Consider the following 48,176-nt stretch of genomic DNA (forward strand, 5'->3'; position numbering starts at 1 on the left):
CGGGCAAGGCATACGCGATGCACACGAAGCTCAAAGTGCTCGCAAGCGGTACGCTGCGCGAAAAGATCGTCCGCTATCTCCTGCCCCACATCGACGAGAGCGGATGTGCAGCACTCTCTGTCAGCCGCGAGTTCATTGCCGCCGACCTCGCCGTCAGCCGCCCTTCCCTCTCACGCGAGCTGAGTGCGATGCAGCGTGAGGGCATTCTCAAGGCGGCAGGGCGCAAGATCTGCATCACAGATATGGAAAAATTTGAGAGCTACCTATAACAAAAGAACCGCCAACGAAACAGTTCAGCTTCGTTGGCGGTTTTTGTTTTTGATGAATTACCGTGCGGCACACGAGCCCGTGTGCACACTGCAGTCCTCGTCGCGGTTCGTCAGGCCGAGCTCCTTCAGCAGCTCCATATCCTGAGCGATCGTCGTGCCCGAGGTCGTGAGCATGTTGCCCGTGATGGAGGCGGACGCTCCGGAGAGGAACGCCGTCGCGCCGTTCTCCGGGAGCAGCTTGCGCCCTGCGCCGAGGCGAATGTTCGCCGTCGGATTGATAAAGCGGAAGATCGCCACCGTACGCAGGATATCCTCCCCCGAGAGCGGAGCGAGATGCTCCAGTGCCGTCCCCGGAATCGCCATCAGCGAGTTGATGGGGATGGACTCGATGCCGAGCTCCTGCAGGGCGAACGCCATGTCAAAGCGATCCTCCCACGTCTCACCCATGCCGATGATGCCGCCCGAGCAGACACACATCCCCTCTGCCTGTGCCGCCTTGATCGTGCGGATGCGGTCGGCGTACGTATGCGTCGTGCAGATCTGCGGAAAATACCGCTCCGATGTCTCGATGTTGTGATGATAGCTCGTCACCCCCGCCTCACGCAGGCGGCGCAGCTGGCTGCGCGTGAGGAGGCCATGTGATGCGCAGAGATCAATCGTCAGCGACTTGCGCATCGCCCGATAGGTGTCAAGAGCCTTCTCAAACTCCTCACCCGAGAGAGCCCCGCCCGAGGTGACGATGGAGAAGCGGTTCGCCCCCGCATCCTGATTCGCCTTTGCATGAGCGATGATCTCCTCCTGCGGTAGGAACGGATACGTCTCCACGCCCGTCTTGTGACACGCCGCCTGTGCGCAGTACTTGCAGTTCTCCCCGCAGCGGCCGCTGCGGCCGTTGATGATCGTACACAGATCGATATGGTTTCCGCAGAACTGCTGCTGCAGGCGATGTGCGCCCTCCTGCAGCTCCTCCAGCGGAGCATCCATGAATATCGAGCGGTCATCCTCACGGCGGACGCGGTAGCCCGCGATAATCTTCTGCGTCAGTTCAGCAATACGGCGTTTCTGCATAAAAAAATCCCTGCCTTATCATAGATCGTACGTATGAGGTCTATTATAGAGCAGGAATTTTATTACGTCAACTAAATATTATCTATTAGTTTACCTTTGCTCCATGCTCATCCCAATAGCTGTCCAATGCCTCCGCGACGGATGCCGTATACGCCGCCAGATCCGTCAGAGGAGATGCGAGCACTGCGTCACGCAGTGCGGCGCGGCGTGTACGCAGAGCGGCGACCTCCTCCGCGAGCGCACAGGAAATGCGCTCATAGGCACGCGCATCGGCCGCGATCCACTGCATCTGCCCCGCCGCCGCGAGCACGGACGCACTGCGCCGCGCCGTATGCGTCTCCCCGCACAGGGTCACAACGGGAACGCCGCAAAGGAGAGCCTCCGCCGCCGCAGCCGCCCCAGAAAAGGGGAAGGTATCGAGGACGACATCGACAGAGTCATAGTCCAAAGCTCCCGCACCGCCCGGCTTCACAAAGATGCGCTTCATGGGCAGCTTCAGCCCGTCCAGCATCTCGACAATCGTTGTCACGCGCAGAGGGCTGTCCTCCGTATCCTGCAGGATGAGCTGCGCCTTAGGGAGTTTTTTCAGGATGCGTCCCCATACCTTCAGTGCCTCCTCGTTGATGCACATGAAGTCCTGCGTCACACCGAAGGTCAGCGGTGCATCTGCCGCACGCTCCGCAAGAGGCGCACAGCGCAGGGCATCATCCGCCGCATAGCACAACGCATGCGGCAGGTGCAGCAGCTCCTCGCTGTAGAACTCCTCCGTCCCCGCAGGAGAGAGCAGCGCATCCGTCAGGAACGCATCGACAAAGGGCATCCCTGTTGTAGAGGCTGCATCCAATCCCGCCAGCTGTACGGGCGCAGGGCGCAGCGCGAGCACAGGGAGTGTCGCGCCGCCGTCCCGATGCCCGCCGAGGTCAATCAGGATATCGATCTCATCCGCACGGATGCGCTCCGCCTGCTCCTGCGGCGTCCCCTGTGCGAGCGCGGCAGTATGAACGCCCGCCGCCTCCCATGACGTTGGTGCATTCGTGCGGTCGGTGAGCGCATAGGCATAGACATCGTATTGCTCTGTCAGATGCGTTGCCAGTGCGCCGTAGACTGCCGTATGGTCAAACTGCGGCGCAAGGAAGCCGATGCGCAGACGCGTGTGATGGACAGGGGCACGCGGCGGCAGCGGCTCCTCGCGCTGATAGAGCGACGCACACATCGCAAACTGCGGCTGCAGCTCCTTCGGTGTCAGCTGCGCCGCCGCATGACAGAGATAGAGGTAGCGGGAGAAATGTTCCCGCTGAAGGCGTAGGCTCTTGTCCTCGGTCGCCGCCTCGAAATACGCGGCAATCGCCCCCTCCGTATCGGCGAGCGCACGGCAGCACATCCCCATCATCTCAGAGAAGCGCCACTGCTCCTCTGCGGGGATCTCCTCATGCGCGCGCATGTAGAGAATCGCCTCAATCGCCTCGTAGATGTACCCCGTATGGATATCCTCACGCAGGGCACTGTAGTCCTCAATCCAGCTCATACGTCGCCTCGCTCCAATCTAAAATACGCCGTCTCGGCCGGACAGCCGATCCGCAGGGGGAACCAACTTCCGTTGCCCGTATGCACATAGCCATAATTCTCCCCGATGCGCACCATCCCGCGCGTGTACTTAAAGACGGGGAAAAGCGGCTGCCCGAGGATACCGAACTGACTGCCGTGCGTATGTCCCGTCAGCGTCAGCGGGACGCGCCCGTCTGCCGCTGCATCGTCGATGAACTCGGGATGATGCGCGAGGAGCACTGTCACCGCGTGCGCCGGAACGTCCTCCATCGCTGCCGCAAAGAACGCTGCCTTTTCCGTGTAGAACGCATCCCCGCGTGCAAAAGGATAGTCAGTCCCCGCGAGGTAGAGCGCGCCGCAGCCCGGAACACGCTTCGCCGCATTGAGAAGGACATGGACATGACCTCTGCGTGCCATCTGCGTAACAATGGGGAGCGCATTCCGCCGATAGTATTCGTGATTGCCGATGCAGTACCAGATCCCACGCGGAAAAGCCCCAACGTGAGCCTCAAGTACCGCAGCAGCCGCCTCGTTCAGATGCTCCGCATCAAAGAGATCGCCCGTCACGGCGAGGAGGTCTGCCCCGCCCGCCGCCGTTTCTCTGAGGAGCGCATCAAGCTCCTCCACGGAAAAAAACGCGCCGAGATGCACGTCGCTGATCTGAGCGATCACCAGCCCCTCCGCCTCAGGCGGGAGATTCCGTATGGGGATACGGTAGTCACGGCGCACGGTCGCCGTCCGCTCGATGAATGCGCCGTAGCTGCCGAGCAGCGCTCCCGCCGCCGGATAGAGCGCGGCACATTTCAGCACGCGCCGCCGCGCGGGGCTGTACGGGACGCCGCGCAGCCTGCGGCCGGCTGCACGCACGAGGACGGCGAGCATCGTCAGGAGCAGCGCGATGATCTGCGCGACGTAACCGAGGAAGATCGGCAGGGCGATCATCCCCGCCCAGCCCTCCGTCCGATGCGAGGCAAAGAGGAAGAGCATCGCGCCGACGCCGAGGACATCAAAGAGGACGATCGCCGCACGCGCCGCGCGCAGCCGCCGTCCCTCCGTCAGGTACCGCAGGAAAAATGCCGACAGCCCTGCGATTAGGGCTATGGCAGACACTAAGATCAGAACAAAGATGGGCAAATGTACCTCCCTGTCAAATTCCCGTAATCATCGACACGAGCGGTATCGTCGCCACGGAGATGACTGTCGAGAGCGCGATGATCTCCGTCATGAGCGGATAGGCGACCTTGTTGTAGAGCAGGGCGACCATCGCCACCATGCCGCCCGTCGGCGCAGCGACGATGACGAGGCTGCAGCCGAGGATGTAGGGATTCGTGACGAAGAACTTCATCGCAAAGAGAATGGGGATCGGCAGCACCACGGCCTTGAGAAAGGTGTAGACGAGCAGCTTGCGGTCGGTCAGCATGTGGCGCATGTGGATATCCTTCAGCGATGCGCCGATCATCATCATCGCGAGCGGCGCCGTCATCGCACCGACCATCGTAAACGCCTGCAGGAGGAGCGGATTTGTCGGAATCTCACCGAAGTAGATCACGCAGGCGATCAGCGAGGCGATGATGCCGGGATTCAGCAGCATGCGCACCATCTCAAGACCGCGCTGTTTATGAATGCTGATGGAGGAAACGCCGTAGATGAAAAAGAGCAGATTGACGGGAATGAAGAACAGCGTCATATAGACGACCGCCTGATCGCCGTACACCCCCTGCACAAGCGGCAGCCCCATGAAGAGTGAGTTGTTGAACCAAAACGAGAGGTTCACCGCACCGCGCAGACGTCCGCGATAGCGCAGGAGAATCGGCAGCAGGAAACCGGCGGCGCACATCATCACGAGGAGAATGGCGTAGTCGAGATAGGTGTCAATAACCTGCGCCAGATCCATGTGCTCCTGTGCGTGCATCGCTGAGGAGATGATGAGGCAGGGGCACGCGATATTGACAATCAGGGAGGAAAACTGCTCCTGATTGTTCGGAATGATGATCTTGTATCGGCGGGCAAGCGCCCCTGCAAAAATCATCAGAAAGAATACGATCATCTGCCCTAAAATCAGCATTTCTACATTACCTTCTTTATTTCAGTTATTTCTCTTTCATGCAAGCCCCTCGCGAACACTTAGTTACGCAAGTGATCGCGTGCTCATTCGCCTAAATACCGGCGCACTTCTTAAACGCGCTTCGCTTGAACGAAAGAAGTACGCCGGGGGCGAGTCGCACGCTTTCCTCACTTGCTCCACTAGGATTCGCTTTGGGGCTTTGCATCACATTCATTCGAGGCATCAATGTTTCTCTTCCAGCAGGGGCCTCAGGAAGCGCCCCGTATAGGATGCCTTCACCTGCACGATCTCCTCGGGCGTTCCCTGGGCGACAATCGTGCCGCCGCCCGTGCCGCCCTCGGGACCGAGGTCGATGATGTGATCCGCCGTCTTGATGACGTCAAGATTGTGCTCGATGACGACCACCGTATCGCCGCCGTCTACGAGCCGCTGCAGGATGAGGAGCAGCTTGTGGATATCCGCCGCATGCAGCCCCGTCGTCGGCTCGTCGAGGATATAGAGCGTCTTTCCCGTGCTGCGCCGCGCCAGCTCCGTCGCGAGCTTGACGCGCTGCGCCTCACCGCCCGAGAGCGTCGTCGCAGGCTGTCCAAGGCGGATGTAGCCGAGCCCCACGTCGCGGATGATCTCGAGCTTGCGCGCGATGCGCGGCACATTCGCAAAGAACTCCACCGCCTCGTCAATTGTCATGTCGAGCACCTCGGCGATGGTCTTGCCCTTGTAGTGCACCTCGAGCGTCTCGCGGTTGTAGCGCGCCCCCTTGCAGACCTCACAGGGAACGTAGACATCGGGAAGGAACTGCATCTCGATCTTCAGGATGCCGTCGCCCCGGCACGCCTCACAGCGTCCACCCTTCACGTTAAAGCTGAACCGCCCCGCCTTATAACCGCGCATACGCGACTCGCTCACCTGACTGAACAGCTCGCGGATCGCATCGAACACCCCCGTGTAGGTCGCGGGATTCGAGCGCGGCGTGCGTCCGATCGGCTGCTGATCGATGTTGATGACCTTGTCGATATGCTCAAGCCCCTTGATCTTCTTGTGCTTGCCTGGCTTTCCCTTCGCGCGGTAGAGCCGCGAGGCGACACCGCGATAGAGGATCTCGTTGACGAGCGTCGACTTGCCCGAGCCGGACACGCCCGTCACAAGCGTGAGTGTGCCAAGCGGAAATTTCACATTGACATTCTTCAGATTGTTCTCCGCCGCACCCACGATCTCCAGAAAATAGCCGTTTCCCCTGCGCCGCTCTGCGGGCACGGGGATGAACTTTTTGCGTGAGAGATACTGCCCCGTGATGGATGCAGGATTCTTCATGATCTCTGCCGCCGTTCCCTCTGCAACCACCTCGCCGCCATACTCTCCTGCGCCGGGGCCAATATCGATGATATGATCGGCGGCGTACATCGTATCCTCGTCATGCTCCACAACAATGAGCGTATTGCCGAGGTCACGCAGATGCCGAAGGGTCGCGAGCAAGCGGTTGTTGTCACGCTGATGCAGCCCGATGCTCGGCTCATCAAGGATGTAGAGCACCCCCATCAGCCCCGAGCCGATCTGCGTCGCGAGGCGGATGCGCTGTGCCTCTCCGCCCGACAGCGTCGATGCCGCACGCGAGAGCGTCAGATAGTCGAGTCCCACATCGAGGAGAAAATGGAGGCGTGCATGAATTTCCTTCAAAATCTCTCCGGCTATTTTTGCCTCACGCGGCGTAAAATCCTGCTCTGCCTCCGTTAGAAACGCATCTGCCTCACGAATCGTAAGTGCCGTGAGTGCGGCGATATTCTTCCCGCCGACCGTCACGGCGAGCGCCTCGGGCTTCAGCCGCGCCCCGTGGCACGCCGAGCACGGCGTATCTGTCATATAGTCCTCGTAGCTCTCGCGCATCTCCTCCGAGTCCGTCTCGCGATAGCGGCGCGTGAGTGCGGGCAAAACGCCCTCGTACGGGACATGGTATTCCTTCTCCTCGCCGAACATATTCGTGTACTGGAAGGAAACATACTCATCCGACCCATAGAGCAGCATCTTCTGCGTCTTCTTGTCCATGCGGTTCCACTGCGTATGCGCATCGTAGTCATGCGCCGCCAGGAGTGCTGTGATCGCCCGCATCCCATAGGAGTTCGGGTTTTTCGAGAGCGGTGCAAAGACACCGTCTGCCACGCTGAGCGTCGGGTCGGGAACGACGAGCGCAGGGTCAAACTCCTTGTGACTGCCGAGCCCCGTACAGACGGGGCACGCGCCGAATGGGCTGTTAAATGAAAACATGCGCGGTGCGATCTCGGGCAGTGAGATGCCGCAGTCCACACAGGCGAAGTTCTCACTGAACATGAGGAGATCGCCGTCCACCACCTGTACGTAGACCACGCCCTCACCTGCGTGGAGCGCCGTCTCCAGCGAGTCTGCCAGACGGCTCTCCATGCCCTCGCGCACGACGAGGCGATCTACGACGATCTCAATCGTGTGCTTCTTCTGCTTTTCGAGCGCGATCTCCTCGCCGAGATCATGCAACTCTCCGTCGATGCGCACGCGCACATAGCCCTCGCGGCGAATCTGTTCGAGCACCTTCTTGTGCTCGCCCTTCTTGCCGCGCACGAGCTGCGCCATGATGAGGAGCTTTGCTCCTGAGGGCAGCTGCATGATCCGATCCACCATCTGATCGACGCTCTGCTGCGTGATCGGCTTGCCGCAGTTCGGGCAGTGCGGGCGTCCCGCGCGCGCATAGAGCAGGCGCAGATAGTCGTAGATCTCCGTCACCGTCCCTACCGTCGAGCGCGGATTATGGCTCGTCGTCTTCTGGTCAATCGAGATGGCGGGCGACAGTCCCTCGATGTTGTCCACATCGGGCTTGTCCATCTGCCCAAGGAACTGCCGTGCGTAGGCGGACAGCGACTCCACATAGCGGCGCTGCCCCTCGGCATAGATCGTATCAAATGCGAGCGAGGACTTCCCCGAGCCGGAGAGCCCCGTCACCACAACTAATTTATCGCGCGGTATCTGCACTGTAATATTTTTCAAATTGTGGGCGCGTGCCCCCTCGATCTTGATGTATTCATTCATTATCTGTATGTCCTTATTTTTTCTTCTTCGGCAGTTCGCCCTCGAGCTCGACGATCATGTCGCGCAGCTCTGCCGCACGCTCGAACTCCAGTGCACGCGATGCCTGCTGCATCTCGCGCAGGAGACTCTTGACGAGGTTCTCGCGCTCCTTTTTGCCGAGTTTTTTCTTTGCCTTGCCGTCCTTCTTCCCGTACGGGCTCTTATCCTCAGCCGCGACAAGCGTCATCTCGATGAGCGGGACGATGGGCTTGACGATGGTCTTCGGCACGATGCCGTGCTCCTCGTTGTACTCCTGCTGGATCGTGCGGCGACGCTCCGTCTCGTCGATGGCGCGCTGCATCGAGCCCGTGATGACATCGCCGTACATGATGACGTGCCCGCCGGCGTTGCGGGCGGCACGTCCGATGGTCTGGATGAGCGCGGTGTCGGAGCGCAGAAAGCCCTCCTTGTCCGCGTCGAGGATGGCGATGAGCGAGACCTCCGGCATATCGAGCCCCTCACGCAGGAGATTGATGCCGACGAGCACGTCGAACTCGCCCGCGCGCAGATCGTGAATGATCTCCGCGCGCTCGATGGTTGCGATGTCCGAGTGGAGGTAGCGCACCTTAACGCCCGCCTCACGCAGATACTCAGTGAGGTTCTCTGCCATGCGCTTGGTGAGCGTCGTGACGAGGACGCGTTCATTGCGCCCGATGCGCAGGCGGATCTCGCCCATGAGGTCGTCGATCTGCCCTGCGAGCGGACGCACCTCGACCTCGGGATCGAGGAGTCCCGTCGGGCGGATGATCTGCTGGGCGACCTGCTGTGCCTGCTGCATCTCGTATTTTCCGGGCGTCGCGGAGACGTAGACGATCTGATTGATGCGCGCCGCGAACTCCTCGAACGTCAGTGGGCGGTTGTCGAACGCGGACGGCAGGCGAAAGCCGTTGTCCACGAGTGAGACCTTGCGGCTGCGGTCGCCGCCGTACATGGCGTGAATCTGCGGCAGTGTCACATGCGACTCGTCGATCATGATGAGGAAGTCCTCAGGGAAGTAGTCGAGGAGAGTGTACGGTGTGGCGCCCGGCGCACGGTGCGTGAGGTGACGCGAGTAGTTCTCGATGCCGGAGCAGTAGCCCATCTCCTGCATCATTTCGAGGTCATAGTTCGTGCGCTGCTCCAGCCGCTGTGCCTCAAGGAGTTTGCCCTCGCCCTTCAATACGGCGAGCCGTTCCTCAAGTTCCGTGCGAATGTCAGCCATGGCGATCTTCATATCCTCATCGTCCGTGACGTAGTGGGACGCCGGAAACACCATGGAGTGAAGCCGCTCGCCGTAAACCTCGCCCGTCGTCACGTCGAACTCGATGATGCGCTCCACCTCGTCGCCGAACATCTCGATGCGCACACCGCGGTTGTTGTACCCTGCGGGAAAGATCTCAATCACGTCGCCGCGCACACGGAAACGTCCGCGCTCAAACGCAATATCGTTGCGCTCGTAACGGATGGAGATGAGCTTCTGCAGGATCTCCTCGCGCGTGATTGTCTGCCCCTTGTGCACGGAGAGAACCATCTCGTGATAGCTCTCCGGTGAGCCGAGACCGTAGATGCACGAGACGCTCGCCACGATGATGACGTCGCGCCGCTCAAAGAGCGAACAGGTCGCGGAGTGGCGCAGCTCATCAATCTCATCGTTGATCGACGCATCCTTTTCAATATAGGTATCCGTCTGGGCGATGTACGCCTCGGGCTGGTAGAAGTCGTAGTAGCTGACAAAGTAACCGACGTAGTTGTCGGGAAAAAATGACTTGAACTCACTCGCAAGCTGCGCCGCGAGTGTCTTGTTGTGTGCAATGACGAGCGTTGGGCGCTGCACGCTCTCAATGACCTTTGCCATCGTATAGGTCTTGCCCGTCCCCGTCGCGCCGAGCAGCACCTGCGCCGTCATGCCGTTTTCAATGCCGCCCGCAAGATCTGCAATCGCCTGCGGCTGATCGCCCATCGGCTCAAAGGGCGCGACGACCTTGAACGGAACCTCCTTCTCGAAGATCGTTGTATTGAGTTTCGGAACCATCGCCATCGTACGCCCTCCTTCGCATTGCAAAAAAATCATTCTGTCATTATATCGCATTCAACGTGTGATGAAAATAGTGCGGAACGAAAAAGCTCCGCTGTCTCATAAAAAAAGGAGTTGCCGCATATAATGCAGCAACCCCCTAAAAACATTGTATCTCTTAGAACGCCCAGTTCACATGAGCGCCGCCGGTATAGCCGTGACGCTTGCCCTGCCAACCCGTGAAGTGCAGATCGTACGAGAAGCGGCTGCCCTGCGGTGCGAAGCGGTAGCCCGCCTCGATCATCGCACTCCCGCCGCGCAGCGACGGACTCGGGGCATCAAAGCCCTGATACGATGCGCCCGCTTTGCCGCTGAGCTCATACTCCCACGCGAGCCCCGCATAGACTTCGCTCTTTGCGCTGTCCTTGTGCGTATACGTAAAGCCAAGACGCACACGATTCGAGTTCACCGCGCTGAAGTCGTAGTCGTCGGTGCTCATACTTGAGCCGGTCGAGGAGATTCCTGCCTGCATGCCCGACTGATACGACCAGAAGTAGCGCAGATAGGTGTTCAGTTTATCCTTGTCGTTGGTCTTGACCTCCTTGCCGATGCCAAGATGTGCCGCATAGTAGGCGTTCGAACTGTCGTAGTGCGAGGTGCTGCCCGTATAGACGGAGCCGCTGTAGTCGCTGCGCGTCTTGCCGCCGTGCAGTGCTGCCTCTGCCCACAGCCCCTTCACAGTCTCCATGCGTCCCATGATGCCGGCACCGAGATAGCTGATATTTCCGCTGCCATGGGTGCCGTCGTCGAGGTAGGAGTCGTATTTGCCCTTGCCGTATTCGACAAACGGGGTAAAGGTGAGTGTCGCAGATTTTCCTTTCAGCTCGCGTGCCCAGCCAAGGCTGAGGTTGTACCCCTTCGTCTCGGCATAGGAGCCGGTCTCTGTGTCGACGCTTCCCTGATCCATTGCCGCCCAGAGATGGTAGCCGTGCACTTCTTTGTCCTGCACGCCTGCGGCCGCCTCTTTCTTTGCCGAGGCGATGCCGGATCCTGCGAGGAGGTTCGCGCCGCGGTTGATAAAGTCGGTGGCGGCGGCTCTGGTCTCGACGAAGGATTTGGTCTGATCGCTGATCGCCGCCTTTGTGACGGTGGCAATGAGCTCATCCGTATTGCGCTTTTGGAACGCAAATTCATAGAGCAGAGATACGCCCTGCATACCCGTGACCTTGTTGTCGGTCGGGATATCGCTGAGCGTACCGCTCGATCCGACCTTCATGAGGCTGATAACATCGTTGACCTTGAGCGCGCGTGCGCGTCCATGGACACCAAGTCCCACGTCGACGTTGGCAAGGCTCTTACTGGTTACACCAAGCTGCAGGAGGGTCGGGTTGTTGGTTTCGATGCCCTCGCTGAGGTAGAAGTGGAGTTTCTTGATGCCCGTAAAGTCGTTAATATACGATGTCGGGTATGCCGTATCATGGTGGATGGCAAGGGTGTTGTCACGGTCGTTTACGCCGCCGTTGCCGCCCTTGACCGTACCGTTGACGCGCGATCCCGTGAGGTTGATGATGTTGTTGCTGTTGGAGCCCGTGGCGTTGCCCGCGATGACATCGCCCGTAACGGTGGAACCGCGCCCGATGTTCACGGCATTGCCGTCGGCGGTGACGCATGCTCCGCCATAGACGTTGCCGTGTACGGTAGCACCATCGGCAATGTTGACGGTGTTGCGCAGGGATGCGTTATGAGCGCGTCCACCGTAGACGTTTCCTGTGATGTTCGCGTTGACGTTCACGACGTTCTCGATGGCATCGCCGCCTGTGGAGCGTCCGCCAACGATTTCCGTTGCGGCGCTTGATGTGGGGGTATTGGTGATGGTGACGACATTCTTCTCGGCATTGCTGGCTGCTTCCGCACCCATGACCTTGGCCCCGCTGATGGCGCCTCCCTTGATCTCGACGGTGTTCTTAAGAGCCTTACCGGCGCTCTGTGCGCCCTTGAGACTGCCCGTAACGCTGCCCGCAGTGATGACGGCGCTGTTTTCGGCGGCATCACCCACAAGGGTTTCTGCACCGTAGGCGTTCGTTACGCTGCCGCCGCTGATGAGCGCATCATTCTTTTCGGCTGTGCCGTCGGTGCTCTTGGCACCGACGAGGTTGGTAACCGTGCCGCCTGCAGCGATGGCATGGTTCTTGTATGCCTTGCCGTGCTTAGTCTTGGCACCGTAGGCATTCGTTGCTGTTCCGGCTTCGACCTTGAGGGTGTTCTCCTCTGCCGTGCCGTTTGCGGTCTGTGTGTCGCCGCCGATGGCATTGGTGACGCTTGCGCCCGCTTTGAGGGTGAGCTTGTTGTGCAAGGTTTTGCCGTCCGTTTGGTAGACAGTCTTGCCGCCAAAGACGTTGGCATATGCGCCGCTGTTTACTTCGACGTTCGCATTCTGCCACTTGTACGCCGAGAGGTCAAGACTGCCGCCGGTGGTTGCCGCCTGGTTGTTGTTGGTGACGAGGCTGTATTCGACATCGCCCGAACGCTCGCTGCCCGTTGCAGGGGTGTAGCCATTCAGTGTGAGGGTTTTGCCCGCTGTCATCTGGAAGAGGTGAACGTTCTTTTCCATGACGTTGCCGAGCCATGCGGAGACCGTCGTGCCCGTCGGCTTCTCGATGGTGCTGTAGGTGAGTGTGGTATCCCGATTCAGGGTGAGGACGGTATCCCCGTCAACAACGCTCGGCCCAAGGTTGAACTTGATCGTGCCGAAGTTCCTGAGGCTGCCGACCTGTGCGCCCTTGCTCTTGATGTCAAGGATGTTGCCCGTGGCTGCCTTGTTGCCGCCGACGAGATCACCCATGACGGTGACGGCGGCGTTGTTCGTGCCGTCTCCGATGGCGATGGTGTTGCCCGTGGTCGTACCGTTATGGTTGGCAAAGCCGCCATAGACACTTCCCCCAACGCTGCCGCTGAGGAGGTTGACGGTGTTGCCCGTGGCTGCACCACTTGCGGAGGCGTGGGTCAGTGCACCGCCCTTGAGGTCGTGCGTCACGCTTGCACCCTTGAGATCAATGATATTCTTGGTGGCGTTTCCTGCCTCGGTGCGGACATCTGCGCCATAGCCGTGATTGACCGTGCCGCCTTCGAGAATGAGTTTGTTCTCTGCCGCGTCGCCCGTCTTCTTGTAGCCGTCTACGCCGTCGCCCGCCTCAAGGTTCTGTGCAATGCCGCCGTAGGCCGCCGTGGTGAGCGTGCCGCCCGTCACCTTGAGCACGTTCTTTTCGACTTTGTTGCCAATTTTGCTGCGTCCGCCCCACGCCTCGGGGTCAGAGCCCGCGCTGTAGGTCGGATGGTTGTTCGCGAAGCGGTAGCCTGTGACATTGACGAGTTTATCCTGCGCTGTTTTGTTGTCTGTATTCAAAACATACTCATAATCGCCCTCTGTCTTTGCATTCCGCGCGCGTGCCGCATCGTAGTTCGTAAAGGTGACGTTGCTCGTGCTGTTCAGGAGGGTGAGGATACGATTCGTCGTAGGGCTTGCCGTGATGGTGTCAAGGTTCTTGAGTTTCATCTTCGACCAGTCAATGACAGTTCCCGCACCGCTTGTGAGCGTGAGCATGGTATCCCCATGGCTGACGTTGTGCGCCACGTCGAAGTTGACGTTCTCGAAGTTCTTGACATCCACAGCACGCGCATTTCGGCTGTTGACGTTGAGGGTGTTCCCTGCGATGCCGGCAGCACCGGTCTTATTGCCGCCGTAGACGGTGCCGACGCTCGTTGCGGTAAATGCGGTCGTTGCCGTGCCAAGGTTGACGGTGTTGCCCGTGCTCTTGCCCGTGCCGTTTGCATGACCGCCGTAGACGTCGTGGAGGGTTCCGCCCGTAATGTTGACGATTGCCCCCGTGGCATCCCCACTGCCGCTGTTGTAGCCGCCGTAGACGGTGCCGCCGACACTGCCGCCCGCGATGTTTACTTCGCTGTGCGTGATCTGACCCGTCGCCGCAGCGTTCGCGATATGTCCGCCGTAGACAGAGCCATTGACCGTACCACCCGCGATGGTGACTTTGCTCTTGTCTGCTGTGCCTGCTGCATTTGCAGCCGCAAGGGATGCACCGTAGACGGAGCCGACGTTGCCATTCGTGATCTCAGCGGTGTTCTCTGTGGCATTGCCGTTCTTGGTGCGTACTTCGGCACCGTAGGCGTTGGCGACGTTGCCGCCCGAGACGACGACGGTGTTCTTTTCCGCGTCGCCCGTCGGGAGCGGGTTGCCGTGTGCGTCGAGCTTGTGGTTCTCCACAAGGCCGCCGTACGCTGTTGCGTTAATCGTGCCGCCCGTCACGGTGAGCTTGTTGTTCTCGACCTTGTTGCCGACGGCGGTGCGTCCTGCCCATGCTGCGTTGTGGGTGCCATCGCCCGCGCTGTAGGCTGCGCTCGTACGGTTCTTGTACTGGTACCCTGCCGCACGCACTTCGGTGGTGTTGACCAAGGAGCCGAGCGTGTCGATGCTGAACTCGAAGTTCCCGCTGTTGACGCTCTTAATGCCTCCGTTTGCACTGTAGGTATTGACGCTGTTCTTCGTGAAGTTGATGCCGTTCAAGTTCCGCATGAGGGTCAGGTTATACGCCTCGTAGGTGCTGATCGGGCTGTTGAAGTTCGTCGCATCGACGGTGAGCTTGCCCCAGTCGAGGTTGTTCGTTGCCGTACCTGCATTGAGGGTCAGCATGGGGTTCGCGGCGTTCAGCGCACTGCTGTTGATGTTGAACTTCAGGTTCTCGAAGTTCTTGATGTTGCCCGCTGTCGCGTTGGTGTTGACGTTCAGCGTGTTGCCCGTATCCGCACTCTGGTTGCCGCCGTAGATGGTGCCCGTGACATTGGTGACGCTGCTGTTGGTACCGTTGCCAAGGCTTACGGTGTTGCCGGTCGTTGCGCCCGAGCCGTTCGTAAAGCCGCCGTAGACATCACCGCCGACAGAGCCGCCGCCGAGGAGAATGTCACTGCCCGTAACAGAGCCCGTTCCAACGGTGTGTCCACCATAGACGTTGCCTGTGACGGAGCCGCCGGTCAGGGTGACTTTGCTCTTCGTAACGTTTCCGGTCGCGCCTGCTGCCGTAAGTGCTGCGCCATAGAGGCTGCCACCGACACTGCCGCCCGCAAGGTTCGCCTCGTTTTCAGCCGCGCTGCCCGCTTTGGTTTTGACCTCTGCGCCATAGGCGTTTGCCGTCTGTGCTCCGGTGTTCAGGAAGAGTTTGTTCTTTTCGGCATCGCCCGTGGTCTTGTAGTTGCCGTAGGAATCCCGCTCGGTGTTTTCAACCATGCCGCCGCGTGCAACAAGGGAGGTGCTGCCGCCCGTGAGGGTCAGCTTGTTGTTCAGCACCTTGTTGCCGATGATGGAACGTCCGCCCCATGCCTCGGTTGCCGCACCGCCCGCATGGTTCGCTGTGTTGTTCTGGAAGCGGTAGCCCTTGAGGTAGACGTTCTGCGTTGTGGCACTGTTGCCGTCGGTCGTGATGTCCGCCTCGTAGTCGTTCGTATGGATGCGCCCGCGCGTACCCTGCGTACTGTAGTGGCTGAAGTTGATGTTGCTGCCGTTGTGCATGAGTGTCAGGATGCGATCGCTCGTGGCACTGGCATTCAGGCTGTCGAGGTTGTCGACGTGGAGTTTGTTCCAGTCAAGGTTCGTGGCATTTCCGTCATTGAGCGTCAGGAGGGTATCCCCCACCGTGATATGACTGCTCGTCGCCTTAAAGTTGATCTGGTCGAAGTTTGCAATGTTGCCCGCCGTGACGCTGTCGTAGACGTTGAGGGTGTTGTCCGCCGCAGCCGACTTGTTGCCGCCGTAGATGGTGCCAATGGTGGTACCCGAGGCGACGGCATCCGCCGCACTGCCGAGGTTGACGGTGTTGCCTGTGGTGGCTCCCGTCCCTGCCGTCCATCCACCGTAGACGTTCTTCATCGAGCCGCCCGTGATGGTGATGATGTTGCCCGTGGCACTGCCGGTTGCAGACGCATGGGAAAGATACCCGCCGTAGACGTTGCCGTTGTTGCCTGCGCCGGTGACACTGCCGCCCGAGATATTCACGTTGTTGCCCGTTGCGTTGCCGCTTTGCACGGAGGTAAAGCCGCCGTAGATGTTGCGTACGGAGCCCGCTTTGAGGTTGACGGTGTTGACGGTGCTGTCGTCCTTTGCCGCAGCGGTCGTGCCCGTGCCCGCCGTCCAGCCGCCGTAGGCATCACGATGGTTCGTGCCGTTGATGGTGAGGATGTTCTTGGTAGTGGTGTTGCCGATGACGGAGCGTCCCGCCCAGACATCCTTCGCGGTGTCACTGGTCGTCGGGGTGGTATTGGCATCCTTGAACTGGTACCCGCCGAAGAGGATCTGCTTTGCCGTCCCCGTGCCGGTGTCGGTGTCAATGGTGTATTCGTTCGTCCCCGTGGAGGAAATTTCCTTCGCACGGATGTAGTCCGGAATGCTAATGCCCGTCATATTCTGCATGAGGACAGATGTCCCGCTCGGTGCACTTCCCGTATGCTTGAATTTGTTCCAGCCGATGGTGGTTACAGCCCCGCCCGTGAGGTTCAGCATGGGATTTGCCTGATTGAAGGTGCTGTTGAAGTTGAAGTTCACCATACTGAAATCGGAGATGTTGCCCGCTGTGGCGTTGGTGTTGACATTTAGGACGTTATCGGTATCTGCCGCCCCGTTGCCGCCGGAGATGGTACCCGTGACGGTGGTGACACTGTTTGTGGTGCCGCTGCCGAGGTTTACGGTGTTGCCTGTGGTGGCACCCGATGCGGTGTGTCCGCCGTAGACGCTGCCTGTGACAGCGCCGCCATACAGGTTGATGGTATGCCCCGTCGCTGCGCCCGTTCCCGCGACCTTGCCGCCATAGACATCGCCGCCGACAGTTCCGGCAGTGATCTTGACGATGCTCTTAGTCGCGTCACCGGTGCCCGTCCCCGTGAGTTCCGCACCGTAGACGGAGCCCGTGACAGAGCGCGCAATATTGACGTTGTTCTCATCGGCACTGCCGTTCTTTGCCGTGACTTTTGCGCCGTAGGCATTGGCAAGTGTGCCGCCCGTGACATCGAGTGTGTTCTTTGTTGCAGAACCCGCCGTCTGATACGTGCCGTCGCTGTTGTGCTTTTTGTTTGCGACCAATCCGCCGTAGGCGTTCGTTGCATTCCCTGTGAAGGTCAGCTTGTTGTTTGTGACGGTCTGTCCGCTCGCTGTGCGCCCTGCCCATGCGTCGGTATGAGCCGTCGCCTCGCTGTACGCCGCCGTGTGATTGCGGAACTGATAGCCGTTGATGTAGACATCCTGTGCGCTCGCCGAATGGTTCGCCGTGTCGATGGTGTATTCTTTATCTCCGACGATCTTTTCCTTGGCTCCATACGGCGCATAATTGCTGAATGTGATGCCGGAGCTGTTGTGCATCGCCGTAAAGAGGTGCTCGTTGTACGTGCTCGGCGTAAAGGTGGTGCTGCCGGGGTTCACTTCGACCCCTGCCCAGTCAAGGCCTGTAGTCGCACCGCCGCCGATGGTAAGGAGCGTGTTCGGTGTCGGATGGTTGACAACGGTGGTGCTGTTGAGGTTGAACTTGGTCTTGCCGAAGTTCTGAACGCCGCGTGCCGTGATGTTCTGCGTGTTGACGTTCAGCGTGTTGTCCGTCATGACATCGGTTGCAGAGCCGCTCGATGCGCCGCCGTAGATAAAGGCATTACTCAAAGTGGGCGCGTTAAACGTGCCGTCACTCTTGCCAAGGTTGACGGTGTTGCCCGTCGCCTTGCCCGTGCCGTTCGTATAGCCGCCGTAGATTTCGGTACTGCCGCCGAATGTTCCGTTTTCGATGTTAATGGTGTTGCCCGTGACATTGCCCGCCGAGACGTTGTTCGGCGGCGTGAGTGCCGCATTCGGCGCAATGTATCCGCCGTAGAGCTTGCCGCCCGCATTCAGCGTACCGCCCTGAATGTTAACCGTATTTTTCTTCGCATCGGCGTTTTTGGTGGTGTCTACTGCCGTCGGATCATTTTCATCCGTCGGATGAAGCAGCAGATTCTTTCCCTCCGTGTAGCCCGCATAGCCGTTTGTGACACTGCCACCCGTCTTGAGGTTCAGCGTGTTGAAGTCCGAGCCGCCATTTTGTGCGTTTGTATAGCCTGCACGTACATTAGTCAACCCTATGTTGACGTTGAGTATGTTGTGATTCGTTGTATTGCCGTAGGTCGAGATGCCTGCATGAACATCTGCTGCCCACGTTGTCGGGGTGTTCGTGGCATTCTGGAAGCGATTGCCGTCAAGTGTGAGATCAGTGGCACCTGTCATTGTCGTTCCGGAGAGTGTGCCGTTCGCGCGTTTCCCAAACTCATAATCACCACGGGCGCCAACGATGGTCGGCGCATAGTTAGTGAGTGTAAGTCCAGGTCCATGGTAAAGCGTAAGCGTTGGCGTGTAGATATTGTTCGCAGCAAGGGCGGTTGCCCATGCTTGCAGTTCTTTCATGCGAACGTTATGCCAATCAAACGTTTGCACCCCACTTGCTCCCAGTGTGGTTACCGTCAACAAGGTATCCCCCGAATTGATTGACGAACCAAGCTTGAATTGCATCTTCTCAAAATTTTCAATGCTGTATGCCGTATTATTGCTTGTCGTTACTTGCAATTCATTTCCGGTACGTGCATCACCGCCCCCTGCGCTAAAGCCGCCCAAAAGCTGCAGATTACTGCCAGAGGCAGGATGTGTCCCGCTTAATACGATGGTGTTATTGATTGCGTTACCATTGCCGGCTACATAGCCGCCGTATGTCCACCCCCACATAGCCATTGCGTTATTCTTAATGATTACCGTATTATCTGTGGAGTCCCCATCCTCAAACGACTGCGTAAAACCACCATAGGCATTTCCATTCCATACACTGCCATCAAGCGTCAACGTATTCTTGTACGTTGTGTTCCCCAAGGTTGACGTTCCGCCGTAGATTTTTCCTGATCCGTTCGTCTGCTGTGTTACGTTCCCATGCTGGAATTGATTTCCATCAAAATATATTTCTTTGGCGGTAACTGTAGAACCTGTGCTCGTTGTATCCGTTGTCAATCCATACTCAAAGTCTCCAGAATTTGTACGATTTGTGGCAAGGTTATAATCAGTTAGTGTCACATTGACAGGCCCATGATAAAGAATCACACGTTTCGATTCCGTAGCCCCAGACAGCCAGTCTGCTGCGCCCGTCACCTTGATGTTCCCCCACTTAAAGCTCTGACTGGGAGCCGCAACATAGAGCATTGTATTACCGGATGCAACATGGGAGCTCAGTTCAAACTCCATCTTCTCAAAATTATTGAGAGAGTGTGCATAGTTGAGCGTCTTTTTCACACGAAGGAGATTTCCTGCAGTTACTTCGGCACCTGGCTTGTTGCTAAATCCACCATATAGGAAGCTATAATGCGAGCCATCTCCAGCACCATCCAGCGTAATCGTATTTCTAACAGCATCTCCTCCATTAGACCATCCGCCATAAACACGGCCATCAACAGCGGAGCCAGTACCAATGAAAAAGACTTCATTGTCCGTCGAGTCGCCGCTCCCCTGCGAATATCCACCATAAACACGCCCCGAGCCGCCCGCACCAAGCGCAACATAAAAATGATCAACTGTTATTTTATTATGCTTTGTCGGAGTTTGAAATTTCGATGCCCCTCCCCATATTGCCAGTGTTGTGGAAGGATTCGTCGGACTATATGTCACGTCAGCATGCTGAAATCGATTTCCCTCAAAATAGATTTCTGTAGCACTCACCGTTGAGGCATTTGGTGTTGTTGTATTTGAACTAAATCCGTACTCGAAATCACCTGATACGATTCCTGTCGGGTGATAGTTGGTGAGTGTCACAGCTGGTCCCTTATAGGCAATCAGATGCTTTGAGCCGCTGTACAAGCTGCTGCTGGACGCTTTCCATGCGTCAATTCCCTCTGCCTTGATCTCAGACCAGTCAAAGGTCTGTGTGCCTGACGCGCCGAGCGTTGTGATCGTCAGAAGAGTATCTCCTGTATGGATTGCATTCGACCCGATGTCAAAGCGCAGTTTTTCAAAGTTCTCGATGCTATAGGCGGTATTATTGCTGGTTGTTACACGCAGTGTATTTCCCGTGCGCGCATCCCCACCGCCGGCACTATATCCTCCCAAAAGTTGTAAATTACTACCGGCAGCCCCATGTGTTCCACTCAGCGTAATTGTATTGTTTATCGCTTTACCGTTTCCCGTCGTATAGCCGCCATAAGTCCATGCCCACATGACCATGGCTCCATTTTTAAAGAAGATTTTGTTCTCTGTTACATCGCCACCGCCTGTGGTATAACCGCCATAAGCATTTGTAGAGCTGATCACAGCTCCATCGACCGTCAGCGTATTCCCCGTTACATTGCGATTATCCGTCGCTGCCGGAATATCGTGTTTATTGCCTGCCACAGGCGCAGCGGGAATCGGATGTACCAGCGTGCCATCAATGAGCACATCCCCACCCGTCACGTCTGCCGCATGTGCGTGATTAAAAAACAGCTGCCCCACCCCCACCCCCGCGGACAGAGCGAACGCAATGAGAAGTGACAGCTGTCGTTTGTTTTTCCATGCCTTTAACATGACAATCCCCTCCATGTTATTCCGTTCCAACTGTAGCTATCCTATAGTACTATAATCCTAACTATACTCTTCCTCTCATCTCGTGTCAATATGATCTTATGACTCGTGTCATTTCATTTGCCGTATTCTTATGTGAACGTAATTTCGCACGTTTCTTCCCCATAAAAAAGGGGTGTTGCATGAAGCTAAAAAACTTCATGCAACACCCCCTCCGTCTTCCTATCGGGCAGATCGCTTATGGCGCCCTTCCCAATTAGGAAACTTGAAGCCCATGTTCCTCCGACATTTTTCGAATAACTGCCTCCGGAAGTTCCACCATCTGCGCCACTGTCGAAAGCGGTGTTCCGGCACGCAGCATATTCATCGCTATATGCGTGATGCCTAGATGACGCCCCTCAGCTCGTCCCTCACGACGTCCTTGCGCTATCCCTCGCCTTATCCCTTCTTCTACAGCTCCCTGCATCCCGGAGCGATAGTCCATCAGTGCGATCTGCCGGCTGACGTAGCGGAAGTAATCGTCCGGGTTGCCCATAAAGATCCTCTCTGCTTGTATCGCTTCTCGGATCGCAGGTTCGCTCATCGCGATTGCTTCCATTTCCTCATCACTGAGTTTATCGCTGATGAATGCCATCCGTGTGTCCTTTCTTCGTCGCTTTTTCTTTATTTTTATTATAAAGTTTTCAGGCTGTTACGTCAAACGAAAGAAGCCGTCCATATCGAACGGCTTCTTTATCAGTGATGCACAATGATGATTCGTTTAGAGTTTGCTGACATCTGCCGCCGTCATGATCTCGACAACGGTGAGATCCTTGACGGTATTGAGGTCGATGAAGCCGCCATCTGAGAGCTGGATGACCGGCATCGCCGTGACGCGTGACTCGTCGACGTAGACGATGCGTCCTGCTGAACCGTCCGAGAGACGGAGCCAGCAGCCGTTGAGTGCGGCATTCATCTTGCGCATGAAGAGAACGGCGTACTCCGAGTCAAGCTTTCCGTCCAGTACGTCGGCATAGAGTACCTTGAACACCTCGAACGGGGAACGCTTCGCCGCGTAGCTGCGGCTGGATGCCATCGCATCGTAGCAGTCGAGGATGGCGAGCACCTTGCCGAAGGTCGTGATCGCATCCCCCTTCAGCCCCGAGGGATAACCCGTGCCATCGTCGCGCTCATGATGCTGGATGATGCCGTTCATGAGGTCGGTACGTCCCTCGAGCTCACTGTTCTCCACGATTTTGAAGCTCTCAACAACGTGATTCTTCAGGATGTCGAATTCCTCCTCGGTCAGGAGGCCCTTCTTCTCAAGCAGATCCTTCGGAATCATCTGCTTCCCGATATCAAGGAAAAGCCCTGCCAGCACCATGTTCTGACGGTCGATGCCCACGAGGCCCATCCACTTCGCCATAAGCCCACCGAGGATGGCGAGATGTACGCAGTGATGCAGGTTGTAGTTGCCCCCCTGATTCATGCTGTACATCATGGAGACGGCCGTTGCTCCCTCCTTGTAGAGGTCGCGCAGACGGCCGCTCGACATCACGTCCTGCAGGATGCTCATGTTGAGCTTTCCGGTCTCTGCTGCCTCGGCAAAGAGTTTCTCCATCTCGCCGTAGACGTAGCGATAGTCCTCTTCGTATTTGCTGTCCAGTTTGATCTCGCGCTCGGGAGCGGGACCACTGCCGATAACGGCTGCCTTTTCCGCCTTGACTGCCTTTTCCTTCTGAACGGCAACGATAATGCTGTCCTCATCGACATAGACAGAGGCGATGCCCTTTTTCTTGAGCAGCTTGATCGTCTCTTTGTCCAGTACCGTGCCGCCCTCGACGAGTACGTTCTCGCTGTCACCATCATAAACCGTACGGCCAATCAGCATCTCCGGCAGCAGGCTTCGTACTGCAAACGCTTTCAGCATAATGTTCTCTCTCCCTTATCTTATGATGTTACTTTTCCCTGACGTTACACCTTACTTCACAACAATATTGACCAGCTTGCCGGGGACACAGACAACCTTGACGATGGTCTTGCCCGCCGTGAGTTCCTTCGCACGCGGCAGCTCCGCTGCGAGCTGCTCCAGCGCCGCACGGTCAAGTCCCGTGGCGACCTTGACGCGGTCGCGCACCTTGCCGTTGATCTGCAGGACGATCTCTACCTCATCCTGCACGAGTGCCGCCGCGTCGTACTGTGGCCACGTCTCTGCGTGAACGTTCCCGCCGAAGAGCTGTGCCCACAACTCCGCCGTGATGTGCGGTGCAAACGGCGCGAGCATCCGCACGAGTGCGCTCGCCGTCTCACGCGCGAGCCCCGGCGTGAGCTCCTTGTCCTGAAATGCGTAGAGCGCATTGACCAGCTCCATGATGGAGGAGATCGCCGTGTTGAACATGAAGCGGTCGCGCACGTCCTCCGTGACCTTCTTGATGGTCGCGTGGAGCACGCGGCGCAGCTCCGTCTCCTCTGTGCTGAGCGTTGCTGCATCGTAGGACGCAGGCGCGCCCTTGATCGTCTCTGCGAACTGTCCGAGGATACGCCACACGCGCCCGAGGAAGCGGTACGCCCCCTCGACGCCCTGATCGCTCCAGTCGAGGTCACGGTCCACGGGCGCGGCAAAGAGGATGAAGAGCCGTGCCGTATCCGCTCCGTAGCGGTCGATGATCTCCTCGGGCGAGACAACGTTGCCGAGCGACTTCGACATCTTCGCGCCGTCCTTGATGACCATGCCCTGCGTGAGGAGGTTCGTGAACGGCTCGTCGAAGTCGAGCATCCCTGCGTCACGCAGTACCTTCGTGAAGAAGCGTGCATAGAGGAGATGCAGGATCGCGTGCTCGATGCCGCCGATGTACTGATCGACGGGAGCCCAGTAGTTCACCTTGCCGCGGTCAAAGGGACGCTCCGTGTTCTTCGGATCCGTATAGCGGTAGTAGTACCACGAGGAGCAGATAAACGTGTCCATCGTATCCGTCTCGCGCGTCGCATCGCCGCCGCACTTGGGACATTTGCAGCGGAGGAAGTGCTCGCTCGACGAGAGCGGCGAGACTGCTCCCTGCTCGAATGAGACATCCTCGGGGAGACGCACGGGCAGCTCTGCCTCCGGGACGAGTACCTCGCCGCATTTCGGGCAGTTGATGATGGGGATCGGCGCACCCCAGTAGCGCTGGCGTGAGATGAGCCAGTCGCGCAGGCGGTAGTTGACGCGGCGTTTGCCGTATCCCTGTGCCTCCGCCTCATCCATGATCGCCTGCATCGCCGCGTGCATCTCCATCCCCGTGAACTTGCCGGAGTTGATGAGGATGCCTTCCTTTTCGGTATATGCCGCTGTCATGTCCTCGAGACACAGCTCTCCGTCCTTCGGGCGGATCGTGAGGATCTTGCGGATGCCGTATTTCTCCGCGAACATCCAGTCGCGCTGATCCTCCGACGGGACGGCCATGACCGCGCCCGTGCCGTACTCAAAGAGGACGTAGTTCGTGACCCAGATCTCGACCTGCTCCCCGTTGAACGGATTCGTGCAGGTAATCCCTGTGAAAATGCCCTCTTTTTCCGACTCGCTCGAGGAGCGCTCAATATCGGACTGCTTTTTGACGCGCGCACAGAACGCACGGATCTCCTCTGCCTTGTCGCTGACGGCGCAGATCTTCTCTACGAGAGGATGCTCGGGTGCGAGCGCGACAAAGGTCATGCCGAACACGGTGTCGGGACGCGTCGTGTAGACGGGAATCTCCGCATCGAGCGCGGGCGCAGGCAGGCGGAACTCAAGGCCCTCGCTGCGTCCGATCCAGTTGGCCTGCATCGTCTTGACGCGCTCGGGCCAGCCCGGGAGTTTGTCGAGATCGGCGAGGAGCTCATCGGCATAGTCCGTGATCTTGAAGAACCACTGTGCGAGATCCTTCTTGTTCACCTCGGACTTGCAGCGCCAGCACTTGCCGTCCTCGACCTGCTCGTTCGCGAGCACCGTGCCGCAGGTATCGCACCAGTTCACGGATGCTTTTTTCTTGTAGGCAAGGCCTTTCTTGTAGAACAGCTCGAACAGCCACTGTGTCCAGCGGTAGTAGTCCTCACGGCAGGTGATGACCTCGCGGTCCCAGTCGTAGGCAAGCCCAAGCGCACGCTGCTGCTTCTCCATGTTCGCGATGTTCGCATACGTCCACTCCGCCGGATGCACCTTGTTCTTGATCGCTGCATTCTCGGCGGGCATGCCGAAGGAGTCAAACCCCATCGGGTGCAGGACGTTGTACCCCTCCATCGTGCGGAAGCGCGCAATCACATCGCCGATCGAGTAGTTGCGGACATGCCCCATGTGAAGTTTTCCCGACGGATACGGAAACATCTCAAGCGCGTAGTACTTCGGTTTCGTCGCATCCATCTCCGTGTGGCAGCTGTGCTCCGTCTCCCAGATCTTCTGCCACTTTGCTTCAATCTCCTGCGGACAATATCTCTCCACTCTACTCGAGCTCCTCCCAAATATCAAATGCCATTACTTATCGAATGGAGCGGAGCACCGCATCCAATTCCTCCACGCGTTTCGACAGTGCCGCGCCAAGCGCCCCTGCCCTCTCCAGCGAGCCACTCGAATGACGGATCGCATCGACACCGCTCGCGAGACTGCTCTTCATATCCGTCACGCGCCCGTCAAAGCCCTGCTCGAAGTCCTCGACCTTCGTATCGAACTCCTGATTCTGCGCGAGCATCTGATCGATCTCGTTCACATCATGCAGGAGCTCGCGGATCGCCTCATCGGACGCCTCCAGCCGCTCGCGTGTATTCTCGGAGAGCTTGCGCACCTCTCCTGCGACGACGGCGAACCCGCGTCCCATCTCGCCCGCACGTGCCGCCTCGATGGCGGCGTTGAGCGCGAGCAGGTTGATCTGCGCGGAGATCTCCGTGATCATGTGCATGACCTGCTCGATCTTTTTCGTACTCTCGGTCAGATGCTCCAGCTTCGGTGTGATCGAGGCGTTGCGCGACAGGAGTTCCTTCGTCATATTGCCCTGATCGCCGATGCCGTCGCTCATCTGGTTGACGAGCCCGGAGACGTTCTCAACGCTCTCCGCCACATGCTCCATAACATCCGAGAGTCCCGTCATCTGCTGACGGTAGCTGTCAAACTCCTGAATGATCCCCTCACGCAGATGCGCGATGATCGCGCGTCGGCTGATCTCATGCTCGAGATACGTCTTCTGGTACAGCGCGTACTTCGACGGGAAACGATCCATATAGCCGTCACTGAACATACCGCCCGAGAGCTGATAGAAGAAAATTGCCGTCAGCGTCTCATTAACGTGCAGACCGGCAATCTCCCCAAAGGCAGAGAACCCCGCGATTGGCATCCCATCGAAGAGATCCGCTCCTGCGAGATCTGCGGCAAAGGTCAGGCGCCGCAGGATGCCGTCGTTCAGCACTGCGCCGATCGGCGCCGGCTTGCCCTTTGCATATGCGGCGTACTCATCCTTCAGCGTCTTGACGAAGTTCTCCCGCCGCATGAGGAAGATCTCCTCACCCGCCGTAATGTCACAGTAGAAATGGAACCGCTTTTCCGCCGCGTCAAACTGCTGCAGCGAGCGGATGAAATACTGCTTGCCGACGTGCGAGGAAAAGGTATAGCCGGCAAGCGCATCACTGAGTGCATTCACGTCGGAGACATGGAGATGCTCCATCAGTACATCGGCAAAGGGCACGGGATGCCCCTCTGCGTCGGCAACCGTCTCCACCGTACGGAGCGTCGCATCCGATCCGATGATCGTCCACTTATCCCTCGTCGGCTCTGCCGCCTGAGTCTTGAAAATAGAGTAGCGGTAATCATCGGCAAGCCGAACAACGAGCACGACGGCGTGATTCTCAAGTACCTGTTTTCCGTTGTAGATATAAGTGTGGGAAAAATCGAGCGCGCCGCTCGCGCTGCCGCCGATGTAGGGGCAGGGCAGGAACTCGCTGTCATAGAGTGCCTTCAGCACGAATGACTCGCACGCCGTCACGCCGTCTATATAGACAAAGGCAAAGGTATTGTCAAAGCGCACGGGGAATGGAACGCGCTGTGCGTCAACCTCCTCGCGGATTCTCTTAATGCGCTCGTCAGGGGTCAACTCCACCGTACCGCGCCGTATGTCCTCGTTGTGCAGGGGAATTGTCATCATGTGGGTCTGCGCGATCATGCGCTTGCTGTAGACCTGCAGCAGCACCTTTGCGCGTCCGTCCTTCGCATCCATATAGTAGGAGCGTGTCCCCGGAGTATGTGTCAGCTCCCCGCACGAGGAGATGAGCAAAACCTGAACATCTGGAGGTGATGCTGTCTGTACTGTACGCGCAATCTCCGCCATGGGGAGATCGGACGAGACGAAGCCGAGCACAATCGCAGGGCCGCCCGGCACATCGTAGAGATCGCGCAGACGCTCTGCCGTCAGCTCGCTGCGCGAGAGATAGGCAGACTTCATATCGCCTGCGCCGACGCTGCCGAGTCCCGCGAACGGCACACGCGGCTTTGCGGCGGACGCTCCCTGCTGTGCACCTGCTGCCACCAACGGTTTTGCTGCAATGCGGTCAGCGAGCGAAACCTCCGCTTCCTTCTTTTTATCAAAGAGCCCAAACATAAACATTCCTCCCTACGAAAAAACTCCCTATTCTTTAATTATATCATGTGCCCTGCGCCTGCGCAAGAAGTGGTAAAGAAGCATGGGGACGACGAGCATGGGTACGCCCAAATAAAGCGCAGAGCGCAGCTCGGGGGTAAACGCCATAAAGAGGAGGCAGAGCACCTGCGCCCAGATCCCGAACAGCGTGACATACGGGAAGAGAGGCATCCGATAGCGCAGGAGGGTCACCGTCCCCGCCGCCTCAAGCCTGCGCCGCCGCCGATACTGGCTCCAGCAGATCGAGATCCACGCGACCGCGCCCGAGAACCCCGAGAGTGCGAGCAGATAGGTATAGAGCGCCGCATCGGGATGCAGCGCGTAGAGCGCAATCACGCCCCAGCAAAAGGCAATCGAGGCATAGATGGCACGCGAGGGAATCCCCTTGCGGCTGAGCCCACCGAGCGCACGCGGCGCCATCTCCATCGTCGCGAGCGCGTGCACCGTGCGTGCCGCGCCGTAGAGCCCCGAGTTGGAGCAGGAAAGCGCCGCCGTCAGCACGACGAACGAGAACAGCGCCCCCAGATGCGAAAATCCATGCTCGGCAAGCGCTGCCGCAAAGACGCTCTTGGAGAGAGACGCGTGATCCCACGGCAGGATCGAGACGAGCAGCGTAATCGGGATGATGTAGAGTGCGATGATGCGCCACGTCACATTGCGCACCGCCGTCGGAATACTGCGCGCGGGATCCGCCGTCTCCCCCGCTGCCAGCCCGATGATCTCCGTCCCTTGAAAATTGACGAGGATGATGACCATCGTCAGCGCAATACTCGCGTATCCGTGCGGGGCAAAGCCGCCGCTGCTGAGTAGGATGCCCGTGCCGATATAGCCCTCATCGCCGATGAGCCCGAGACAGATCAGGAGCGCAACGACGCTGAACGCCACGAGGGCGATGATCTTGACAAGGGCGAGCCAGAACTCGCTCTCGCCGAATTTATCGACGCGAAACAGATTGAGGAGGGTGACGAGCAGCCCAAACAGCACCGCCCACCAGATCGTCCCGACCTCGGGCAGGAATGAATTCATGATGATGCCCGCAGCAATCATCTCCGAGGGCACGTAGGACACCCACGTCACCCAGTAGGACCAGCCCACACCGCACGCCCACGTCGCCGAGATATTCTCGCGCGCGTAGACGACGAATGAGCCCGAGAGCGGCTGCTCCACCGCCAGCTCTGCGAGGCAGAGCATCACGGCGAGCACGATGATGCCGCCCAGCAGATAGGAAATCACCGCCGCAGGCCCTGCCTGCTCGAGGACGTAGCCCGTCCCTAGAAAATATCCGCTCCCGATCACACCGCCGAGAGAGATGAGCTGAAGATGTCTGTGCTTCAGCCTCCGTTTCATCGTCGACTCGCCCATTGGCTCCGTAACACAACCTTTCTCCTCGAATATATATTGTATAAAAAATGCGCTCTCATCATACTACAAGAGCGCGTCAATTACTATCATTTATTTGACAAATACGTAAATTTTTATTATGATTCAATTAAGTATGAAAAGGAGGAGCACTCACTATGAAATTCAGAGCTTTACTGATTGCTCTCGCGCTCGTCGTCGGCATCACGGGGACCTCGTCCGCCGCCCTCAGCGAGCATCGGGAGGCCGCGCAGAACCTGTCCATCGCCTACCCCGTCATCAGTCTCGATGACAGTGCGGTCGCTGATCGCATCAACACTGATATGAAGGCACTCGCGGAGACATTCCGCGCTCAGTACCAGAGCGGGGCATTCTTCCGCGGCGAGCTCGGCTATCGCGTACATCTCGACGACGAAAACTTCCTGTCTGTGACGTTCACGGAGCTGCGCTATGACCTGCACGCCAATCAGCCCGCACGCCACGACTACGGCATCGTCTACTACAAGAAGACGGGACAGCGTCTGCCGCTCTCCTTCTTCGTGCACGTCACGCCGTCCGATCTCGACGGCGAGGCGGTGAACGGTCACCTCTACAACGAGTACGGACGCAATACGCCGATCCAGCCCGAAAAATCCGTGCGTCAGCTTCCGACCGACTACTTCCTCGGCGGACGCGGCTTCGTCTGCCCCATCTTTCAGCCGGGCGAGCTGACCGCGAGCACGGGGCCGACCTACGTACTGCTCGATGCGGGCATCGTCGAGTACTTCAACCGCAAGAACAAATGAGTATGGATCGTGACTACACGACCATCACAGGGGAGATACCGGAGAGCGGTGTCTCCCCTGTTTCGTATGAGATCCAGCGTTCCCTCTTCCTCGCCTACGTCATACACGCGGAGGACGAGGACGAGGTGCGCACATGGCTCGCCGCACTGAAAAAGGAGCACTACGATGCGCGCCACGCGCCCTACGCCATGGTCCTCGGCGCGGATGCCGCACGGCAGCGCTCAAGTGACGACGGAGAGCCGGGCGGGACGGCGGGCAGCCCCATCCTCGAAGCAATCAAGGGACGCGGCATCACGGATATCGCCGTCGCCGTCGTCCGCTACTTCGGCGGGATCAAGCTCGGCGCGGGCGGGCTCATCCGTGCATACGCCCATGCGGCAGGGCTGGGGCTTGACGCCGCCCCCAAGCTGCGCATGACACTCCTGCGCGAGCTGTCCGTCACGATCGATTACGACCTGCTCGCCGCCGTCGAGCGCTACATCCGCACAGAGGCACTGATCGCAGGAAAAACGACATACGCAGAGCGCGTCACCTGTCTCCTCCGTGTCCCGCCCGACGACATCGCACGCCGCACGGCGGAGCTGACCGATCTAACAGCGGGGCGCGCCGTCTGCACCCGCGGCGCAACGGCGTATCAGGGAATTCCATGCGAATAGACAAAGACAGGGGCTGCTGCACGAAGTTTTCGCTTCGTACAGCGGCCCCTATTCTGTGTCCCCGATTCACTCAATATTACAGATCTCCACCCCGCAATTCTCGCAGTGGATGGTCTTTTTCAAATAGTCGATATCCTTGATGAGGATCAGATGCCCGCGCATATCGATCACACCGCTCTTCTTCAACTCGGCGAGCATGCGGTTGAGACTCTCCCGCGCCGATGCAGAGTAGTTCGCGAGCTCCTGATTCGTGAGCGGTACGGAGATCAGTATTCCCTCGTCCGTCTCCATCCCGTAGCTGTTGGCCAGACGGAGAAGCGTTGAGCAGAGTGCTCCCTTCTTCCCGTAGAGCACGAGGTCGCGGAATTTGAGGTGCTGCTTGCGCATGTGCATCCCGATCAGCTTCAGCAGTGCGACAGCGAGGTGCGGATGCTTTTCGAGATACGCCTCCAGTACGGGGAACTCGATGGCGTAGACCTCGGCGGCACTGCGCGCAATCGCACTAAAGAGATAGGTCGGCTCATCCTCGTAGATCGGCAGCTCTCCGACGAGGCTCCCCTTCGTCGCGAGGCGCAGCGCCAAGACACGCCCCGATGCGCCGTACTTGACCACGAAGATATGCCCCGAGCGCACAATATAGAAATAGTGTGCCGGCGCACCCTCACGATAGAGAAACGCTCCATCGTGCAGCGAAACTACCTTGCCCGGAATCGATGCAAGTTCTTGAATGAGCGCCTCCTTATCCACTCCGTCCCCCCCCCCCTTCTGTGATACGAAGTAACATTATAATTTATCCTATCGAAAAAACAGAAAAGTTTATGTGATATTCGTCACATACAAGGTAATTTTTTTTCACTATAATTCCATTTATTAATGCGATATATAAGGGAGAGATGGAAATGGAAAATAAGGACATTCTCGCCGTCCTTGGCGAGAATCCAACACGCCGAGAAATTCTTGAGCATTGGGACCCTGAAAATGAGGTGTTCTGGAAACGCTGGGGCGAACGCATCGCCAAGCAGAACCTCTATACTTCCACATGGGCGCTGACCCTCGCCTTCGTTGCGTGGACAATGTGGGCGACAATCGCCGCCCAGCTCAACCACATTGGCTTTCACTTTACGGACAATGAGATCTTTACCCTCGCAGCCCTGCCGGGGCTTGTCGGGGCGACGGGGCGTCTCGTTTACACCTATCTCCCCGCCATGCTCGGCGGACGCAATTGGACGCTGATCTCGACCGCGCTGCTCCTCATCCCGCTCATTGGTCTGGGGAATGCACTCACAGACACCGCGACGACCTATGACACCTTCGTCCTTCTCGTCGCGGGCATCGGCATCGCAGGCGCAAACTTCTCATCCTCGATGGCGAACATCGGCTTCTTCTTCCCGAAGTCGCAGAAAGGGCTTGCTCTCGGCATCAACGCCGGCATTGGCAACCTCGGTGTCTCGCTCATCTACTTGACCGCCCCCATGCTCCTCGGCATGAGCTTTGGAGGACTCTTCGGCGCACCGCTCCTCAATGAGGCGGGCAAAGAGATCTACATTCAGAATGTCTGCTACTTCTGGGCGATTCCGACCGCTCTGACCCTGATCCTCGTCTGGATGTTCATGGACAACCTGCCCATCCCAAAGCAGAGTCCGCGCAGCATGATGTCCATCTTTGGCAATAAACATACGTGGCTCATTACCGTGATCTACACCTGTGGCTTCGGTTCGTTCATCGGCTACTCTGCTGCGCTTGCACTTCTTGTCAATCGCGAGTTCCCCGAGGTTTCCTTTGCCTATGCTGCATTCCTCGGACCGTTCATCGGTGCGGGCGTGCGCCCCATCGGCGGTTGGGTAACAGACAAGGTCAACAGCGGCTCACAGGTCACATTCTACTCGCTGCTCCTCATGCTTATCGCCTGTATTGCCACCGTTATGGGTATTCAGGCACATAACTTTGCGCTCTTCTTTGGCGCGTTCCTTGTGCTCTTCTTCTCGACCGGCTTCATCAACGCCGCATCCTTCCGCATGATCCCGTTTGTCTTTGACAGTCCTGTACACGCCTCACTCGTCACAGGCTTCACGGCGGCGATCGCGGCGTACGGCGCATTCCTCATCCCGAAGATCTTTGGCTGGGCATACGGAACACAGGGCAGCGTTATTCCTGCATTCTACATTCTCATCGCCTTCACTGTTCTGACCATCATCATCACATGGTTCTTCTACGCACGCAAGGGCTCGGGCATCAAGTGCTGAGTGATCTTTGACGCACATACTGACCGCCATTTTTGGCGGTCCTTTTTTTGCCCTCGCCTCTCCCATGCATCAGTATTTTACACAGCCAAAGTCTATGTTATAATAGCGTCATCAAAGAGAAATAGGGAGACAAGGAAGGGAGTATCCTACTGTGGGGCGCAAAGAAATTCGAAATATGGCGGACGATGACAACAAGACACTCAACTACAAAATGAAGCTCCTGCTGGACATTGGACAGGCGCTGATGGAGAACGGTGCCGACTGTGCACGCGTCATCCGCGATATGAAACGCGCGGCAGTCCACCTGCGCATCCCTGCTGAAAACATCCAATCCCACATTACCTACACAACGCTTATGCTGAACGTCTGCGACGACGAACGCTCCTTTACGCAGTTCCGCAAGTGCATGAAACATGGCGTGAACCTCGCCGTTCTCGCCGCCGTGAGCAAACTTACCTGGCGCATCCTGCGCGGCAACACGCCCATCGCTGCCACCGAGAACGCCATCGCACGCATCCGTGCACGTGCACTCTGCTACCCGCATTGGGGCATCGCGCTCGGAGCTGCCGTCGGCTCGGGCGGCTCGTGCAAGCTGTTCGGCGGGAGCTGGGAAGAGTCTCTCGTCGCCGCCATTGCGGCACTCATGGGCTTCATCGCACATCGCCTCAGCAACAAGTATGCTTTCAATCCCTATGCCTGTGCCATGATTACCGGATTTGTCGCCACCATATTTGCGTGGGCCATCCCCGCTGCACTTGGACTTGGTACACTGTGGTACGCGCTCGTTGCATGCACCATCTTCCTCATGCCCGGACTGCCGTCCATCAATGCGGCAAGTGACGTACTGAACCGTTTCACCACATCGGGCATGACGCGCGCCATGGATACCATGCTTATCATCGGCGGCATGACCTTCGGCATTGCCTTTGCCATTCTTATCGCCGGTGTGGGAAACATCTCCGATGTCCATATCCAGCCCTCAGATACCTACCTCAATCAGGCAATCGCGGCCGCTCTTGCTGCCGGCGGATTCTCCGTCATGTTCAACACACCGAAGAGGCTGCTCGCCATCGTCGCCGTCGAAGGCATCGTCACTATGCTCATCCGCAACGTTCTCATGCTCGAATTCGGACAACCACAGGCACTCGGCTCCTTCGTGGCGGCGGCCTTCGTCGGCATCGCGGCGCTCAAGGTCATCCATATCGTCCACACGCCAAACACCCTTCTCATCATCCCGCCAGTTATCCCGCTCATCCCCTGTGTCCTCCTCTATCGTCTCCTCTTCGCCGTCCTCCACATCCAGACCATCTCGGTCGAGGAACTGCTCGAGGCGCTGCGCTTCGGCGTCAACGGTGTCACCATCATCCTCGCCGTCGTTGTCGGCGTCTCCATCCCGAACATCTTCATCCAGCGGCGCATCGAACACCAGCAGCAGCGTGAGATCGACGAGATCATCAGAGCGCGTACGGCAGAACGGTGAGCATACGAAGAGGGCATGTCTCCCGCATAGGGAAAATCATGCCCTCTTTTCATATTCCGCAGGAACTATTCGCCCTGCACACGATTCACATAGTCAATGATGAGATCAACCGCCTGTTCCAGCGGAATACGGCTTGTATTGATGACAAGATCAAAATTCTGCGGATCTCCCCACTTTTTGCCCGTATAGAAGGCATAGTAGTTGCTGCGCTTCTCCTCGATCTCATTGAGCTGCTTAAGACTCATACCGCCATAATGTGTACCGGCACGCCTTGTACGGAACGCGTCATCCGCACAGATGAAAAAGGAATAGACCTCCGGCTGCCCCGCAAGGACGATCTCAGCGCATCGACCAAGGAACACCGCCCCATTTCCCTCGGCAGCAATCGAACGAATAATATGCGCCTGTTCCTTGTAGAGCGTATTATACGCGGGAACTGTGTCGAGTTGGGCTGTACTGATTGCCCCGAGGCTCGCTTTTGGCACCTCATAGGAACGGCTCAAAACATCCTCAAGACGATCACCTGCGCCAAGGCTCTCTGCCGCCATAGCAACGACCGTGCGGTCATAACGCTTAACCCCCATCTTCTCCGAAAGGAGTCGAGAGATTTGACGGCCGCCGCTGCCGTACTGGCGACTAATGGTAATAACAGTATTCTTCTTCATGTGCATTACCTCCTCATTCTCTATACATCCTATTATAACGATTTCTTATCTCATACGCAATAAGATTATACATAATCGTCGGACAGTTCTGCGGCAACTGGAATCAGATGAACAAAGGATAGAACTCAGCCGATCACTGTCCTGACAACACGCATCATATTGCCATGGGCAATCTTTTCAAGATCTGCATCACTATACCCACGTGCACCCAGCACGGCAAACAGCGCCGGAATATCTGCTGCGCTTTCAAGCCCCTCTGTCACCACATCACTCGATGTAAAGGAATCCAGCGTATCCGACGTAAGATAATCACAGAAATCAAATCCACAGGCAATATGATCGATGCCGACAAGTGCACGGATATGATCCACGTGATCGGCAAGGCACTCGACACTCGGTGCTTCGGCATCGATAAACTCCGGCCATGCATTCATTCCGATCACGCCGCCGCGCTGTGCGAGTGCCTTGATCTGATCATCCTTCAGATTGCGTGCATGGGAACAACGTGCATAGGCATTGGAATGCGAGGCAATAAACGGCTTCTCCGTGTGTTCATAGACATCCCAGAACGTCCGCTCATTGGCGTGCGACACATCAATCAGCATACCAAGTTCTTCCATCCGGGCAAGTGCTTTGACACCAAGTTCCGTAAGCCCCTTATCCTCATGGCAGGACGCACCGTGGGCGAATACGTTCACTTCGTTCCATGTCAGCATAGCGTGACGGACTCCCCACGCATAGAGGACATCCAGAAAATCCACCTGTCCACGCAGACCGCTGAGCCCCTCCATGCCAAGGAGAATGGCAAGCTTGCCCGCGGCACAGATTTGCTCAATATCAGCAGAAGAGCGTGCGAATTCCGCAATATCTGCTGCACCGCGAAGCTCGGCACAAGCAGATGACATAATCTCGATCATACGTGCCGGCGGATCCGCTGTATACGGCGGATCAATCCAGATGCAGCAGAGCATCGCACCGACACTCCCCTTATGCAGCTGCTTGATATGATACTTGCGGATGATATCCGTTTCACCAGCCTGACGGTGCAGTGTCACATTGGTAAAGAGATCAGAATGTATATCGAATGTACCGATATCACGTTTCATTGCTCCATCTCCTTATGCCCCCAACAGGCTGCCGACAATAATCCCAAGATAGGTGCCGATCACATACCCGAGTGTTCCCACAAGCATCGCAGGTCCGACCAGTGCATTCCACCCCTGAGAGATTGCCATGCCGGCTGCCGTCGTTGGACCGCCGATATTCGCGTTGGATGCGACGAGAATATCCTCCAGGGAAAAGCCGAACAGCTTTCCGCCAATCAGACAGAACAGCATATTCACGATGACCATAATCAGACAGAACACAAAGAGCAGCGGCGCATTCGTCAGAATCTCCATGATGGATGCGGGAACACCGATCACAAAGAAGAACATATAGATAAAGAACGTGCCGATTTCCTGCGCACCATTCATTGACGATGCCTGTTTCTCAAAGAATGTCGCAAAAATCATCGAAATCAGTGTAATCCAGACATACTGGCTGCTGAGGAATGTATTGCACATCTTCGTAAACCAGTTCACATCGGGCGAGATCAGCGTGCCGAGCGTCGCACCGATAAACTTCGATACGGTAACGACGACAACGGCATAGGTCACACACATGGCAATGTCGCGCAGAGAAATATCCTTGCGCCCCCAATACGTTGCCGCAAGCGTCTTTCCCTCATCGGATGCACCGTTCTTCTCCACATGATCAATCAGCGGATGCGTATACATACGTCTGAAAAATCCATTCCCGGCGATGCCCAAGAGAATCAGAAAGTAGATCGCCATATTGAGATTATCTGCCACAATCGTCGATGAGACCAGCGTACCGCTCACCTTAAACGCATCGGCAAGCGCGGTAAAATTCACACCGCCGCCGATATAGGAGCCGGTCATCATCGCTGCCACCTTCGGCAGTCCGTCAATCGCAGAACCAAGCAGGACACAGCCAATCAATGCACCGCAGATTGTCCCTGCCGCACCAATCAAAAAGATGATGAGCAGTCGCCCTGTCTCCCGCCAGATCTTCACGATGTTGGTCTGGAGGAGCAGCAATGGTATAGCGATTGGTACAATGTAGCCCCAGACAATATCATCGTACATCTCCGCATGGGGCGGAATAATACTCGTATTGACCAGAACAAGTGCAAAAATCAGCGCAATCACAGCGCCTGAAATACGGGATGCCCACGCATAGGTTTGCTCCAAGTAGACCGATACCGCAACAGAGACAAGCATCACCGTCATGAGCACCCACGTATTCTCCGGGCTGACAAGCGTATTCATGAGAACACCTTCCTCCAAATGAATACAAAACAATGTTACGGGGCTGCCGCGAAAGAGATTGCAGCAGCCCCGTAATCAATAAAGATAGATGCTGTTTCGCACACTACCCTTTATACACACGCGGCACGCGTTCGGAAACAAGACAGACAACCTCATAGTTGATTGTATTTGCCCACCCCGCAATCTCATCTGCCGTCAGGCTATCCGAGCCGAAGAGCGTACAGACATCCCCCAATTTCGCCTCGGGAATATCCGTAACATCGATCATAAACTGATCCATGCAGACACGTCCTGCGATGGGCGCGCGTTTCCCGCACACCTCGACACTGCCGCCTGCATAGGCACGAATGTAGCCGTCTGCATAGCCGACGGGCAGAGTTGCGATGCGTGTCTCACGCTCTGCAATAAACTTGCGTCCATACCCGACAGACTCTCCAGGCTGAATCGTCTTGATATAGACGATTCGCGCACAGAATTTCATGCACGGACGGAGGTCAATCGGGCACGTCACCTCATCCGAGGGCCAGAGACCATACTGGATGATGCCGGCGCGCACCATATCGAAGTGCACGTCGGGAATCTCAAGGATCGCTGCTGACTCTGCAATGTGCTTGATGGGGATATGAATGCCCGCCGCCTCAATTGCATCGCAGGCGTCCTTGAAGAGTTTGACCTGCTGTTTGGTAAACGTCTTATCCGGAATATCAGCGAGTGCAAAGTGGGAGAAGACCCCCTCAAGTTCCACATTGGGGAGTGCGGCAATCTTCTTCGCCGTCTCTGCCGCATCCTTCGGATGCACGCCGATACGCCCCATACCGGTCTCAATGGTCAGATGCACTTTCACTGTCTTGCCCTGCCGTACAGCTTCCTGCGACAGTGCTTCAACGAGATCCATGCGGCAGACCGTCTGGGTGATATCACCATCGACGACCTCACGTGCACTCTCCGGCTCCACGAGCCCAAGGATGAGGAGTGGTGCTGTAAAGCCTGCCGCCCGCAGCTTGAGTGCCTCCGAGAGCGTTGCTACCGCGAGGTAGTCCGCCCCCTCATCGAGCGCAACCCGCGCTGCGGCGATCGCTCCGTGTCCGTATGCATCCGCCTTCACCACAGCACATAGCTTTGCTCCCTTTTGGATTCGGCTGCGAATCTCACGATAGTTATGGGCGAGCGCCCCTAGATCAATCTCCGCCCATGCTGCTCGATTCGGCATTTGAATCACTTCCCTTCCCGAAGAACTTCATCCGAATGAGTTTAATGGACATGAGCGCCATCACAATGAAGCCGATGTAACCATTCAGGCCATACACATAGTTGAGCATCATGTGATATGGAACGAACATGCCGAAGAAGAATCCGAGGGCGGCAAGTCCGAGAGCCCAGGTTTTATACTTCATCGTCCCTTCCTGTCCCGTACGAGCCACAGCCGTCCAAAGGAGCGGACACGCCGTCGTATAAACGGCAATAAAGATCAGCACGCCGAAGATGGTCGTCAGACCCGGCGAAAGGCTTGCCACAACCACGAGGTTCGGGATCTGCACCTGATAGAGATCCGTGATGCGTGTCATGATCGAAAGGCCGATGATCGTATTCAGCACGACGAGAAGAACCGTCGAGAGAACATTGGCACGGAACAGTGTCTTGAAGTTCTCACGCGCACCGAGCACCGCGCTGAAGTTCGCAAGCATCAGAATACTGTAGCCTCCGTTCGACATTCCTGACATGAACCAGTTGCTGCCGACGCGTGTCATATCGAGCTGTCCCGAGGAGATCAACGCCATGTTGGGAAGCAGCGTGTCATAGTGCTGAACGAGGTGAATAAAGAGCATACCGACGATGGCAAAGAGCATCGCTGGCGTCACGCGGCCGATGATATCGACGAGTTTGCCGAGGCCAAGGGCAACGGAAAAACCGGCAAGGACGGCAACGATCGCCGCACCAACATAGACTGGCACGCCGTATTGCTGCTGCAGTGTTGCGGCACCGCCGGCAACCATAACGCAGTAAGAAAGATAGCAGAAAAATACCGTGAACCAGTCAAAGAACTTTCCAAGGAAGGTTCCATTGTAAAAGATGAATGCCTGCTTCCCGCTCGTTGCATTGTGGTCACGCCCCGCGAGAGCAAAGCCATAGTTTGCGACGATAAAGATGATCGCGATGACGACAGCCGTACCAAAGATCATATAGCCGTTCGCTGTGTAATACTGAAGGATTTCCTGTCCCGTTGCCACACCTGTCCCGATCATAAAGCCGAGATAGGATCCAGCAAGGATACAGACACGCTTCCAAGAGGTCAATTTGATCAGTCCTTTCAGTCTTTTCAGAATGGTTTTCTGTAAAAAAGGGGGGGCTGTTTCACGACATATATCTGTATATGAGAGTGAAACAGCCCCTCAGCAGTCAGTTCACAGATTACTTAAGGAACTCATCGATGGACTTGAACGGGAGGTTCAGTGCCTTGCCGACCGCCTCGTTCGTGAGGTGACCGTCGATGGTGTTGAGACCATACTTCAGGCCGGGCACCTGCTGGAGGGCAGCCTTGTAGCCCTTCGTCGCGATGTCAACCGCGTAGGAGATCGTCGCATTGGTGATGCCAAGCGTCGAGGTGCGGGAGACAGCGCCCGGAATGTTTGCCACGGAGTAGTGGACAACGCCGTGCTTCTCGAACGTCGGATTCTCATGCGTCGTGCAGTGGTCGCACGTCTCGATCGAGCCGCCCTGGTCGATGGCAACGTCGACAACAACGGAGCCCTTCTTCATGGTCTTGATCATTTCCTCGGTGACCAGGATCGGGGTGCGTGCGCCCGGAATGAGGACGGAGCCGATGAGGAGGTCAGCTTCCTTGACCCACTTTGCGATGTTGTAGCTCGAGGAGTACTCGGTGACAACACGGCCGCCGAACATATCGTCGAGCTGACGCAGACGCTCAATCGAGAGATCGATGATCGTGACGCGTGCGCCGAGACCGACAGCGATCTTGGCTGCGTTCGTGCCGACATTGCCGCCGCCGATGATGACGACCTGACCAGCGGAGACGCCTGCGATGCCGCCGAGGAGAACGCCGCTGCCGCCGTAACGGCTCTCAAGGAACTGTGCACCGATCTGGACAGACATACGGCCTGCGATCTCACTCATCGGAGCGAGCAGCGGGAGACCGCGGCCCTGCTTGCCGAGAACCGTCTCATAGGCAATACCGACAACCTTCTTCTGAAGGAGTGCCTTCGTGAGCTGGGGCTCTGCTGCAAGATGGAGGTAGGTGAAGAGGATCTGCCCCTCATGGAAGAGGTCATACTCGGATTCCAGCGGCTCTTTTACCTTAACAATCATTTCAGAGCGATCAAACAGAGCCTTCTTGTCCGAGACGATCTCGGCGCCAACTGCCTTGTAGTCGGCATCCGTGAAGCCGCTGCCAACGCCTGCACTCGCCTCAATCAGAACCGTATGACCGGCACGGCGCATTGCCTCAACGCCCGAGGGAGTCATACCGACGCGGAACTCATTGTTCTTGATTTCCTTTGCAACGCCTACAATCATGCTTTTTCCTCCTACTAGATATAGATAAAACAGAAGGGTGAAACGGCTAAGTAATCTCTAGAGGTATACCCTGATTGTGATTTTAGTATAATTCAGATAGTTTTGTCAAGACTAAATTTAACTTCTTGTGCGTTTTATCACAGTTTTTTGCGTTTTATTCAGAGTAATTCGGTCTATTTGTGTCGCTTTGCGTCTCTGCAAAATATTTTGTATGCACACAGCAATCGAAATACGACATCGGCAAATATTCTCTCCCTATTTAAACGGAAAAGCCGACACCGAACTGTCGTATTAAAAAAGCATCCATTACGGACGCCTGCTGTGGCGCTAAAAATCATCAACGGAAATAATATTGTTGATCCTTGCACATTTCCTTTGATCACATCACAAGACAAGGTCCTTTCGAAACGCACCGGTAAATTAACTCCATGAAAAAAGATGCATCAATGCGGCGATGCTGAGTTTATCAATGTTTCCTTAATTGGGCTGCACGAGGCTATGCATCACTCTATGCTGTTGATGTTCGGTCAGCACGCCGTTCATCAGAACATATATTTGACGCTGAGCATATATGACCGTTCTTTGGCAGCCCCTCCGGCATAAAATTTACGGTTCAGGAGATTCTCGATGTTTAGCTGAATCTTTGCCTGTTGATTCAAATTATATAAGGTATAAATTGGCGAGAAAGAAACTGTCCTCTGCCCCATATTCTCCTGTCGCTGCATCGACCTTCTGGCGCGCGCCCACATATTGAGCATCCAAAATCCCATTAAATTTCTTATGCGTATAGTAGGCACCAAAACGAACCATATGTCTGGGCAAGTCTCAATTTTGAACAATATTTCCACTCTCCGTCAGACTTCCTGACTCGAATGTATAATTGAGATATGTCTGCCAAGCCCGGCTCGCGCGATGACGAATATCCATCTCAAGCCCCTTCGTTGTCGCTGAATTCATTTGGTATAAAACAGTGGCTGGATACCTCGACCTAAAGATGGCGGCCGGCATTCCGTGCTCTGATAATTATTACTTTTTTCTATTCGACAATAGTTGTTGACGATTTATCTAAATTGTGTTAAAATACGAAATACAAAATCCTTTTGGTTTATTTGGCCGATAAACCCTGCCGTATCACATCTATATCTAGTAGGAGGAAAAAGCATGATTGTAGGCGTTGCAAAGGAAATCAAGAACAATGAGTTCCGCGTCGGTATGACTCCCTCGGGTGTTGAGGCAATGCGCCGTGCCGGTCATACGGTTCTGATCGAGGAGAGTGCCGGTGTTGGCAGCGGCTTCACGGATGCCGACTACAAGGCAGTCGGCGCCGAGATCGTCTCGGACAAGAAGGCTCTGTTTGATCGTTCGGAAATGATTGTTAAGGTAAAAGAGCCGCTGGAATCCGAGTATGACCTCTTCCATGAGGGTCAGATCCTCTTCACCTACCTCCATCTCGCAGCAGAGCCCCAGCTCACGAAGGCACTCCTTCAGAAGAAGGTTGTCGGTATTGCCTATGAGACGGTTCTCGGCAAGCAGGGCCGCGGTCTCCCGCTGCTCGCTCCGATGAGTGAGATCGCAGGCCGTATGTCTGTCCAGATCGGTGCACAGTTCCTTGAGAGCCGTTACGGCGGCAGCGGTGTTCTCCTCGGCGGCATCGCAGGTGTCTCCGCTGGTCAGGTCGTCATCATCGGCGGCGGCAACGTCGGAACGAACGCAGCAAAGATCGCTGTTGGTCTCGGCGCACGCGTCACGATCATCGATCTCTCGATCGAACGTCTGCGTCAGCTCGACGATATGTTCGGCGGCCGTGTTGTCACCGAGTTCTCCTCGAGCTACAACATCGCAAAGTGGGTCAAGGAAGCTGACCTCCTCATCGGCTCCGTCCTCATTCCGGGCGCACGCACCCCGATCCTGGTCACTGAGGAAATGATCAAGACCATGAAGAAGGGCTCCGTCGTCGTCGACGTCGCGATCGACCAGGGCGGCTCGATCGAGACGTGCGACCACTGCACGACGCATGAGAATCCGACGTTCGAGAAGCATGGCGTTGTCCACTACTCCGTGGCAAACATCCCGGGCGCTGTCTCCCGCACCTCGACGCTTGGCATCACCAATGCGACGATCTCCTACGCGGTTGACATCGCGACGAAGGGCTACAAGGTTGCCCTCCAGCAGGTGCCCGGCCTGAAGTATGGTCTCAACACCATCGACGGTCACCTCACGAACGAGGCGGTCGGTAAGGCGCTGAACCTCCCGTTCAAGTCCATCGATGAGTTCCTTAAGTAATTTGTGAACTGACTGCTGAGGGGCTGTTTCACTCTCATATATCAATATGTGCTGTGAAACAGCCCCTTTTTACAGGTTTTGTTTTACAATATTTTGAAAGAAAGGCGTGAAGGCTTTATGTTTTTTAAGAAAAAAACACTGGAAGACTTCAGTGCCCAGCGTAAGGACAGCGGTATGATCCGAACGCTGAGCACCATGGATCTGACCTTCCTTGGCATCGGCGGCATCATTGGCTCGGGCGTGTTCGTTCTGACCGGTATTGGTGCGGCACGCTATGCGGGGCCCGGTATTGTTCTTTCCTTTATTGCAGCAGGTCTCCTCTGTATGCTCGTCGGTCTCGCCTACGCAGAGCTGGCATCGCTCATCCCGGCGGCGGGCAGCGCATACGCCTATACGTTTGCCTCCCTCGGTGAGGGCATGGCGTTCCTCTGCGGATGGTCGCTGATCATCGGCTACATCGTCACCGCGAGTGCGGTTGCCGTCGGATTCTCCGCCTACTTCTCCGGGATGATGGCATCCCTCGGCATGGAGATACCGAAGGCACTCCTTACGACGCTCCCTGAGGGCGGTATCATCAATCTGCCCGCTGTTGTCATCACACTTATCATCGGCGTCATCCTTGCTCACGGTACGAAGGAGAGCTCGCGTCTCAACACGATCCTCATCTCGCTCACGCTGTGCGCGATTGTCGCCTACGTTGTTGTCACGACGCCCCATGCGGTAGCGGCGAACCTCGATCCGTTCCTCCCGTTCGGTGCCGGCGGCATCATGGCAGGCGCAGCGGTCGTGTTCTTCTCCTTCATGGGATTCGATACGGTCGCAACCTCCGCCGAGGAGTGCAAGACGCCGGAGAAGAGTCTCCCGATCGGCATCATCGCATCGGTCTTTGTCTGCCTCTGCATCTACTCCGTTGTGGCACTCGTCCTCACGGCGACGATCCCCTACACGGATCTCGATCGCGCAGATCCTGTCGCCTACTGCCTGCGCCTCATCGGCTACACGAGTCTCGCAAACCTCGTCACGGTCGGCATCCTCTTCGGTATGATCACGACCCTCATCGTTTACATCTTCGGTCAGGCACGCGTCTTCTTTGCTATGTCGCGTGACGGTTTCCTCCCGAAGTCGATGGCAAACATCCATCCGAAGTATGGCACGCCGTACTTCATCACGCTCGTCGGTTCGGCGCTCATCGCGTTCATCGCAGGCTGCGTGCCGATGCTCTACATCGTTGAGCTCGCGAACACCGGTGTTCTTGCGGCATTCTTCATCGTCTTTGTCGGGCTGATCCAGCTCCGCCGCAACTCCCCCGAGCTGCCGCGCACGTTCCACTTCCCGGCGCTCTACCTCCTCGCACCGATCGGCATGGCGGTCTGCCTGTACCTGATCTGGTCGCTGTCGGCGGTCACGAACATCACGTTCATCGTACTGATGGTACTTGGCTTCTTCTTCTACAACAGCTATGCGCCAAAGCATCGCTGCTGGAATAAGGCCTCCTCAAGTAGTGCGAACAGTGAATCATCCTACAGTGACAGCACCGCATCGTCCTAAGTATTTTCTCCTGTCGACTGCTAGCTGTTGCAGGAAGACGAAATGTCTTCCTGCAGCAGTTTTTTTGTTCTCACACTGTTGGCATCGAGAACGTCTGCCAATCTTGCATTCGATGAACTTATAAGGCATAATAGAGAGAGGAGGAAAGCGATGCACCCGATTTATTTTTACCGTGACAAGCAGGGACGGCGTCCCGTAATTGAGTATCTTGATGAACTCGCCGCACGCAAGGACAAAGACAGCCGCATCAAACTCAACAAAATAAATGACTACATCGAAGCTCTGAGCCGCGAAGGGACACGCCTCGGAAAACCGTACGTCAAACATATTGGTGGCGACCTGTGGGAACTGCGTCCTCTGCGTGACCGCATCTTCTTTGTCGCGTGGCACGAGAGCAGTTTTGTTCTCCTCCATCATTTCATGAAAAAGACGGTGAAGACCCCGCCGCGTGAAATCGAACAAGCAAAGAGAGAACTCAAAGAACTGCAAGAAGGAGGAAATCATCATGCAGAATAACAGCGCCATCGGCGAATCTTGGGAAGAAGTTCGCAGCCGCATCTTCACACCAGAGGAGATTGCAGAAAGCGACCTGCGTGTTGCACTCATCGGCGAACTCATCCGCGCACGTCAGGAACGCGGTATCACACAGAAACAGCTAGAGGAGATGAGCGGTGTTACACAGCCTGTCATTGCCCGCCTTGAGCGCGGGACAACCAGCCCCAATATCTCTACGCTAACGAAACTCCTTGCACCACTCGGGAAGAAGCTCGCAATCGTCCCGATATAAAGGTTGAATGGTTTAACCCCGTCGAATTCGACGGGGTTAGAAATGCAATTTGCATAAGACGCAAAATGCAATATATGAGGAATCTTCACAATCTATCATCCCATACAAAAATCAAAAAATAAAGGTATCCATCGAACACCTTTATTCGATCAACATATAGCTAGGAAAAATCGGCTCTTTTTTCCCAGTTGAACATCCAAGTAGGAAGATATCGCCTTTTCTTCCCACATAAAAACCGCCCCTCTGCGCCAACAGAGAGAGCGGGAAAGGAGTCTGTTCATGGATGAAGCCCAATATTTCAAGGAACGGCTAGACCATCAAATCGAATGGTATGATGGAAAAAGCGCAAACTGCCAAAACTGGTATAAATTCATAAAAATCATGATCGGTCTGCTGTCATTGTTGATCGCACCCGTCGGTCTACTTTTGCAGGACTGCATCTATGCGCCTTGTATAATAGCTGTGTTGGGAGTACTCATATCAACAGGAACGTTTATTCTCAGTTTAAATAAATATCATGAAAACTGGTTACACTATCGAACCACATGCGAACTCTTAAAGCACGAAAAATATCTTTATCTTGCCAGTGCTGGCGGATACGCATATTCTATCGAGCCTTTTCAAGAGCTCGTTGAGAGATGCGAAAGCATTATCTCAAGCGAAAATATAGACTGGGCACAATTACATAAGAACGAACCTACGACACCAAATAAGAATCACACCTCTACCGGCTCATAAGTACGTTGAAAAATATCCGGTTTACACGGATACTGCTCCCCTTTTACGCCCGTGATAATATAATCCCCGGGGTCTGCTCGGTGGATTCCCTCCAACGTTTCAATATACATTGTCCGATCTGTTTGATATGCCTCAACAACGACAGGTTTTTTGCGATATTGCCGAACCTCCATGACTCTCACTCCTTCATTATGTTAATTGGGGACTTTTCCTTATTATATCACACCAACTTCAAGAAGAGAAAGGATGTATTTTGAATGTCAATTTACCATGTTTTTATAAGTCATGCTTGGCACTATGGAGATCAATACAATACGGTTGTTGATTGGTTAGAAGAAAGCACTCTCTTATTCAGAAATTATAGTGTCCCAAAACATGATCCTGTAGACGCAAATAATACAGCGAAACTAAAGTCTGCCCTGACAGAGCAGATCAGTCATGCAAACATCGTAATCATCATTGCCGGTATGTATGCAGCGCACAGCGGCTGGATTGATTATGAAATTGATGAGGCTGTCTGTATGAAAAAAACCATCATTGCGCTAAAGCCACGAGGGAATGAGCGGATACCGCAAAAAATTCAAGATACCGCTACGGAGTTGGTAAGTTGGAACTCGCAATCCCTAATCAACGCAATCCAAAAATATTAACGCGCACTGTCCCAAATTGCAAAGTAAAAACCGCCCGATGCTACCAACACCGAGCGGCAGACATGACGCGAACCATGCCCCAATTCATGTAAATTCTACCATGATTCGCCTCCTATTTCAAGGAGGTTTTATTATGTCAAAGATCAGAATCAGAAAGCGCGGAAACACCTATTCCTATAGCTTCGACATCTCGAAGAATCCGCGCCGCATGAAGGAGAAAGGAGGCTTTGCCACCGAGGATGACGCATTTGACGCAGGGGTAAAAGCATACACCGACTGGAAGTCCGGCAACATCGGCATCACATCAGAGCGCGTGAAGCTACGGGACTATCTCGCTTCGTGGCTGGAGAATGTCGTGCGCCCGAATGTGAAGCGAACGACGTTTAAAAGCTACCATAACGCTATAGGCTCGCGCATCACGCCGCAGATCTGGGATATTTACTTGCAGGAACTACGTCCGCGTGACATTGATCTATGGGTCAATGAACTCGCCCATGCAGGACTATCGCAAGGAACCATCCGTCAAACAAAGACGGTGCTCTCCATTGCACTGAAGTATGCCATCTACCCCGCCGAACTCATCACCGCGAACCCTACGACGGGAATCAACATCCCGCGAAGTGCGCCGCACAAAGTGGTGATGCGCACCATCATCACGCCGGAACAGTTCGCCGCCATCCCCGAAAGCAACATATACTACCCGCTGCTCAAAATACTCTATCACACAGGCCTCAGAATCAGCGAAGCACTCGGGCTTACGTGGGATGATATCGACCTTGAGACGGGGGCGGTCTCCATCTCCCGTCAGAGAATACAAGCGGGGTATTTTGATACGCCAAAAACAAAAAACAAGTGCACGGACATTTTATGCGGATGCGCTGCTTCTCTCCTATTTGCGTGCGCTTAAAAAAGAGCAGACGAAAGACGAACTGCGTTTCGGACAGGCGTATCAAATCGCCTATGAGAGCAAGGACGCGGATCGCGTGTTCATTCTCCTGCCAAAACGGCTATATCCCGCCATCCCGGCGGAACGCCGTCCGCTGCTCTGCGTTCATCCGACGGGGATCCCCTACGCACATGAGAACGTGCGTTACGCGCTTTACAGATTAGGGCTGAACTCTCACAGCTTCCGCCACACGCACGCGACACGGCTGATCGAATCCGGCGCGAAGCCCGTTGATGTTGCCGCCCGCCTCGGTCATGCGGACGCGACGATCACGCAGAATCTCTATGCGCATGACACAGACGACATGCAGCAGGAGACCGCCCGCATCTTCGAGCGTTTTGTAGACAATGGGTGTATGTAGACAATTTGTAGACAAACGACGGTTAGAGGAGCGAAAAGACTAGAAAATACAAGTACTTATTTCTATTTCTTGTATTTTAAGGCATAATATGAGAAAAGACAATGTGGACACCCGATTAAGGAGGGAAATCCACCATGGCACATCTACCCGACCACTATACGTACCCTGCCATACTCCAAAAGATCGGCGATCATTATGGGGTTTACTTCCCCGATCTTCCCGGCTGTATTGCCACAGGCGCCGCCGCAGATGAAGCATTCGCCGCAGCTAAAGAAGGGCTCGCCCTGCATCTATGGGGAATGGAGCAGGACGGCGATACGATTCCGAAGCCCAGTGCAGTCGATACCCTCCAAATGAAGCAGGGTGACGTGCTATGTCTCCTCGATGCAAATATGTTCTCCATGCGTGCCGAGATGAATCATCGCCCCGTGAAAAAGACACTTACGATTCCATGGTATCTCAACGAACTCGCCGAGAAGCATCGCCTTAACTTCTCTCAGATTCTCCAATCTGCACTGCGTGACCGCCTGTCTGTCTGACAGGCGACCATATTCC

The 48,176-nt window shown here is 56.2% G+C and carries 33 protein-coding genes (1 of these 33 cut by a window edge); 14 read left to right on the plus strand and 19 right to left on the minus strand.

The genetic code is table 11. From position 1 onward, the window contains the following. Positions 1–269, plus strand: the end of a protein-coding gene (locus HMPREF9166_RS04760; protein ID WP_009442923.1) for a Crp/Fnr family transcriptional regulator. It extends 430 nt beyond the left edge of the window; only the last 269 of its 699 coding nucleotides appear in the window; its start codon lies beyond the left edge, outside the window; it ends in the stop codon at positions 267–269. A gap of 57 nt (positions 270–326) precedes the next feature. On the opposite strand, the gene bioB is transcribed toward HMPREF9166_RS04760, so the two are convergent. The 12 genes from bioB to HMPREF9166_RS04820 all read right to left on the minus strand — a co-directional run bounded on the left by bioB (position 327) and on the right by HMPREF9166_RS04820 (position 28,618). Then, positions 327–1,337 carry a biotin synthase BioB gene (gene bioB, locus HMPREF9166_RS04765; RefSeq protein WP_009442924.1) on the minus strand — a complete coding sequence of 337 codons (1,011 nt, stop codon included), beginning with the start codon at positions 1,335–1,337 and terminating at the stop codon, positions 327–329. A gap of 85 nt (positions 1,338–1,422) precedes the next feature. After that, the gene (locus HMPREF9166_RS04770) at positions 1,423–2,862 is read right to left on the minus strand and encodes a glycosyltransferase family 41 (RefSeq protein WP_009442925.1); all 1,440 of its coding nucleotides are present in this window, start codon (positions 2,860–2,862) and stop codon (positions 1,423–1,425) included. Further along, positions 2,859–4,016 (minus strand): metallophosphoesterase, encoded by a 1,158-nt coding sequence (locus HMPREF9166_RS04775; protein ID WP_009442926.1) that lies wholly within the window; start codon positions 4,014–4,016, stop codon positions 2,859–2,861. Before HMPREF9166_RS04775 ends, HMPREF9166_RS04770 begins: the two co-directional genes overlap by 4 nt. Before the next feature lie 13 nt (positions 4,017–4,029). Beyond that, positions 4,030–4,947, minus strand: coding sequence for an AEC family transporter (locus tag HMPREF9166_RS04780; RefSeq protein ID WP_009442927.1), 918 nt, complete (start codon positions 4,945–4,947; stop codon positions 4,030–4,032). Positions 4,948–5,169: 222 nt separating this feature from the next. After that, positions 5,170–7,998 carry an excinuclease ABC subunit UvrA gene (gene uvrA, locus HMPREF9166_RS04785; RefSeq protein WP_009442928.1) on the minus strand — a complete coding sequence of 943 codons (2,829 nt, stop codon included), beginning with the start codon at positions 7,996–7,998 and terminating at the stop codon, positions 5,170–5,172. 13 nt (positions 7,999–8,011) lie between these two features. Then, a complete protein-coding gene (gene uvrB / locus HMPREF9166_RS04790; RefSeq protein ID WP_039981039.1) occupies positions 8,012–10,054 on the minus strand; it encodes an excinuclease ABC subunit UvrB in 2,043 nt (680 codons plus the stop codon). Between the two features lie 154 nt (positions 10,055–10,208). Continuing rightward, positions 10,209–20,675, minus strand: coding sequence for an autotransporter outer membrane beta-barrel domain-containing protein (locus HMPREF9166_RS04795; RefSeq protein ID WP_175279228.1), 10,467 nt, complete (start codon positions 20,673–20,675; stop codon positions 10,209–10,211). A gap of 223 nt (positions 20,676–20,898) precedes the next feature. Next, positions 20,899–21,276, minus strand: coding sequence for a hypothetical protein (locus tag HMPREF9166_RS04800; protein WP_009442931.1), 378 nt, complete (start codon positions 21,274–21,276; stop codon positions 20,899–20,901). Positions 21,277–21,402: 126 nt separating this feature from the next. Then, positions 21,403–22,551: an HD-GYP domain-containing protein gene (locus HMPREF9166_RS04805; RefSeq protein ID WP_009442933.1), complete on the minus strand. Its 1,149-nt coding sequence runs from the start codon at positions 22,549–22,551 to the stop codon at positions 21,403–21,405. A 51-nt stretch (positions 22,552–22,602) separates the two neighbouring features. Further along, on the minus strand, positions 22,603–25,074 hold the full coding sequence (leuS, locus tag HMPREF9166_RS04810) for a leucine--tRNA ligase (RefSeq protein ID WP_009442934.1): 2,472 nt from the start codon (positions 25,072–25,074) through the stop codon (positions 22,603–22,605). A gap of 37 nt (positions 25,075–25,111) precedes the next feature. After that, positions 25,112–27,217 carry a methyl-accepting chemotaxis protein gene (locus tag HMPREF9166_RS04815; protein WP_039981041.1) on the minus strand — a complete coding sequence of 702 codons (2,106 nt, stop codon included), beginning with the start codon at positions 27,215–27,217 and terminating at the stop codon, positions 25,112–25,114. 27 nt (positions 27,218–27,244) lie between these two features. Beyond that, a complete protein-coding gene (locus HMPREF9166_RS04820; protein ID WP_009442936.1) occupies positions 27,245–28,618 on the minus strand; it encodes an amino acid permease in 1,374 nt (457 codons plus the stop codon). Between the two features lie 155 nt (positions 28,619–28,773). Between HMPREF9166_RS04820 and HMPREF9166_RS04825 the strand changes: the two genes are divergently transcribed. Then, positions 28,774–29,400: a hypothetical protein gene (locus HMPREF9166_RS04825; RefSeq protein WP_009442938.1), complete on the plus strand. Its 627-nt coding sequence runs from the start codon at positions 28,774–28,776 to the stop codon at positions 29,398–29,400. Then, positions 29,397–30,056, plus strand: a complete 660-nt coding sequence (locus tag HMPREF9166_RS04830) for a YigZ family protein (RefSeq protein ID WP_009442939.1) — start codon at positions 29,397–29,399, stop codon at positions 30,054–30,056. The genes HMPREF9166_RS04825 and HMPREF9166_RS04830 overlap by 4 nt, the downstream gene beginning before the upstream one ends. 66 nt (positions 30,057–30,122) lie before the next feature. On the opposite strand, the gene HMPREF9166_RS04835 is transcribed toward HMPREF9166_RS04830, so the two are convergent. Further along, positions 30,123–30,803 carry a Crp/Fnr family transcriptional regulator gene (locus tag HMPREF9166_RS04835; RefSeq protein ID WP_009442940.1) on the minus strand — a complete coding sequence of 227 codons (681 nt, stop codon included), beginning with the start codon at positions 30,801–30,803 and terminating at the stop codon, positions 30,123–30,125. Between the two features lie 146 nt (positions 30,804–30,949). Between HMPREF9166_RS04835 and HMPREF9166_RS04840 the strand changes: the two genes are divergently transcribed. Together HMPREF9166_RS04840 and HMPREF9166_RS04845 are read left to right on the plus strand one after the other, a co-directional pair. Further along, positions 30,950–32,299, plus strand: a complete 1,350-nt coding sequence (locus HMPREF9166_RS04840) for an MFS transporter (protein ID WP_009442941.1) — start codon at positions 30,950–30,952, stop codon at positions 32,297–32,299. Between the two features lie 175 nt (positions 32,300–32,474). Beyond that, positions 32,475–33,779, plus strand: coding sequence for a threonine/serine exporter ThrE family protein (locus HMPREF9166_RS04845; protein ID WP_039981043.1), 1,305 nt, complete (start codon positions 32,475–32,477; stop codon positions 33,777–33,779). 65 nt (positions 33,780–33,844) lie between these two features. Here HMPREF9166_RS04845 and HMPREF9166_RS04850 read toward each other — a convergent pair whose 3' ends face one another. The 6 genes from HMPREF9166_RS04850 to ald (HMPREF9166_RS04875) form a co-directional block, all read right to left on the minus strand. After that, positions 33,845–34,444 carry an AAA family ATPase gene (locus HMPREF9166_RS04850; protein WP_232294908.1) on the minus strand — a complete coding sequence of 200 codons (600 nt, stop codon included), beginning with the start codon at positions 34,442–34,444 and terminating at the stop codon, positions 33,845–33,847. 125 nt (positions 34,445–34,569) lie between these two features. Further along, positions 34,570–35,550 (minus strand): dipeptidase, encoded by a 981-nt coding sequence (locus HMPREF9166_RS04855; RefSeq protein WP_006689932.1) that lies wholly within the window; start codon positions 35,548–35,550, stop codon positions 34,570–34,572. A gap of 12 nt (positions 35,551–35,562) precedes the next feature. Beyond that, positions 35,563–36,777 (minus strand): DUF819 domain-containing protein, encoded by a 1,215-nt coding sequence (locus tag HMPREF9166_RS04860; RefSeq protein WP_009442942.1) that lies wholly within the window; start codon positions 36,775–36,777, stop codon positions 35,563–35,565. A 103-nt stretch (positions 36,778–36,880) separates the two neighbouring features. Further along, positions 36,881–37,987: an alanine racemase gene (gene alr / locus HMPREF9166_RS04865; RefSeq protein ID WP_009442943.1), complete on the minus strand. Its 1,107-nt coding sequence runs from the start codon at positions 37,985–37,987 to the stop codon at positions 36,881–36,883. Next, positions 37,956–39,071, minus strand: a complete 1,116-nt coding sequence (locus HMPREF9166_RS04870; protein WP_009442944.1) for a hypothetical protein — start codon at positions 39,069–39,071, stop codon at positions 37,956–37,958. Before HMPREF9166_RS04870 ends, alr begins: the two co-directional genes overlap by 32 nt. Positions 39,072–39,186: 115 nt before the next feature. Then, entirely contained in the window at positions 39,187–40,308 is a 1,122-nt protein-coding gene (ald, locus tag HMPREF9166_RS04875; protein WP_009442945.1) for an alanine dehydrogenase, read from the minus strand. A 1,161-nt stretch (positions 40,309–41,469) separates the two neighbouring features. Here ald (HMPREF9166_RS04875) and ald (HMPREF9166_RS04885) point away from each other — a divergent pair. The 9 genes from ald (HMPREF9166_RS04885) (at position 41,470) to HMPREF9166_RS04925 (ending at position 48,160) form a co-directional block, all read left to right on the plus strand. Beyond that, a complete protein-coding gene (gene ald / locus HMPREF9166_RS04885; protein WP_009442947.1) occupies positions 41,470–42,591 on the plus strand; it encodes an alanine dehydrogenase in 1,122 nt (373 codons plus the stop codon). 117 nt (positions 42,592–42,708) lie between these two features. Further along, positions 42,709–44,139 carry an amino acid permease gene (locus tag HMPREF9166_RS04890; RefSeq protein WP_050749696.1) on the plus strand — a complete coding sequence of 477 codons (1,431 nt, stop codon included), beginning with the start codon at positions 42,709–42,711 and terminating at the stop codon, positions 44,137–44,139. 150 nt (positions 44,140–44,289) lie between these two features. Next, positions 44,290–44,655: a type II toxin-antitoxin system RelE/ParE family toxin gene (locus HMPREF9166_RS04895; RefSeq protein WP_009442949.1), complete on the plus strand. Its 366-nt coding sequence runs from the start codon at positions 44,290–44,292 to the stop codon at positions 44,653–44,655. After that, positions 44,645–44,926 carry a helix-turn-helix domain-containing protein gene (locus HMPREF9166_RS04900; RefSeq protein WP_009442950.1) on the plus strand — a complete coding sequence of 94 codons (282 nt, stop codon included), beginning with the start codon at positions 44,645–44,647 and terminating at the stop codon, positions 44,924–44,926. The genes HMPREF9166_RS04895 and HMPREF9166_RS04900 overlap by 11 nt, the downstream gene beginning before the upstream one ends. Positions 44,927–45,205: 279 nt before the next feature. Continuing rightward, complete coding sequence (locus tag HMPREF9166_RS04905) at positions 45,206–45,664, plus strand: DUF4231 domain-containing protein (RefSeq protein ID WP_009442951.1); 459 nt, start codon at positions 45,206–45,208, stop codon at positions 45,662–45,664. 257 nt (positions 45,665–45,921) lie between these two features. Continuing rightward, the gene (locus HMPREF9166_RS04915) at positions 45,922–46,314 is read left to right on the plus strand and encodes a TIR domain-containing protein (RefSeq protein ID WP_009442953.1); all 393 of its coding nucleotides are present in this window, start codon (positions 45,922–45,924) and stop codon (positions 46,312–46,314) included. 133 nt (positions 46,315–46,447) lie between these two features. Next, a complete protein-coding gene (gene xerC / locus HMPREF9166_RS04920; RefSeq protein ID WP_254655005.1) occupies positions 46,448–47,221 on the plus strand; it encodes a tyrosine recombinase XerC in 774 nt (257 codons plus the stop codon). A 76-nt stretch (positions 47,222–47,297) separates the two neighbouring features. Next, a complete protein-coding gene (locus HMPREF9166_RS12900; protein WP_254655006.1) occupies positions 47,298–47,621 on the plus strand; it encodes a tyrosine-type recombinase/integrase in 324 nt (107 codons plus the stop codon). 134 nt (positions 47,622–47,755) lie between these two features. Continuing rightward, on the plus strand, positions 47,756–48,160 hold the full coding sequence (locus HMPREF9166_RS04925; RefSeq protein ID WP_009442956.1) for a type II toxin-antitoxin system HicB family antitoxin: 405 nt from the start codon (positions 47,756–47,758) through the stop codon (positions 48,158–48,160). Positions 48,161–48,176: the final 16 nt, after the last annotated feature.

This window comes from Selenomonas sp. oral taxon 149 str. 67H29BP (genome assembly GCF_000146365.1).
GTDB classification, from domain to species: domain Bacteria; phylum Bacillota; class Negativicutes; order Selenomonadales; family Selenomonadaceae; genus Centipeda; species Centipeda felix.

Excerpts from the sequence above, each read along its gene's own strand:
- HMPREF9166_RS04815 (WP_039981041.1), bottom strand. The coding sequence starts at position 27,217 with ATGTTTGGGCTCTTTGATAAAAAGAAGGAAGCGGAGGTTTCGCTCGCT.
- HMPREF9166_RS04830 (WP_009442939.1), top strand. The coding sequence starts at position 29,397 with ATGAGTATGGATCGTGACTACACGACCATCACAGGGGAGATACCGGAG.
- bioB (WP_009442924.1), bottom strand. The coding sequence starts at position 1,337 with ATGCAGAAACGCCGTATTGCTGAACTGACGCAGAAGATTATCGCGGGC.
- HMPREF9166_RS04850 (WP_232294908.1), bottom strand. The coding sequence starts at position 34,444 with ATGAAGAAGAATACTGTTATTACCATTAGTCGCCAGTACGGCAGCGGC.
- HMPREF9166_RS04780 (WP_009442927.1), bottom strand. The coding sequence starts at position 4,947 with ATGCTGATTTTAGGGCAGATGATCGTATTCTTTCTGATGATTTTTGCA.
- HMPREF9166_RS04840 (WP_009442941.1), top strand. The coding sequence starts at position 30,950 with ATGGAAATGGAAAATAAGGACATTCTCGCCGTCCTTGGCGAGAATCCA.
- ald (WP_009442945.1), bottom strand. The coding sequence starts at position 40,308 with ATGATTGTAGGCGTTGCAAAGGAAATCAAGAACAATGAGTTCCGCGTC.
- HMPREF9166_RS04860 (WP_009442942.1), bottom strand. The coding sequence starts at position 36,777 with ATGAATACGCTTGTCAGCCCGGAGAATACGTGGGTGCTCATGACGGTG.
- HMPREF9166_RS04805 (WP_009442933.1), bottom strand. The coding sequence starts at position 22,551 with ATGCTGAAAGCGTTTGCAGTACGAAGCCTGCTGCCGGAGATGCTGATT.
- alr (WP_009442943.1), bottom strand. The coding sequence starts at position 37,987 with ATGCCGAATCGAGCAGCATGGGCGGAGATTGATCTAGGGGCGCTCGCC.
- HMPREF9166_RS04915 (WP_009442953.1), top strand. The coding sequence starts at position 45,922 with ATGTCAATTTACCATGTTTTTATAAGTCATGCTTGGCACTATGGAGAT.
- xerC (WP_254655005.1), top strand. The coding sequence starts at position 46,448 with ATGTCAAAGATCAGAATCAGAAAGCGCGGAAACACCTATTCCTATAGC.
- HMPREF9166_RS04820 (WP_009442936.1), bottom strand. The coding sequence starts at position 28,618 with ATGGGCGAGTCGACGATGAAACGGAGGCTGAAGCACAGACATCTTCAG.
- HMPREF9166_RS04895 (WP_009442949.1), top strand. The coding sequence starts at position 44,290 with ATGCACCCGATTTATTTTTACCGTGACAAGCAGGGACGGCGTCCCGTA.
- uvrB (WP_039981039.1), bottom strand. The coding sequence starts at position 10,054 with ATGGCGATGGTTCCGAAACTCAATACAACGATCTTCGAGAAGGAGGTT.
- HMPREF9166_RS04855 (WP_006689932.1), bottom strand. The coding sequence starts at position 35,550 with ATGAAACGTGATATCGGTACATTCGATATACATTCTGATCTCTTTACC.
- ald (WP_009442947.1), top strand. The coding sequence starts at position 41,470 with ATGATTGTAGGCGTTGCAAAGGAAATCAAGAACAATGAGTTCCGCGTC.
- uvrA (WP_009442928.1), bottom strand. The coding sequence starts at position 7,998 with ATGAATGAATACATCAAGATCGAGGGGGCACGCGCCCACAATTTGAAA.
- HMPREF9166_RS04825 (WP_009442938.1), top strand. The coding sequence starts at position 28,774 with ATGAAATTCAGAGCTTTACTGATTGCTCTCGCGCTCGTCGTCGGCATC.
- HMPREF9166_RS04845 (WP_039981043.1), top strand. The coding sequence starts at position 32,475 with ATGGCGGACGATGACAACAAGACACTCAACTACAAAATGAAGCTCCTG.
- HMPREF9166_RS04890 (WP_050749696.1), top strand. The coding sequence starts at position 42,709 with ATGTTTTTTAAGAAAAAAACACTGGAAGACTTCAGTGCCCAGCGTAAG.
- HMPREF9166_RS04925 (WP_009442956.1), top strand. The coding sequence starts at position 47,756 with ATGGCACATCTACCCGACCACTATACGTACCCTGCCATACTCCAAAAG.
- HMPREF9166_RS04800 (WP_009442931.1), bottom strand. The coding sequence starts at position 21,276 with ATGGCATTCATCAGCGATAAACTCAGTGATGAGGAAATGGAAGCAATC.
- HMPREF9166_RS04900 (WP_009442950.1), top strand. The coding sequence starts at position 44,645 with ATGCAGAATAACAGCGCCATCGGCGAATCTTGGGAAGAAGTTCGCAGC.
- HMPREF9166_RS04770 (WP_009442925.1), bottom strand. The coding sequence starts at position 2,862 with ATGAGCTGGATTGAGGACTACAGTGCCCTGCGTGAGGATATCCATACG.
- HMPREF9166_RS04905 (WP_009442951.1), top strand. The coding sequence starts at position 45,206 with ATGGATGAAGCCCAATATTTCAAGGAACGGCTAGACCATCAAATCGAA.